Below are 42,979 nucleotides of genomic sequence, written 5' to 3' on the forward strand. Positions count from 1 at the left end.
GAACTGGCGCTGGCCGGCCTTGCTGATATCCAGGCCGCCAACCGCTTCATCGCACAGACCTATCTGCCGGCTCACAATGCCGCTTCGCCAGGCCGGCCGCGGTCGAAGAGAGCGCCTTTGTCGCCGCCGACCCGCAACAATTGGCTCAGATCCTGTGCATCGAGGAGGAGCGCGTCGTTGCCCGCGACAACACGATCGCCTTCGCGCGGCTGCGATTGCAGCTGCCGCAGAGCCCGATCCGACATCACTTCGTCAAAGCCACGGTCAAGATCAGGCACTACCCAGATGGCACGCTCGCGGTCTTCCATGGCCCCCGCCGCATTGCTCGATACATGCCTGACGGCGCCGCAATCCAAGAGACCTGCCGCACAGGGCAGGCCGCGTGAACCGCTTCGACGCAAAACTGAAGCGGACAAATGATGTGCTACCAAAACCGGACAACTTGAAAGGCTACCGACAGACATAACGGCACTCTATTCGCTTTGTCGGACAGCGATGCTCTATCCATGCCGCCAGCGCTGCCTTGTAGCCGATCGCCGCGATCGGCCGACTGGCGCCGCAGCGGCGCAAACTGGCGGCGTAGGTTCAACTTCGCGTGTCGCGATTGCGGATAAAGCGCGCAGATCCTATTTATCAGGCCGATACAGACATCTGATAAGCTTCCGGGGAGGTAAGGTCTGGATGTTCCGCTTCGTCTTCCGTCTCGCGGCGCTGGTTGCGCTTTCGGTTTCCGTCATCATGGCGGTGATCGATGCGACACGCTCGGTGGCGGCCTCCGCGCTGGTCATGACCCCGCTCAACACGAGCTGGCTCGCCGTCTCGCCGGATACGCGAAGCGCCTTCGAAAGCTTCGTCCGCGACAAGCTTGGTCCGCTGCTGTGGGACGGCGCCATCGCCTGGGTGCTCAACCAGCCCGGTTTCGCCGTGTTTGCGGTGGTTGCCTTCATTCTGTACTTGATCGGCTACAGGCGGGAGCGGCCGACCGGGCGGTTCGCGTAGACTTGATGATTTGTTGTTGATGACCTTCTGGCGTCCCCAAAACAAAGAGAAAGCCCCAAACAAAGAGAAAGGGAGACCGCACATGTTTCTCAGCGATTTGCTGAACAAGAAACTCAATCTGCCGAAGCCTGCCGAGGCGCTGCCGGGCCGCGCCAAGCCTATCCCGACGGCATCCAAGCACTTTGTCTCGAAGCGGCCGCTCAAGGGGCCGTATCCCGAGGGGCTGGAGACGGCGATGTTCGGGCTGGGCTGCTTCTGGGGCGCCGAACGCCTGTTCTGGCAGGTCGAGGGTGTCTGGGTCACGGCCGTCGGCTATGCCGGCGGCGTCACCCCCAACCCGACTTACCAGGAAACTTGCACCGGCCTTACCGGCCATGCCGAAGTCGTGCTCGTCGTTTACGACCCGAAGATCGTGCCCTATGCACAGCTTCTGAAGCTGTTCTGGGAAAGCCACGACCCGACGCAGGGCATGCGCCAGGGCAACGATGTCGGCACCACCTACCGCTCGGCAATCTACACGTTCGGCGATGCGCAATACCAGGCGGCGATCGCGTCGCGCGACGCCTATGAGGCCTCGCTGAGCGGCGCCGGCCGCGGCAAGATCACCACCGAGATCGCGCCGGCACCCGAATTCTACTTCGCCGAGGAAGACCACCAGCAATATCTGGCGAAGAATCCCTACGGCTATTGCAATCTGCAGGGCACCGGCGTCGCCTGCGCCATCCCGGCTGCCGTCTCCGCTTGAGGCCTTTGGCGAGACGATGATCCGTGGCGCCGGGATGCGGCGCCACGCTTTTCCAAAGGGTCAAAATTCCGCGTGAATTTTGTTTCGGGCCGTGCCAGATTGGCCCGAAGCGGGAGGAAGACACTCCTGTCTGATGTCGCATGCCTGCCGGAGAACCGGGCAGGCAGGCGGTGCATAACGGAAAAAATAACCGACAGGGTGTGGATCACATGAAACGTATCGTTCTCGGCCTCCTGGCCGCAACTGCGATGGTTCTTCCGGCCTTCGCCGCGGACATTCAGCCAGCACTTCTCTACGATCTCGGCGGCAAGTTCGACAAGTCGTTCAACGAAGCGTCCTACAATGGCGCCGAAAAGTTCAAGGCCGAAACCGGCATCGCCTATGTGGAATTCGAGGTCTCAAACGCCACCCAGCGCGAGCAGGCACTGCGCCGTTTCGCCGAGGACGGCCGCAATCCGATCGCCATGGCGGGCTTCTCCTGGGCAGATGCGCTGGAGAAGATCGCCGTCGAGTTTCCCGAGACCAAGTTCGCCATCATCGACATGGTCGTCGACAAGCCCAATGTCCGCTCCGTCGTCTACAAGGAGCAGGAAGGCTCCTACCTCGTCGGGGTGATGGCGGCGATGGCCTCGAAGACCAAAAAGGTCGGCTTCATCGGCGGCATGGACATTCCGCTGATCCGCCGATTCGGCTGCGGTTATGTCGGTGGCGCCAAGGCGGCCGGCGCAACCGATGTCATCCAGAACATGACCGGCGATACGCCGGCAGCCTGGAACGATCCGGCCAAAGGCGGCGAGATCGCCAAGACGCAGATCGACCAGGGCGCCGACGTGATCTACGCAGCGGCAGGCGGCACCGGTGTTGGCGTGCTGCAGGCGGCGGCGGATGCCGGCAAGCTCGGCATCGGCGTCGATTCCAACCAGAACGGCCTGCAGCCCGGCAAGGTGCTGACCTCCATGGTCAAGCGCGTCGACGTCGCCGTCTATAACACCTTCATGGACGCCAAGAACGACAAGTTCACCGGCGGCATCAACGATCTCGGCCTCAAGGAAGGCGGTGTCGATTACGCCATGGACGACAACAACAAGGCGCTTGTCGACGACGCGATGAAGGCGGCGGTCGAAAAGGCCAAGGCCGACATCATCGCCGGTACCGTCAAGGTGCACGATTACATGTCGGACAATTCCTGCCCCTATTGATCGCGAGATTGCCGATCTGATCGAAGCCGCCGGGTGAAAACCCGGCGGCTTTTGCTTATCCGTAAGCTCACCAGTGCGGCGGCTTGGTTACCGGCACGTCGGATGCAGCCTGCTCCTCCAGCGCCAGGAAACGGTTGGCCAGCGCATCGAGCTTGCGCTGCATGCGCTCGATCGCCTTCCACTGCTCGGCGATCTGGTCGGACAGTTCTTCGATGGTCTTCTCCTGCTCGGCGGCGCGGATTTCCAGCGTCGTCAGCCGGTCGGCGGGCATGGTCATCTGAAAAACCTCGGTTTCTTGCTGCGCAACTCTCAAGAGATGCGAATTTCGGGATTCGCCACATTAGAGCGACATGCGTCCAATCGGACGCCCAAACTACCCTCTAACACTTACGATCTTCGCATCGTGCTTTCCGAAAATCGAATCCGGTTTTCGGGCCGGTGCAATAGCGAATGTGAAGGCTGCGGCACCTTCGAAATTGACAAGCGCGCGGGGATTTGTCGAGAGTGAACGTTGCTCCGGCCAATTGGCACAGACGGGGCGTCATGCTAGGCGTTTTGACCAAGCGATAAAAAATAAGAGTGGGAAAGGCTGCATGGCGCAAGCCGCAATCGAGCTGATCGGCATCAACAAGAGTTTTGGCGCCGTGCGCGCCAATCGCGACATCAATCTGGAGATCGTGCGCGGCACCATCCACGGCATTGTCGGCGAGAACGGCGCCGGCAAGTCGACGCTGATGTCGATCCTCTACGGTTTCTACCAGGCCGACAGCGGCGAGATCCGCGTCGGCGGCCAGCCGGCTTCGATCAAGTCGCCAAACGACGCCATCGCGCTCGGCATCGGCATGGTGCACCAGCATTTCATGCTGGTCGACAATTTCACGGTGCTGGAAAACGTCATTCTCGGCGCCGAAAGCGATGCGCTGCTGAAGAAGAGCATCGCCAAGGCGCGGTCCGAACTGGAACGGCTCGAGCGCGAATACGGGCTGGAGGTCGATCCCGATGCGATCATTGAGGAATTGCCGGTCGGCCTGCAGCAGCGTGTCGAAATCCTCAAGGCGCTGTATCGTGGCGCTGAGATCCTGATCCTCGACGAGCCGACAGGCGTGCTCACCCCGGCCGAAGCCGACCATCTGTTCCGCATCCTCAAGCAGCTGAAGGAGCAGGGTAAAACGATAGTGCTGATCACCCACAAGCTGCGCGAGATCATGGCGATCACCGACACGGTCTCGGTCATGCGCCAGGGCACGATGGTGGCGACACGCGAAACCAGGAAGACCACGGTCGAGGAACTGGCCGAGCTGATGGTCGGGCGACGCGTGCTGCTCAGGGTCGAGAAGGGCGAGGCGGAAGCAGGCGGCGTCAAGCTCGCGGTCAAGAACCTGACGGTGAAGGATTCGCGCGGCGTCACCATGGTCGACGATATCTCCTTCGACGTGCGCGCCGGCGAGATCGTCGGCATTGCCGGCGTCGCCGGCAACGGGCAATCCGAAATGCTCGAGGCGATTTCAGGCATCAGGCGCGCCGTCTCGGGCTCCGTCATGCTCGACGGCAAGCCGATCGATCTGACCGGGGCCGCCGATCCCGGCGAGCTGCGCGACCGCGGCCTCGCCCATGTGCCCGAAGATCGTCATCATGTCGGGCTGGTGCTGGCCTTTGAGGAGAACGAGAATTCGATCCTCGGCTATCACGACGATCCCCGCTACCTCTGGGGGCCGTTCCTCAACATCGACGCCATCCGCGACGACGCCAGGGACAAGATCACCAAATACGACATCCGCCCGGCGGACTGCCGCCTCAAGACCGCGAATTTCTCCGGCGGCAACCAGCAGAAGATCGTGCTGGCGCGGGAAATGGAACAGGATCCTGGCGTGCTGATCGTCGGCCAACCGACGCGCGGCGTCGACGTCGGTGCCATCGAATTCATCCACAAGCGGCTCATCGCCATGCGCGACCAGGGCAAGGCGGTGCTGGTGGTGTCGGTCGAGCTCGACGAGATCCGCTCGCTCTCCGACCGCATCCTGGTGATGTTTGCCGGCCGCATCGTCGGCGAGCGCGGCCCGGAGGCGACCGAAGGCGAGCTTGGACTGCTGATGGCCGGCGTCGAGCACCGGGAGGCGGCTGAATGAGTACGCCTTACGCCAAGCTGCCGGCCTGGGCCGATTACGGGCTGATCCCGGTGATCAATCTGTTGGTTGCCTTCGTTGTCGCCGGCTTCGTCGTGCTTCTGGTTGGCGAAAATCCGTTCCGCGCGGCCGCTGTCCTGGTCGAGGGCGCCTTCGGCCGTGGGCAAGGCATAGCGTTCACGCTTTTCTATGCCACCACCTTCATCTTCAGCGGCCTGTCGGTGGCGGTTGCGGCGCATTGCGGCCTGTTCAACATCGGTGGCGAGGGCCAGGGCTATATCGCCGGTCTCGGCATCGGCATTGTTTGCCTGGCCTTCGACAGCGTGCTGCCTTGGTGGCTGACCTTCCCGATCGCCATTATCGCCGCCGCGGCGATGGGCGCGCTGTGGGCGCTGATCCCGGCCTATCTGCAGGCCAAGCGCGGCTCGCACATCGTCATCACCACCATCATGTTCAATTTCATCGCCGCCAGCGTCATGGTCCGTGCGCTGGTCGGGTACTTGAAGCCCCCCGCCTCGATGGCACCGCAGACGCGCACCTTCCTCGAAGGCGCGCAACTGCCGAAGCTCAACTGGGTCATCGAATTGTTCGGCGCCAAAATCCGTTCGGCGCCGTTCAACATCAGCTTCCTGCTGGCGCTGGCCATGGCCTTTCTGGTCTGGGTACTGATCTGGCGCACCAGGCTCGGCTACGAGATGCGCACCTACGGCCACAGCTCAAAAGCGGCGCGCTATGCCGGCATTTCGGAGACCCGCATCATCATCATCGCGATGATGATTTCGGGCGCGCTGGCCGGCATGATGGCGCTCAACCCGACGATGGGCGACCAGCACAATGTCGCGCTCGAATTCGTTTCGGGTGCCGGTTTCGTCGGCATCGCCGTGGCGCTGATGGGGCGCCTGCACCCGGTCGGCATCGTGCTCGCCGCAATATTATTCGGCATGCTCTACCAGGGCGGCGCCGAGCTCGCCTTCGAGATGCCGGCGATCAGCCGCGACATGATTGTCATCATCCAGGGCCTAGTCATCCTGTTCGCCGGCGCGCTCGAACACATGTTCCGGCCCTATGTCCAGGCGCTGTTCGCCTCGCTCAGCCCGAGATCTGTCGGCATGGAAGCGGTCAAGGGGAAGGGTGCCTGAGATGGATTTGTTCAACGCCGTCATCCAGGTTCTGGACTCGACCATCCGCCTGTCGGTGCCGTTGCTGCTCGCCTGCCTCGCCGGCCTCTATTCGGAGCGGGCCGGCATTTTCGACATCGGGCTCGAGGGCAAGATGCTGGTCGGCGCCTTCGCCGGCGCCGCCGCAGCCTCCGTCTTCCATTCCGCCTATCTCGGCCTCGGCATGGCCATCCTCATCTCGGTCGCTTTCGCGCTGGTCCACGGCTTCGCCTCGATCACCCATCGCGGCAATCAGATTGTCTCCGGCGTGGCGATCAACTTCATCGCCGCCGGATCGACGATCATGCTCGGCCAGGCCTGGTTCCAGCAAGGTGGACGTACGCCGGCTCTGTCCTCGGATGAGCGGTTCGGGGCGATCATCTGGCCCGGTGCGGACGCGCTCAGGAGCGTGCCGATCCTAGGCCCGATATATTCGGAACTCATCTCCGGCCATTCCGTCCTGGTCTATGTCGCGTTTCTCGCCGTGCCCTTCACCTGGTGGGTGCTGTTCCGTACCCGCTTCGGCTTGCGCATGCGCGCGGTCGGTGAGAACCCGGCCGCGGTCGACACCGCCGGTATCTCGGTCGCCTGGCTGCGCTACCGGGCGCTGATCTGCACCGGCGTGCTCACCGGTATTGCCGGCGCCTATCTGTCGATGGTGCAGAATGGCGGCTTCGTGAAGGACATGACCGCCGGCAAGGGCTACATCGCACTGGCCGCGCTGATCTTCGCCAAGTGGAAGCCGGTCAACGCCATGTTCGCCTGCCTGTTGTTCGGCTTCCTCGACGCGCTGTCGATCCGCCTGCAGGGCACGCCGCTGCCGCTGATCGGCAAGGTGCCGGTGCAGCTCATGCAGGCGCTGCCGTATATCCTCACCGTCATCCTGCTCGCCGGCTTCATCGGCAAGGCCATCCCGCCGCGCGCCGGCGGCGTGCCCTATGTCAAGGAACGCTAAGCATGATTTCGAACCGCAGGTCCGCGTCAGCGAAAAGTGGACGCCGGTTTTCGGACAAGATCATGCGAGGGAAAAATATGAGCATGATCCCGAAAAGTGGAACCCGGTTTTCGGACAGGATCATGCGAGGGAAAAATATGAGCATGATCCCGAAAAGTGGAAGCCGGTTTTCGGACAAGATCATGCGAGGGAAAAACAATGTCGCATGATCTGTTCGAAGCGGCCAAGGCCGCCATGGCCAAGGCCTATGCGCCCTATTCGAAGTTTCCGGTCGGGGCGGCACTGCGCACCGAGGACGGCCGCGTCTTTGCCGGCGCCAACATCGAGGTCGCATCCTATCCGGAAGGCTGGTGCGCCGAAACCACAGCGCTTGGCCACTACATCATGGGCGGCGGCGGCAGGATCACGGAGATCGCGGTGATCGCCGAGCGCATGGCGAAATGCTCGCCGTGCGGCGGCTGCCGGCAGCGGCTGGCCGAATTCTGCCGGCCGGAAACCAGACTCTATCTCTGCGACAATGGCGGCGTGGTCGAGACCGTGACCATGGGCGAGATGCTGCCCTACGGCTTCCAGGGCGACATGTTGAAATGAAAATGAAGAGCTGGTTGAAATGAAGGAAGCGCTTGATCGTCTCGTCGAGAGGCTGGACGGGCTGGCGCCCGCCACGGCGCTGGTGCTGGGTTCGGGCCTTGGCGGGCTTGTCGACCAGGTCGAGGACGCTGTCCGGATTCCCTATGCCGAATTGCCGGGTTTTCCCAGAAGCGGCGTCACCGGCCATGCCGGCGAGGTGGTGGCGGGACGTTTTGCCGGCACACCAGTGCTGATGCTGTCCGGCCGCGCCCACTACTACGAGCACGGCAACGCGGCTGCGATGCGGCCGGCGCTGGAGGTGCTCGCCGGCCTCGGCATCTCGAAACTGATCCTCACCAATGCCGCCGGCTCGGTCGATCCGGACATGGGGCCGGGCTCGGTGATGCTGATCACCGACCACATCAATTTCTCGGGTTCCAACCCGCTGATCGGCGAGCCAAGCGATCGCCGCTTCGTCGGCTTGACCGAAGCCTATGATGCCGGCCTTCGGGCGGCGATCGAGAAGGCGGCGAAGGCGACGGCTACCGCCTTGCACAAGGGCGTCTATATGTGGTTTTCCGGGCCGTGCTTCGAGACGCCCGCCGAGATCCGCATGGCGCGCATCATGGGTGCCAACGCGGTCGGTATGTCGACCGTGCCGGAGGTTATTCTCGCCCGTTTCCTCGGCCTGCGCGTCGCCGCCTGCTCGGTCATCACCAACCTTGCCGCCGGGATGACCGGGGCGGAGCTTTCGCACCAGGAGACCAAGGACATGGCGCCGGTCGGCGGCGCGCGGCTGGCGACAGTTCTCCAGCGTGTGTTCCAGGATGGGTTGCCGGAGCGTAAGGTCCCGGCCTGATGCTTCCCCAGGAAATCATCCGCAGCAAGCGCGACGGCCACAAGCTGTCGACGCAGGAGATCGCCAGCTTCATCGAGGGCGTGACCGCAGGCACCGTCTCGGACGGGCAGGTCGGGGCGTTCGCCATGGCGGTGTTCTTCAACGGCATGAGCCGCGACGAGGCGGTGGCGCTGACGCTGGCCATGCGCGATTCCGGCGACGTGCTCGATTGGTCGGACCTGCCGGGTCCAGTCACCGACAAACATTCGACAGGCGGCGTCGGCGACAATGTCTCGCTGATGGTGGCGCCGATCGTCGCCGCCTGCGGCGCCTATGTGCCGATGATTTCCGGCCGCGGTCTCGGCCATACCGGCGGCACGCTTGACAAGATGGATGCCATCCCCGGCTATATCAGCCAGCCGGATGTTGCGGGCTTCCGCAAGGCGGTGCTCGAAGCCGGCTGCGCCATCATCGGCCAGACTGCCGATCTCGCGCCTGCCGACCGCAGGCTCTATGCGATCCGCGACGTGACGGGAACCGTCGAATCGGTGCCGCTGATCACCGCCTCGATCCTGTCGAAGAAGCTGGCCGCCGGCCTGCAGTCGCTGGTGCTCGACGTGAAGGTCGGCAATGGCGCCTTCATGGAAAAATCCCGTGACGCAACAACACTGGCGAACAGCCTGGTCGAAGTCGCCAATGGCGCCGGACTGAAGACCTCAGCACTGGTCACCGGCATGAACGAGCCGCTGGCGTCGGCAGCCGGCAACGCGGTCGAGGTGCGCAATGCCGTCGATTTTCTCACCGGCCGCGTCCGCGACCGGCGCCTGGAGGATGTGACGCTGGCATTGGCCGCAGACATGCTGCAGTCAGCCGGGCTGGTGTCGTCCAACCAGGACGGCATGCGGCGCGCCGCCGAGACGCTTGCCGGCGGCGGTGCGGCCGCCGTCTTCGCGCGCATGGTGGCGGCGCTCGGCGGTCCGGCCGACTTCGTCGAGAACCCGGAAAAATACCTGCCGAGGGCGGCGACGGAGTTTGCGGTCAAGGCCGCCGAAAACGGCTTCGTCACCGGCATCGCCACCCGCGACATCGGGCTCGCCGTCGTCGGGCTTGGCGGCGGGCGCATACGACCGGACGACAGCATCGATCATGCGGTCGGCATCACCCGGCTGCTGCCGGTCGGCGCGGAGGTGCGGGCCGGTGAAGCGCTGGCGCTGGTCCATGCCCGCAATGCCGGGGATGCCGAAGCGGCCGCCGCCGCCGTGCTTTCGGCCTATGCGATCGGCGCTTCGAAGCCGCCTGCGGAAAAAACCGTGATCCGGCGGATCCTGCCGCGCGGATGATCACTGGACGAGCAGCAGCGCGCCGTTTTCGACCTGGTATTTTTCAAGCCGCTGGAGAAAACTCAGGCCGATCAAATTGGTGCGCAGCGCCTTGTCGTCGAGCACTACCGCCTGAACGCCGTCGACCGTGATCTTGCCGATCTGCAGCCGATCGACGGTCACCAGGGCAGCCTTGATGGCGCCGTTGGCGGTGTTGACCTGGTGTTTGAAGTCCGACGCGTTCAGCGAAATGCCGATCCTGCGTGCCGTCGAACTGTTGATGGCGACCAGCGTTGCGCCGGTGTCGATCATGCCGTCGACCGTCCGACCGTTGAGCTTGAACGCCGACGTGAAATGCCCGCGCGCGTCGGCGGTGACCACGACCTTGCGGCCGAGCGGCTGCGGCGTCGCCGGTCTGTCGGGAACCGCAGCCAGGTTCAGGTCCGTTTGCGTTTCGACCTCCGGCCTGGCCCCGACCGCCGATTTCAGCAGGCCATCGAACATCTGCGGATTCGACTGATAGAGCATCGGGAACGACGCCGATGTTACGGCGAGCACGCCGAGGATGAGAAGATTGCGCAGCATGGACCGGCCTTCGTGAAGGCCCATGCTTATCGCGACATGGTGTTTGCGGCTTTAACAGATGCGGAAAGCGGCCGTTTGCGTAAACGATCGGTAAACGACGGGCACGGTCATTTGGTCCCGTACAGACGATCGCCGGCGTCGCCGAGACCGGGCATGATGTAGCCCTTCTCGTTAAGCTGGCGGTCGATGGAAGCGGTGAAGACCGGGACATCGGGATGCGCCTTGATGAAGCGTTCCAGGCCCTCTGGCGCCGCCAGCAGGCAGAGGAAGCGGATGTTGGTGGCGCCGCGCCCTTTCAGCTTGTCGATCGCCGCGATCGCCGAATTGGCGGTCGCCAGCATCGGATCGACGACGATCACCAACCGGTCGGCGAGATCGCTCGGCGCCTTGAAGAAATACTCGACGGCTTCCAGTGTTTCATGATCGCGGTAAAGGCCGATATGGGCGACGCGCGCCGCCGGCACCAGGTCGAGCAGGCCTTCGAGCAAGCCGTTGCCGGCGCGCAGCACCGAGGCGAAGACCAGCTTCTTGCCCTCCAGCGTCGGCGCTTCCATCGTCTCGATCGGCGTTTCGATCGTCGTCGTCGTCAGCTCGAGATTGCGGGTGACCTCGTAGCCAAGCAGCAGCGAGATCTCGCGCAGCAGCCGCCGGAAGCCGGCCGTCGAGGTTTCCTTCTTGCGCATGATGGTCAGCTTGTGCTGGACAAGCGGGTGGTCGACAACGGTGACGCCCTTCATGGTGGTCTCCTAGCTGCGCAGGTGAATAGTGGATGGTGAATAGTGAATAGTGAATAGGTTTGCGAGTCCTTGGTTCAGCGGAAAAACTCGCGGTTGTCGGACCGAAGCGCCGGGTAAACCATTCACCATTCACCTGCCCTTGACGTCGAGCCGGCCCAGCAGCATTGCTTTGGTCTTCCTGTCGACGAAGGCGGCCTCGATGGCGGTTCTGGTGACGGCGGCGAGCGCCTTGTCGTTCATCGAAAAATGCTCGGCGGCAATGTCGTATTCGCGCTTCAGCGACGTCCAGAAATAGGGCGGATCATCGGAATTTAGCGTCACCTTGCAGCCAGCCGCCTGCAGTGCCGGAAAAGGGTGATCGGCGAAACTGTCGAAGACCTTCAGCGCGATGTTGGAGCTGGGACAGCATTCGAGCACGACGCCTTCGTCGGCGATGCGACGGACAAGGTCGGTGTTTTCGATGGCGCGCACGCCATGGCCGATGCGGGCGGGGCGGATGTGGTCGAGTGCGGCCTCGACGCTCTCCCAGCCCATCAATTCGCCGGCATGGACGGTGATGCCGAGGCCGGCCTCGCGCGCGATTTCGAAGGCCCTGACATAATCCTCCAGATCGCCCATCCGCTCGTCGCCGGCAACACCGAAGCCGGTGACCAGCGGATGCCCGCAGCGGGCGGCGAAGCGCGCCGCCTGCTCGATCGATTCGACGCCGGCGTTGCGCACGCCGGTGACGATCATGCGGCCCTCAATGCCGGTCTTGGCCTTGGCGCGCGCCATGCCTTCGCCGAGCGCGTCAGTATAGGCCTTGGGCGACAGGCCGGCCTTGCCGGCGTGGTCCGGCGAGGTGAAGATCTCGGAATAGATGGCGCCGTCACGGGCGAGGCTGGTCAGGTAATGATCGGCCAGCCGCGCATAGTCCTCTTCCGTGCGGAACAGGTCGGAGGAGAAGTCATAGGCGGCGAGGAAGGAGGTGAAGTCGTGCCAGACGAAAGAGCCATTCTGAATGTAGGGTGAGGTGTCCTTGCCGTATTTCTGGGCCTGGCGGACGACGAGTTCGGGCGCCGCTGCCCCTTCGATATGGCAGTGCAGTTCCGCTTTCAAAGGCATGCAGTCATCCCGTCAGGTCTGTCCAGCTCGTCGACATAAGTACGATTTCACGACCGAGAAGCGCGGCCGAACACCGCGCCTTAAACAATAGCGTCGGCACCATCGATCGGCTATGGTCCCGCCGGTTTTATGGCGGATCAAAAATAATGTCGGTTGAGAGAACCACGGCCGTTGGCGGCATGGAAACCTCCTATGGTTTCAAGCGTGTAGGGGCAGGCGAGAAGCAGTCCCTGGTCAACGACGTTTTTCACAAGGTCGCGAACCGCTACGATCTGATGAACGACCTGATGTCGGCCGGCCTGCACCGGCTGTGGAAGGACGCCATGGTCACATGGCTCAATCCACCGAAACGACCGGGCTGGAGCGTTCTCGACGTTGCCGGCGGCACCGGCGACATCGCCTTCCGCATCGTCGAGGCGAGCGGCAGGAACGCCCATGCCACCGTTCTCGACATCAATGGCTCGATGCTTGCCGTCGGCCGCGACCGGGCCGAGAAAAAGGGCCTGACGGCAAATACCGATTTCGTCGAAGCCAATGCCGAGGAGCTGCCTTTCACCGACGCCAGTTTCGACGCCTACACGATCGCTTTCGGCATTCGCAACGTGCCGCGCATCGATGTGGCGCTTGCGGAAGCCTATCGCGTGCTGAAGCCCGGCGGGCGCTTCCTCTGCCTCGAATTTTCCGAGGTCGACATGCCGTTGCTCGACAAGGTCTATGAGGCGTGGTCGTTCAACGCCATCCCCAGGATCGGCAAGGCGGTGACCGGCGACGACGAGCCCTATTCCTACTTGGTCGAATCGATCCGCAAATTTCCCAATCAGCAGAATTTTGTGGCGATGATTTCCCGCGCCGGCTTCGAGCGCGCTTCCTTTCGCAATTATTCCGGCGGCATAGCTGCGCTTCATTCGGGCTGGAAGCTTTGAGGCGAGCGCAGTCATGAGCAGTGTCGGCGCTGGTTTCAGGCTCGTGCGGGCCGGCTGGGTGCTGGTCCGCGAAGGCGTCGTCGCGGCGCTGCCGGGCGACGAGCTCTTCGGTCTGCCGAAACTCGGCTGGCGGATGGCGCGGCTGTTGACCCGCCGCCGCGCGCTTGCCTATGAGCGTGGCGACCGGCTGGCCAAGGCCGTCGTCCGGCTCGGCCCATCCTATGTCAAGCTCGGCCAGTTCCTGGCGACCCGGCCCGATGTCGTCGGCAACGACATAGCTCTCGATCTCGCCATGCTGCAGGACAAGATGCAGACCTTTCCGCAGGCCGAGGCCATTGCGGCGATAGAGGCCTCGCTCGGGCGCAAGGTCGGCGAACTCTACGCCAGTTTCGGCGAGGCCGTTGCCGCGGCTTCGATCGCTCAGGTCCATTTCGCGGAAACCCTGGAGAACGGCGTCGGTTCGCGGGTGGCGGTGAAGGTCATCCGGCCGGGCGTGCGGCGCCGCTTCTTTCGCGATCTCGAAAGCTATTTCCTCGCTGCCCGCCTCCAGGAAAAATACATCCCGTCGTCGCGCCGGCTGCGGCCGGTCGAAGTGACCGAGACGCTGGCCCAGACCACCAAGATCGAAATGGATCTGAGGCTCGAGGCGGCAGCGCTTTCGGAGCTCGGAGAGAACACCAAGGATGATCCCGGCTTTCGCGTCCCGACAGTCGATTGGGAACGCACCGGCCGCGATGTGCTGACCATGGAATGGGTCGACGGCATCAAGATGAACGACATTGCCGGCCTCGCTGCCGCCGGCCACGATCTGAAGGCGATCGCCGCCAATCTGGTCCAGTCGTTCCTGCGCCATACGCTGCGTGACGGTTTCTTCCACGCCGACATGCATCCGGGAAACCTGTTCGTCGAGCCCAATGGCACCATCGTCGCTGTCGATCTCGGCATAGCCGGCCGGCTCGGCAAGAAGGAGCGCCGTTTTCTCGCCGAGATCCTCTATGGCTTCATCACCCGTGACTATCTGCGCGTCGCCGAAGTGCATTTCGAGGCCGGCTACGTGCCGCGCCGGCATAATGTCGCTGCGTTCGCCCAGGCGATCCGGGCGATCGGCGAGCCGATCCACGGCCAGCCGGCCGAGACCATCTCGATGGCCAAGCTCTTGGCGCTCCTGTTCGAGGTGACCGACCTCTTCGATATGGCGACGCGGTCCGAGCTGGTGCTGCTGCAGAAGACCATGGTGGTGGTCGAGGGCGTCGCCCGCACCCTCGACCCGGCCTTCAACATGTGGAAGACGTCCGAACCGGTGGTCGGAGGCTGGATATCGGGCAATCTCGGCCCGCGTGCTCTGCTGGCCGACGCACGCGACGGCGCCGGCGCGCTGCTGGCGCTGGCCCGCCAGGCGCCAGACCTCGCCGCCCGCACCGAGCGGCTATCGCGCGAGATCGACCTGATGGCCGAGCACGGGCTGCGCTTCGATGACAGGACGGCACACGCGATCGGCAAGGCCGAGGCGCGCCATACGCGCTCAGGCAGGCTGGCGCTGTGGGTGATCGCGCTGACGCTGATATATATCGCCTGGAAGCTGCTCTGACTGCAAGCAGTGACAGCAGTGCTGTCATTGCAGTCATGCTCCGGTGTCGCTATATTAGGTCGCGGGAGCGCGATCATGGCACGGATTACTGTCCGCAATGTGGATGAGAGTGTCATGCGGCGACTGCGTGAGCGTGGCGCCGCGCGTGGCGTTTCCATGGAGCAGGAGGCGCGGGACGTGCTCGCCGCATCCGTTGGGCTTCCGACCACCAAAGGTTTCGACTCGTCGGGCATTGCAGCCGAGGACGAAGCCAAGTTCAGACCGACGACACGGGGGCAAGGGTAGTTATGGGCACCCTGACCATTCGCAATCTCGACGACGATCTGAAGCAAAAGCTGCGCGAGCGGGCTGCCAGACATGGCGTGTCAATGGAGCAGGAGGCAAGAAATCTGTTGCTGAAGGATGTGGCAGCCGCCAAAAAACGCGATGGGGATGTCGTTACGGCGGAGGAAATCCTCGAATACGGCCGACGACTGCAACGAGCAGATTTTGATCAGAAGAAATTCACGGATGACCTCTGGTCCTTCATAGAGGAAGAATGACCGTGGTGGTCGACACCTCAGCGATCGTGGCCATCCTGAAGCAGGAGCCCGATGCTCCGGCAATCGCCCAGCGCCTCGCCGGAAATCAGCGGATATTGATGAGCGCCGCGACTCTGATGGAATGCGGCACAGTAATTGTCCGACGCTATGGCGCGGCCGGCACGGCCGAGTTGACGGGTCTTCTTGCTAGGCTCAAAGTCACGATCGTCGCGCTCTCCGCCGAACATGCGCAAGCCGGAATTGAAGCCTATGCACTGTATGGCCGAGGTACTGGCCATCGTGCCAATCTCAACATGGGCGACTGCTTCGCCTACGCTCTGGCCAAGACCCGAAACCTGCCGCTGCTTTTCAAGGGCGACGATTTCATCCATACCGATATCGAACCGGCGCTGAAGCCGGCATGACATCGGACAAGAACTGGTCTTGGGCATGACCCTCTCCGGCAAGCGCATCCTGCTGATCATCGGCGGTGGTATCGCCGCCTATAAGGCGCTCGACCTGATCCGCCGGCTGCGCGAGCGGGGCGCTGCCGTGCGTGTCGTCATGACTGCTGCGGCGCAGGAGTTCGTGACCACGCTATCGGTTGGAGCGCTGTCGGCCGACCACGTCTTCACCGATTTGTTCGATCGCAATGACGAGCACGATGTCGGCCATATCCGCCTGTCGCGCGAGGCCGACCTTGTGGTCGTGGCGCCGGCCACCGCCGATCTGATGGCGAAGCTTGCCAACGGCCATGCCAACGACCTTGCCTCCACTGTGCTTCTCGCCACCGACAGGCAGGTTTTGATGGCACCGGCCATGAACCCAAAAATGTGGTCGCATCCGGCGACCCGGCGCAACCGCGCGACGTTGCACAAGGACGGCATCGCATTCATCGGCCCGGCGAAGGGCGAGATGGCCGAGAGCAACGAGGCGGGCGAAGGCCGCATGGCCGAGCCGCTGGAAATCGTCGCCGCTATCGAGGCGCTGCTCGATATCAGGCCGAAGCCGCTGGCAGGCAGAAAGATCATCGTCACCTCTGGGCCGACGCATGAGCCGATCGACCCGGTGCGCTACATCGCCAACCGTTCTTCCGGCAAGCAGGGCCATGCCATCGCGGCGGCGCTGGCAAGGCTGGGCGCCGATGTGCGCCTCGTCTCCGGTCCGGTTGGCATTGCCGATCCGGCTGAGGTCACCACACTGCATGTCGAAACCGCGAACGAGATGAAGGACGCGGTCGAACAGCTTCTGCCGGCGGACGCGGCCGTATTCGTCGCTGCGGTTGCCGACTGGCGCAGCGAGACTTCGGCCGGCGAGAAGATCAAAAAGGTGGCGGGCGAGGGGCCGCCGGCGCTGCAGATGGTCGAAAATCCTGACATTCTTGCCGGTGTCGGTCATCACCGGAAGCGGCCCGGCCTGGTCGTCGGCTTCGCCGCCGAGACGCAGGATCTCGTCAGGAACGCCGAGGCCAAGCTCAGGAAAAAGGGCGCCGATTTCATCGTCGCCAACGACGTGTCCCACGAAGGTGGGGTGATGGGCGGCGACCGTAACAAGGTGCGGATCGTCTCGAAGGCGGGTGTCGACGAATGGCCCGAGATGAGCAAGGACGAGGTGGCGACGCGGCTTGCAACACTGATCGCCGAGCGGCTTAAGACGGTTGTCGTCTAGTCAATCTCCCCCCTTGTGGGGGAGATGGCCGGCAGGCCAGAGGGGGCGCTGTCCCGCCGACGTTTCGAAAGATCGTGTCCGCAGCGGCGCTCGAAAAAAACAGGATCCCAGGGAGCTGCTCGTAAGGGGTAGGTTAAGCCCACGTTTGGCGATCCTTCGCGCCCCCCTCTGCCCTGCCGGGCATCTCCCCCACAAGGGGGGAGATCGGCAGCTTTGCCGGCCGGCCTGGCGGCCCGGAGATCCTCAGGGCTGCAAGGCATCCCAGAATCCCGAGCGGCACGAAAGCGAGGAACAGCCAGGTGGCGACATTTGCCGCCGCCTCACGGTTGAGGCCTTCGGAAAAACCGCTGGCGTTGGCGACGATGCCGGTCAGCGCGGCACCGACCGCATAGCCGATGCGCTGCATCGTCGGCACGGCGGCGGAGGCGATCGTTTGTTCGCCGTCCCTGGCCGATGCCACGATCACGCGTGTAATGAAGGCCCAGGCAATGCCGAAGCCGCCGCCCTGCAGCAAAGCGCAAAACAGGATCAGCGGAATGGAACCTGCCGGCACGGCGTAGGCGAAACCGGCGATGCCGGCCGCGATCATCAGTGCGCCGCCGGTGATGATCAGCCTCTCGCGTTCCGGCGGCGCATTGGCGACGAGGATCGACAGGATCGACCAGGCGATCGATTCGGCGGCGATGATATAGCCGGTGGTCAGGATCGGAACGCCGTGCAGGCTGGTCAGAAGCAGCGGACCGTAGACGGCGAAGGAACAGGTGGCCACCGAAAAGGCGGCGACCATGGTCATGCCTGCGCCGACCGGCGAACGCCATGAGAACAGCCGCGACGGGAACAGCCGCGAGCCCGGCTTCAGCGCGTCGATGCGGATGAACAGCGCAAGCCCGATCAGGCCGAGCGTAAGCAGCAGGGACGAGCGCAGCAGGGCAATGTCGACACCGGCCGTGGCGATCAAGACGACGCTGACGGCCAGGCAGCCGAGCGCGGCAAAGGGGAACGGCGGCGCCGTTCCAGTGATCGCCCGGGGCCGGGTTGCCTCGGGCGTGTCGAGCACGATGAAGCTCGCCAGCGCCATGGCCGTGCCGCCGACCGTGAAGATACCGAAAGCCCAACGCCAGGAGAGCAACTCGGTCATCAACGCACTCAGCACCGGCCCGCTGAAAGCGGCGACGCCCCAGATCGCCGACATGACGCCGAAAAGCTGCGGCCAGATGGCGCGTGGAAACAGCCGCTCGACCGAGACGAAGGCCAGCGACACCAGCGCGCCGCCGCCAAACCCTTCGATCAGGCGCCCGGTCAGGAACAGCGGCATGGAGGGCGCGATGGCGCAGACCAGGGCGCCGGCCGCATAGAGCAGGGCGGCGACCACCATATTGGTGCGCAGCGCGACATAGCTCACCAGCCGTCCGGCGGCAGCGCCGGCGACGATTGCGCCGAGCTCGTAGATCGCTAGCGACCAGCCGACCAGTTGAACGCCGGCGAGTTCGCCGACCATGGCCGGCATCACCGTTGCCACCATGGTTTCGTTGGTGGCGTGCAGCAGGATGCCGAGGCTGATGAAGCAGAAGCGCGCCAGATCGCCGCTCGCCCACAGCGCGCGCCAATTGACCCTGTTTGTGCTGGTTTCGGTCACCCCGCCCTCCAGAACTTTCTTATACGCCGATTAAAAAAATGGTGGAGCGCTCTTCGTCTCCAAATGGGCACGCGGCGCTTCGGGGACGGGTTGTAAAACCTCAACCGCAGTTGAGCTCAAGCGGTTTTTTTGCGGGTGCGCTGAGATGCTGATGAACGCGGGAACTCAGGGTAATCGAAGATTGGCGATCATGGCGTCAGCGATGATCATCCTTTGGCATGCCGGTTTTCCAAAAATCATGCGGCGCGTAACAGTCCTATCCTGTCCCGCGCCGCATGCAGAGCTACGCTATGCCGCTTATTTGAACGAGTGGATCAGCTCCAGTGAGGTGACGGCGACTGCCAGGTTGACGCCGGTCTGCGCCTGTACGTTGAGAGGCTGGAGCGAGAAGGCGCTGTTCAGTCCGCCGACCAGAAGGTTGGCGCCGCCGCCGGTCACCAGGCTGGCCTCGGCATTGACGCCATAATAGCTGCCGGCAAGATCGCCGGAATCACGATCGCGGGTGGCCGCCAGAACCGCCCATATCAATTCGCCCTGGTGCGTCCTGCCGACGTCGACGCCGAGCTTGGAAATGACCCCGGTATAGGCTTCGGGGGGACCGCCATGATGGGGGCGAAAGGTGCAGGCCACGCCCTTGTTGGATGTGACGATATAGCCGGTGCCGCCGTCGATGGTGCAGTCAAGTACGCCGAGCTCCAGCCTGCCCGCGCTGGCAGGGGCAGCGAGCACCGTGGCGGCGAGGGCGGCGGCACAGGCGAGTTTCTTGATCATGGGAGGGGTCCTTTTCGCGAATTGCCTTGAACAACGGCTGAACATCCCGAGCGTTCCGCCGAAAACCTGGCGCGATCAAGGCGAGCGTCAATGCACAGTCATTGAGGGTTTCGAAGGCATGCCAAACGGCAGGCCTGCCATAACAGGCCCAACGCCGCCGTCGGTCAGCCGGTGCTGGTGCGCGCCAGGCCGTCCTTGGCCGGCTGGTAGGTGGGGCTGAGGCGCACGGCCTCGCGGTAGGATTTTGCCGCCTTGGCCTTGTCGCCGCGCCGCTCGTAGATCAGCGCCTGGTTGGACCAGGCCTCGGCATTCTTGCCATCAAGCTTGATCGCCATGTTGATGTCGGCGAAGGCATTGTCCTCATCGTTCATGGCGAGATAGGAGAGGCCGCGGCCATTGTAGGGTTCGGCGGCGTCCGGCGCCAGCGAGATGGCGGTCGAGAAATCCTCGATGGCGAAAGCGTGCTGGCTCTGGCTCTGATAGATCAGGCCGCGATTGTGATAGGCGCGCGCATCTGTCGTGTCGAGCTGGATCGCCTTCTGGAAATCGTTGAACGCTTCCTGGATGCGGCCGGCTTTGCGGTAGAGATTGCCGCGGCCGATATAGGCGGCGTCATAGTCGGGATTGATCTGGATCGAGCGGTTGTAGTCGGCAAGCGCGGCCGCCTGGTCGCCGAGGAAGCGCTGGATGAGAGCGCGGTTCGAATAGGCCTGGTAGAAATTCGGATTGAGCTGGATGGCGGTGTCGAAGTCCTTGAGCGCCGCCTGATACTGGCCGCCGCGGCCATAGGCGGAGCCGCGCACATTGTAGCCTTCGGGATCCTGGGGACTGCGCTGGATAACGGCCGACAGCGAGGAGATGTTCTCGGCCGACCCTTGTGCCTTGTCGATGTTGGTGAATTCGCCGGTCGGGGCTGTCTGGCAGCCGGCGAGCGCCAAGCCGGAAAGCAGGGCTGCCGTCAGGGCGAAGCCGCGCATTGCGGTTCTGCGCTTCACGCTTGTTGCATTCATGTCTGCTCTGTCCTCACTGCCCGCCGCGCCGTCAGGTCTGTTCCCTCTCCGAACCGGCCCTCTCCGAACTGGTCGAATTCAACAAAAAGGTGGCGGCGATTACGCATCGCGCCACCCTGGGTATCCTTCGAAAAGGACGAAAAATTGGCGTCAGAACCGCGGCGGACGCGGAGCACCTGCACCAGCAGCACCAGCCGCCACCGGGCGCGGCGTCATCGGCAGCAGACCCTCGCGCTGAGCGCGCTTACGGGCCAGCTTGCGGGCGCGGCGAACGGCTTCCGCCTTTTCGCGGGCGCGCTTCTCGGACGGCTTCTCATAATGTCCGCGCATCTTCATTTCGCGGAAGATGCCTTCGCGCTGCATCTTTTTCTTGAGCGCGCGAAGCGCCTGATCAACATTGTTGTCGCGGACGAGTACCTGCACGGGCAATCCTGTCTTTCGGGTTTGTTAACAACAGGCAAGTGGCCATAGTCGCTTGCCTCCGCGGCGGTCTACACCACGAATTGTGGCGGCTGATAGCAGAATCACGCCGCTCTGTCCACTGCCGAAACGAAAAACCCGCCTCGGCGGCGGGTCGTCGGCGCAAATCAGTACCATGCGCAAATCAATAGCATAACTGCCGTCAGAAAGCAAGGAATTACGACCTCTGGTAGTAGATTTGCCTTCTCGGGGCCTCCGCGCCGATGAGAGCGATCGTTGGCGTTTTCTTCGCCACCGATAAATTCTGGCTGCCCCAATCCGGCAGAACGCTCCGCCCGGCTCTATCGACGAAGGAACCAACCTCGTTCCCCAATGTTGTTGCGGCGAAACAAGTACAGGGGAAAACCGATGTCAGGCACCCGTGAATGGCTCGTTCAATGGCTCAAGGATGCGCATGCGATGGAGGAGCAGGCCGAAACCATGCTGAACGGCCAGCTCAATCGGCTGGCGAGTTATCCCGAGCTCAGCGAGCGCATCAGGCTGCACCTCGATGAGACGAGGGGACACGCCGCGCGCCTCGGAACATGCCTGGAAAGATTGGGCGAAGATACATCCGCGCTGAAGGACGCCGGCGGCAAGCTGCTGGCGATGGCGCAGTCCCTAAGCGGCGTCTTCGCCGACGACGAGGTGATGAAAGGCTCACTGGCGAGCTACACCTTTGAGCATATGGAGATCGCCTCCTACACGATCCTCATCGCAACCGCCGAGTCCCTCGGCGAAACGGAGATCGTCCGGGCCTGCGAACAAAATCTGCGTGAAGAGGAGGCGATGGCCGAGTGGCTGAAAAACAAGCTGCCCGCGACTACGCAGCAGTTCCTGGCTCGCTCGGCGTCGGACAGCGACAATGCCAAACGATGAGGACAGCAGGCCGGCGAGCAACGTGAAGCGACGACCTTCGGTCTGGCGGGCTTACAGCTATGCCTGGATTACCCTCGGCTTCTTCATCATTTCGCTTGTCGGCCACTGGGTTTTCGGCTGGTTCGCCTATCTCGACGAGCAGCGAGCGCTTGGCCAACCGCCCGAGTTCGGCGGCTATCTGATCGAGATGAGCCGCGACACGCTCGAGAACTGGCAGTCGGAATTCCTGCAGCTGCTCTGGCAGGTCGGTGGCCTGGCGTTCCTGCTCTTCGTCGGATCGCCGCAATCGAAGGAGAGTACCGACCGGATGGAGGCCAAGATCGACGCGCTTCTCAGGCTTGTCGATCCGAAGAAAGGCAAGGAGGCGATTCGCGATCTGGACCTGCAGTATGAAGGCCGCCACACCGACGAGCCGCACACCCACCGGAACTAAGCCGGGAAACATGGCCGGGAGCCGATCGTCGCTTCGAGCTGTTCGATGCTGCTACACCAGATCGCTATGATGCCGTGGCCAAATGAAGCCGCTCGAAATCCTCGAAGAACTCGCCGTAGTCGCAGGTTATTTCCTCGCCAGCCGCTATGTCGCGGATCGCGGTTGCCCCGCCATACTGCGAAAAATCCGTGTTCGGCCTTTCGGCGTGGTTCATGAAGCGGCCATTGTCGACTTCATAGACCATGAATCCGGGCCGGTCCGGGCTTGGATAGGCATATCTGTCGAGCAATTCCCTGAGGTGGGTCGGCGCGGCCCCATATTTTTCCATCGGGATCAGCCGGTCGAAATCCGGATCGAGCTGCCAGATCGACGCTCCCTTCCTGATCGGCTCGGCGGCGAACACGCCGACGCCCTCGATTGCGCTAGCAGCGATGTAGGTCCTGATCAGCAGCATGTTTTAGGCCCGTCTTCGAACAGAAGTGTCCGAAGAAATTACCAAATCGCGCTGGAAAGCAAGACCGCTTTTGCGACATTGCGGCTCGCTCGCCCACGCGGGAAACGCCTCAGGTTCGGTTGATCGAGACACCGCCATCGGCAAACAGCGCCGCGCCGGTGGTGAAGCTCGATGCATCCGAAGCCAGATAGAGCGCCGAGCGGGCGATCTCTTCCGGCTGCGCCATCCGCTTCAGGGCATGAAGGCCTTCGACGAAGGCCAGCACCTCGGGACCGGCGCCCGGGGCATTGGTGATGCTGGCGGGCGTGTCGGTGCCGCCCGGCAGAAGTGCGTTGACCCGCACGCCTTTGGCGCCGTATTCGGCGGCAAGCACCTGCGTCAATCCGATCAGCCCGGCCTTGCTTGCGGCATAGCTGGTCATGCCGGGCATGCCGACAGTATGGCCGACGAAGGTAGAGGTGAAGATCAGCGATCCGCCGCCGCGTTCGACCATCGCCGGCACCTGATATTTGGCGCCGAGGAAGGCGCTGGTCAGGTTGGTGTCGAGCGTCTCTTGCCAGCCCTCCAGCGACAGCTCCGAAATCGGACCCATCTTGCCGACCGATCCGGCGTTGTTGAAGGCGATATCCAGCCCGCCGAATTTCTCGACCGCCAGCTCGACAAGGGCTCTGGCATAGGCTTCGTCGCGAACGTCGCCGGCAAGAGCAATGGCCGTGCCGTCGGCCTCCTCGATTTCCGCGACGAGCGCGTCCAGCTCTGCCTGGCGACGGGCAGCGACGACCACCTTGGCGCCTTCCTCGCCAAAGAGTTTTGCCGTGGCGCGGCCGATCCCGGAACTGGCGCCGGTGACGAGGGCGACCTTGTTGGCGAGTGCGAGCATTTTTTGCATCCTTTTTCGCGCCAGCTTGCGCCGGCAATCGGATGCTTGGTCGCAGGTCGAGGCGGCGCGAGCCACCCGATACCTGCGAAGGCGTCCGGGATCGTTCGGCTCGTCGCTTCGACAGGTCTTTTTTGTCGCGGCGCAAAACGGCAAGCGCCGTCGCAAACAGCGCAAGGCTGGCAGCGCGGTTTCGCTAGTGATACACCTCGCGCGCCGAGGCTGACTGACTGCCCGGCCGCAATCCGCTACAGCGCCGCGCGCCCTCTTGGACGCGCAAAGGACGCCGTAGCACTTTGATTTGCGCATGATCCTTCCGAAAATCGATTCCGATTTTCGGGGTCATGCGAGACCTTTGGCGCGAGGCTGGAACGTTGAAGAAATACTCGGTATTCGCCATCGCCCGCGAGGCCATGCGCGGCCACAAGGGCTGGGAGGAGCAGTGGTCTTCGCCAGAGCCGAAGAAGGACTACGACGTCATCATCGTCGGCGCCGGCGGCCATGGCCTGGCCACCGCCTATTATCTCGCCACGGTGCACGGCATCACCAATGTCGCGGTGCTGGAAAAGGGCTGGCTCGGCGGCGGCAACACCGGCCGCAACACCACCATCATCCGCTCCAACTATCTCTATGACGAGAGCGCCGGCATCTACGACCATGCGCTGAAGCTCTGGGACGGGCTCAGCCAGGAGCTCAACTACAACGTCATGTATTCGCCGCGCGGCGTCATGATGCTGGCGCACAATGTCCACGACATCCAGGTGCTGAAACGCCACGTCCATGCCAACCGTCTGAACGGCATCGACAATGAATGGCTGACGCCGGAAGCCGCCAAGGAATTCTGCCCGCCGCTCAACATTTCGCGCGATGCCCGCTATCCGGTGATGGGTGCCACCCTGCAGCGTCGCGGCGGCACCGCGCGTCACGATGCCGTTGCCTGGGGCTATGCGCGCGGCGCTTCGGCGCGCGGCGTCCACATCATCCAGAATTGCGAGGTCACCGGCGTCAAGCGGGCGCCGAACGGCGCGGTCACCGGCGTCGAGACGACGCGCGGCTTCATCGGCGCCAGGAAGGTCGGCGTGGTGGCCGCCGGGCATTCGTCCGTCATCATGAACATGGCCGGCGTGCGCATGCCGCTGGAAAGCTATCCGCTGCAGGCGCTGGTGTCGGAGCCGGTCAAGCCGGTATTCCCATGCGTGGTGATGTCGAACACCGTGCATGCCTATATCTCGCAGTCCGACAAGGGCGAACTGGTCATCGGCGCCGGCACCGACCAGTATGTCTCCTATTCGCAGACCGGCGGCCTGCACGTTCTCCAGCACACGCTTGACGCCATCTGCGAGATGTTCCCGATGTTCACGCGCATGAAAATGCTGCGCTCGTGGGGCGGCATCGTCGACGTGACGCCCGATCGCTCGCCGATCCTGGCCAAGACGCCGGTGCCCGGCCTCTTTGTCAATTGCGGCTGGGGCACCGGCGGCTTCAAGGCGACGCCGGGCTCGGGCCATGTCTTTGCCCACACCATCGCCAGGGACGATCCGCACCCGATCAACGCGCCCTTCACCATCGAGCGCTTCCGCACCGGCCGACTCATCGACGAGGCGGCAGCGGCAGCGGTGGCACACTGATGATGGCCGAGATGGCTGTCGCCATGGGTCAGCGGCTTTGCGATCAACCGGCCGGCGCCCGCGTCGGCCACAGCGAATTGTAGGAACAACCATGCTTCTCATCCGCTGCCCCTATTGCGAGGAAGAGCGTCCGGAACTCGAATTCCGCAACGCCGGCGAGGCGCATATTGCACGTTCGGCGGATATGGCCGCGACAAGCGATGACGACTTCGAAAAGTTCTTCTTCATCCGCTCGAACCCCAAAGGCATCATTTATGAGCGCTGGCGGCACATGCATGGCTGCGCGCGGTTCTTCAATGCCGTGCGCGACACCGTCAGCGACAGGTTCCTGATGACCTACAAGGCCGGCGAGCCCAAGCCCGCGAAGCTGCCGGGAGCCGCCAAATGATCGCAGCGTTCCGCATTCCCGGCGCCGGGCGCCTCAAGCAGGCAGAGACGGCCCGCTTCAGCTTCGACGGCCAGTCCTATGCCGGTGTCGAGGGCGATACGCTGGCGTCGGCGCTGCTCGCCAACGGCGTCCATCTGGTCGGCCGCTCGTTCAAATACCATCGGCCGCGCGGCTTCCTGTCCGCCGGGGCGGAAGAGCCCAATGCGCTGGTTGAGATCAAGCGCGACTTCGCCAGGAAGACACCAAATGTCCGCGCCACGGTGCAGGAGCTCTATGACGGGCTGACGGCACAGTCACAGAACCGCTGGCCGTCGCTTGCCTTCGACGTCGGCGCCGTCAACGACATCGCCTCGCCGCTGTTTTCGGCCGGTTTCTACTACAAGACCTTCATGTGGCCGAAATCCGCCTGGAAAAACCTCTACGAGCCCAAGATCCGGGCCGCAGCGGGTCTCGGCGTCGCCCCCGACCAGCCGGACCCCGACCATTATTCGGCGCGCTTCGCCCATTGCGACGTGCTGGTGCTGGGCGGAGGTGCTGCCGGCATCGCCGCCGCACTTGCCGCGGCCGAGACCGGCGTGCGCGTCATCCTTGCCGATGAACAGGCGGATTTCGGCGGCAGCCTGCGTTTCGAGAGCGGCGCCAAGATCGACGGCCAGGACGGTTTTGCCTGGGCGCAAGGTGCAGTCGCGACGCTCAAGGCCATGGACAATGTCCGCGTGCTGTCCCGCACCACGGCCTTCGGCTATTACGCGCAGAATTTCGTCGGGCTGGTCGAGCGCGTCAGCGACCATCTGCAGAACCCCGGCCGCGAGCAGCCGCGCGAGCGGCTGTGGCAGGTTCGCGCCAAACGCGTGGTGCTGGCGACCGGCGCCATCGAGCGGCACATGGTGTTTGCCGACAATGACCGGCCCGGCATCATGCTGGCGTCGGCGGCGCGCACCTATCTCAACCATTACGGCGTCGCGGTCGGCAGGAATGTCGGCGTCTATACGGCGAATGATTCCGCCTATGCGGCGGCGATCGATCTGAAGAAGGCCGGTGTCGGCGTGGCGGCCATCGTCGACCTGCGCGACAACCCGACTGGGCCGATAATCGATGAGGCGAGGGCGCTCGGCATCGAGATCAATTTCGGCCGGGCGGTAATCCGCGCCGGCGGCAAATTGCGCGTCTCGTCGATGACCGTGCAGCCGAAGAATGGCGGCGGCGAGCGCACCATCCCGGTTGACGCGATCATGATGTCGGCCGGCTGGACGCCGTCGGTGCATCTGTTCTCGCAATCGCGTGGCAAGGTCGCCTTCAACGACGAGACCAAGCGCTTCGTGCCCGGTACCTATGCGCAGGACTGCGTCTCCGTCGGCGCCTGCAACGGCACGGACGGGCTGTCGGCGACGATCGACGAGGCCTATGCGGCGGGCGCCAAAGCGGCGAAGGATGCCGGCGCCAACACCGTCAAGGGAACCAAGCCGAAGGTCGACGCCAGCGAGAGCTGGTCACGCGGCATGTTGGGTGCGGCGCCCGGCGCCGGGCCGGATACGACGGTCAAGGCCTTTGTCGATTTCCAGAACGACGTCACTGCCAAGGACATCCGCCAGGCGGTGCATGAAGGCATGCGCTCGATCGAGCACGTCAAGCGCTTCACCACCAACGGCATGGCGACCGACCAGGGCAAGACCTCGAACATGCACGGCCTGGCGATTGCCGCCGAGACGCTGGACAAGCCGATCCCGCAGGTCGGTCTGACGACGTTCCGGGCGCCCTACACGCCGGTGACCTTCGGCGCGATCATCGGGCACGCGCGGGGTCCGCTCTTCGACCCGACCCGCAAGACGGCGATCCATCCCTGGGCCGAGCGCCAAGGCGCGGTGTTCGAGGATGTCGGCCAATGGAAGCGCGCCTGGTATTTTCCGAAGGCAGGCGAGGACATGCACGCCGCTGTCGATCGTGAGTGTGTCACGGTGCGCAAGACGGCCGGCCTGTTCGACGCCTCGACGCTGGGCAAGATCGAGGTGGTCGGGCCGGATGCGGCGAAGTTCATGGAACTGCTCTACACCAATCCGTGGGAGAAACTGGAGCCCGGCCGCTGCCGCTACGGCATCATGCTGCGTGAGGACGGCTTCATCTATGACGACGGGGTGGTGGGAAGACTGGCGCCGGACCGCTTCCATGTGACGACGACGACGGGCGGTGCGCCGCGCGTCATGAACCATATGGAGGATTACCTCCAGACCGAGTTCCCGCATCTCAATGTCTGGCTGACCTCGATCACCGAGCAGTGGGCGGTGATCGCCGTGCAGGGACCGAAGTCCCGGGAGATCATCGCGCCGCTGGTCGAGGGCATCGACATGTCGGACGGGGCGCTGCCGCATATGTCAGTGCGCGAAGGTAGGATTTGCGGCGTGCCGACAAGGCTGTTCCGCATGTCGTTCACCGGCGAGCGCGGCTTCGAGGTCAACGTGCCGGCCGACTACGGCCAGGCCGTCTGGGAAGCGCTGTGGGCCGAGGGCCAGAAGCACGGCGCCTGTGCCTACGGCACCGAGGCGATGCACGTGCTGCGTGCCGAAAAGGGCTACATCATCGTCGGCCAGGACACCGACGGCACGGTGACGCCTGGTGATGCCGGGCTCGACTGGGCGGTCGGCAAGAAGAAGACCGATTTCGTCGGCATTCGCGGCATGGCGCGGCCGGACCTTGTCGCCAAGGGCCGCAAGCAACTCGTCGGCCTGAAAACCAAAGACCCGAAAGTGGTGCTGGAAGAAGGCGCACAGATTGTCGGCGATCCGAAGCAGGCGATCCCGATGACCATGATCGGCCATGTCACCTCGAGCTACTGGTCGCAAAATTGCGGCCGCTCGATCGCACTGGCCCTGGTTGCCGGAGGCCGCGACCGGATGGGCGAGACGCTTTCCGTACCGATGCCCAATGGGACGATAGAGGTGGAGGTCACCGGCATGGTGTTCTTCGACGAGAAGGGGGAGCGCCTCAATGGCTAAGGCTGCCGCGAGGAAATCTGGCGTCGCTGCGCCGTCGGTCGAACGCCGCCCGGCTCTCGCCGGTCAGGAGCTTTCCGCAACCGGCGTCACGCTTGCTGTCTTGCCACCGGCGGAGCGCATTTCGCTGCGCGCGCCGGACGCCTCGGTCGCGGCGCTTTCGAAGGCGCTCGGCGTGACGCTGCCGCGAAAGCCCAAAACTTCGGCGGCGAAGGCCGGGCGTACGGCGTTGTGGCTTGGGCCAGACGAATGGCTGGTCATCGATGAGGTGGGAAGAGACCCGCTCGCCGACTGCGCCGAGGTGACAGTGCTGCATTCTGCGGTCGGCATCTCGCATCGCAACGTCGCCATATCGGTCACCGGCCCGGCGGCGGCGGCGACGATCAATTCAGGCTGTCCGCAGGATCTGTCGCTCGATGCCTTTCCGGTGGGCGCGGCCTCGCGCACCATTCTCGGCAAGGTCGAGATCGTGCTGTTGCGCACCGCGTCCGACGCGTTCCGCGTCGAATGCTGGCGTTCCTTCTCCGATTATGTCTTTATTTTCCTGTCGGAGGCGGCAGGCGACGCAGCGGCTTAGGAATAATTGCTGCGCTCGGGCCGTTGCCGGAGCAAGTCGAGGGAGGCGGAGCAAGTCGAGGGAGAATGTCGATGCGGTCGAAATCCGCGCCGAATCCACCGGTCCAGAAGACGCCGGCCGTGCGCTCGTTCGAACACGAGCAGCACGACGAACCGAACATTGAAGAGGAACTCGAGGAAGGGCTCGAGGACACGTTTCCGGCCAGCGATCCGGTGTCGATCACCGGGACTTCCATTTCCGGTGCTCCCGCAAGGCCCGGCAAGGCCAAGATCGTGGCCGGAATGAAGAAGCGCAGGAAATAGCTTCCATCAGGTTCGGTTGAGTCGGGCTGAAATGGCCACGAAAACGGGCGGTCAGGATTTCCTACCGCCCATTTGTCTTCGAACCTCAGAACGTGCTTGGTACGATCCACGGATCGATGTCGATACCGAGCCGCGGGCCCTTGTTTTCAGTCGAGCCATTGCGAGTGGCCGAGCCTGACTTTTCGACCGATCCGGTCGCGCCGCAATCGAGCTTGATGTCGGTGTCGGCGCAGGTCGCGGCCGGCACCTGCTTTCCGGGCTGGCTCTCGCCGGCGAAGGCCGCGCCCGAGAATGCCAGGACGGCCACGAGGGCGAAGATCGGCTTTCTCATCATCTGTCTCCAGTCCAACCGCTGAATCTTCCGTACATGTACGATACAGCGTACATATACACCCGACAATCAGAGGGTTCAAGCAGAAGTCGTACATGTACGAAGAATTTTATGTGGATGTTGGGATTCGGGTCGCGCCAGCGCGCGCCGAGTTGCGCACGCGGCGCCGTTCACCCGTGCCATACACGATCTTCAGGTACCCGAAACCGAGGGGCCCTTCAGCAGCAATTGACCGGCGTCTCGGTCAGCGGCGGCACGTCCTGGGTGGCCAGCGCGGCAAGCGTGAAGTCGCACATCCGCTTGACGAAAGCCTGCTGGTCGCCGAACGGATAGAAAGGAAAGGTGATCAGCAGCGAGATCGTGCCGTGGCCGACCGCCCATAGCATGGTGGCGATGGCGCGCGGATCGCCCTTCAGCCTGCCGGCGGCAACGCAGGCCTCGACCCTATTGATCAGCACTTTCATCAACGGGTTGCCCTCTTGCATTTCGGCGAAGGTCCTGCCTTCCGGGGGCTTGACCTTTTCGGTCATGAATACCGTGCGATATTCGTTGGGATTGCCAAGGCCGAAAGCCGCGTACTCGGTCATCACCACCTGCAGCGCCTCGATCGGATCGTCGGCCGGGTGATCCTCGATACGCTTTGCCAGAGTCTCGAACGCATCCTCGGCAAGCGCGAACAGAATGTCCTGCTTGTCGGCGAAATAGGAATAGACCGACATCGGTGCATAGCCGACGCGCTTGGCCAGCTTGCGGATGGTGAGGCCTTCATAGCCTTCCTCCTGCACGAGCTTGTGCGCCGCATCGACAAGTTCGGAGCGCAGTTCGGCCTTTTGTTTCTCGCGGCGTGTCTGGACGCTGAGCGGCAATTTTCGCCTGCCTTCTGTTTGTGGCTGGCTAAATTATATACGCTGTACGGAATCGGACAAGGCGTTGCCAAAATCGGCGTTGCCGAAATCGGCTTCGCAGCGCTCCGATTGGCGATACTGCTTCTGAGTCGTTTTCGCCCCAACATCGATCACAAGTGTTACCCGGGTAGAAACGACGCAACATCGGACTGTTACAACCAGAGGTTAGCTGGCGGTTCTGTAAGAAATTTTGTTTCTGGGGGCCGATACGATCATGACCGAGCTTTCGTCCAGTGCGCTAAACGCGGATCCACTTTCTGATGATGCCCAGACTGGCACTCAGGCGGGTGGTCATGGTTGCATGGCTGGCGATCTCGCTCGGCTTCGCCATGGAAGCCCTTATTCTGGCTGGCAGATTTGCAGTGGGCTCTCACCCGGCTACCACCCAGGTCCTGATCGAATTGGTGCAAGGCGTGACGTGGGCGTTCTTCGTCTGCGCCGGTCTCAGCCTCGGCACGGCGATCGCCAAGGTGCGAGCCTCGCTCGGCGGCCTGATCGCCGCAATCTCGGCACCACTGGCGATGGCCATCGCCAAGGGGGCGCAAAAGGTCATGGTAAGTGCTCTTGATGCGGCCACAAAACCGGCCACCCTCTCTCTCACCACACTTGGCGTGCTGCGGGCCATCGAATACGGCTTGCTCGGCTGGATACTGGCCTCGCTGGCGTCGAAGGAAAGGCCCCGTCCGCTCCATTTCGCGCTGGCAGGCGCCTCGATAGGCGCGATGTTCGGCGGCGGAATCACGGTCCTGACGATTGAGACGGCCGCGGCGAACGGCGTTGCCCTTGAATTGCCGCGGGCGATCACAACCGGCCTCAACGAGATCGTGTTCCCGATCGGTTGCGCACTGGTCGTCTACATCGCCCTGCAGGTCGGCCGGCACATGAGGATCATCTCTGCCGAGGCTCGCTGAGCCGTTCAAGCCGCTTCTGGCTGGCGCTCGATCAATGTCAGCGTCAGCCAGCGCGCCGTCAATGCCGGTTTTTTCGAACCCTCGATCTCGATCGTCACGTCATGCGCCGTCTGCACCCAGCCCGATGGCCTGACCTTGACGTCGGCCAGCACGAAACGGGTGCGGATGCGCGCGCCGGTCTTCACCGGCGCCAGGAAGCGCAGCGAATCGAAGCCATGATTGACGCCCATCTTGCTGTTTTCGAGCGGCGGCATGGTCTCGAAGGTCATTGCCGATAAAAGCGAAAGCGACAGGAAGCCATGCGCGATGGTGCCGCCGAACGGCGTCTCGCGCTTGGCGCGCTCCGGATCGCAATGGATGAACTGGTGGTCGTCGGTGGCATCGGCGAACTGGTCGATCATGCGCTGTGAGACGACCCGCCACCGCGACACGCCGACCTCCTTGCCGACGCTGGCCAGAAGCACATCGAGACTGATCGGTTCCACGCTGATGTCCTCCATTTCAACCGTCCGGAGCGCGAGCGGCTTCATTCCTTGAACAGTGTCAGCCCATGCTGCACCGACTGCCCGCCATCAATCGGCAGGATGGCGCCGGTGATATAGCTGCCGGCACGGCTGCACAAATAGAGCGTTGCGCCGGCAATGTCATCCGGCGCGCCGATGCGGCCGATCGGAACGTGGCCGCCGACATGTCTTGCCTGGTCCTCGGTCGCCGTGGCGAAGGCGGTCATCCGGCTCTGGAAGGGGCCGGGCGCGAACGCGTTGACGGTGATGCGGCGGGCGGCGAACTCGATCGCCAAGGTGCGCGTCAGATGGTGAACAGCAGCCTTCGAGGCAGAGTAGGAGTAGGCGTCGTCGGCTAGCGGCTGCGTGCCCATCACCGAACCCAGATTGATCACCCGGGCCGGATCGGCATCGCTGGCGGCGGCGTCGAGCAGCGGCAGAAGCTCGCGTGTCAGATGGAACACGGCGGTGACGTTGACGCCGAACACCTTGGCCCAGGCATGGTAGGGGAAGCTTTCCAGCGGCGCGCCCCAGGAAACGCCGGCATTGTTGACCAGGATGTTCAGCCGCTCGGTCCGCGCCTTGACCTCATCGACCAGCGCCGCGATGCCAGCTTCGCTGGAGACATCGCCGGCAAAGCCTTCGGCCCGGCCGGAGCCGCCGAGGCCGTTCAGTTCGCCGGCAACCCTGATGCAATCCTCGCCCTTGCGCGAGGCGATCATCACGGTTGCGCCGGCCCTGACCAAAGCGGTTGCAGCCATGCGGCCGATGCCGGTCGCAGCCCCGGTCACCAGCGCGGTCTTGCCGGCCACCGAAAACAGCTCGTCCAGATAGCTCATTGCAACTTCTCCGCGCATCCTTGCCTCGTGGTTCAGGGGGACGACTTAACGCTGACAAGGATATCCGAATTACGATCATCCTTGCCGGGGGTAAAGTGCCGGAGCCGCTGCTACTGATGGGTACACGAAGAACCGCGGGCGACAACGCGCTGGAGGCGATGGGGGGCCATGGTGCGGCGTTCCCTTCTGCCGTTGGCCATGGGGAGAAGGTGACCCGAAGATCGGTTCGATCTCGACGCCTTCGGCCTGCCAGTCACGCCACGCCAGCACGCCATCAAAGGCTGGAATGATCCCCGGGGATGCGTTGAGCAGTTGCTGGTCGTCGAGGATCGGCGTTCCATATTAGCTCGACGCCAGCTTGTTGCTGGGGGTTCCCATGCGGGACACGAGATTCGTCAGGCTGTCGCGCATTATCGATATGACGTTTGTCATCTCGGCCTTCACACCTGATGAGCGGGAGAAATGCGCAGAACGGAGGTAACAATGACATCTGCCGAAACACAGATCAGGGCCTTGTTGGACAGTCGATCAGCCGCCATGGGCGACAAGGACATCGAGTGGGTCATGTCCCTCTATTCTCCAGACATCGTCTATTTCGACCTCGTACCACCGCTCCAGTACGCAGGCTCATCCGCCCTTCGGGAGCGGTTTTCGGATTGGTTCGGCCGCTGGACGGGCCCTATTGGCCAGGAACTTGGCGACCTGAAAGTAATAGCCGGCGATACTGTCGCGGCTGCATGGATGCTCATCCGAGCAAGTGGCACACTGAAGACGGGCCAGGACGTTGACTACTGGGTGCGCGTGAGCAACAGCTTTCAGCGCTCCGGTGACAGGTGGTTCATCACGCACGAGCACGTCTCCCTGCCCGTTAATATGCAGACCAGGACAGCCGTCATGGACCTCGCGCCCTAGAGCGCCTTGCGTTTTGGTAAACCAAAACCGCGCTCCAGGTCTTTGTTTGACGCATTTTGTCGGACGCCAAACGAAGACGTTTGGCTGCAAATGCTCCAGGTCGTCGATCAAACATTCTCAAGCGTGAAGGTCGATCCCAACGCCAGTTCGTTCAGAGCATCAGCGAAGGCGTCGAGGGCTGGATGAGGCAGCACCCATTATTCGCAGGGTTTGCTCCCGCCCCTCACTTGCCTGCCGGCATCCTTTGGCGAGCAGAGCTACTCCGCCGGGTCGACATTGGTGTAGGCGGCTTCCTCGAGCTCGCGCTTCAGCCGCGATGCCTCTTCCACCTTGGGCGTGACGAAGCGGCCGAGCAGGAGATAGGCGACCGGCGTCAGGAACAGCGTCGAGACGGTGGCCAGACCCAGGCCGCCGACGATCACCCAGCCGAGCGCGATCCGCGCCTCGGCGCCGGCGCCGCTCGCCAGCACCAGCGGCACGCCGCCGAGCACGGTGCAGATCATCGTCATCATCACCGGCCGCAGCCGGATGGTGGAGGCCTGCTCGATCGCCTCGCGCACGCCGAGCCCGCGGTCGCGCAACTGATTGGCGAACTCGACGATCAGGATGCCGTTCTTGGCCATGACGCCGACCAGGAGCACCAGGCCGATCTGGCTGTAGGCGTTGAGGCTGGTGCCGCTGAGCAAAAGGGCAAAGATCGCGCAGGCAAGACCGAGCGGCACCGTCGCCATGATGATGACGGCGCTGACGAAGCTCTCGAACTGGGCGGCGAGCACCAAAAGGATGATGACCAGCGAGAAGCCGAAGATGGTGATCATGGCGCTGTTGGTCTCACCCAGCGTCGCCGCCTCGGCCAACGGCACGATGCGGCTGCCCGGCGGCAGAAGCGGCGTGGCGATTGCTTCGGCGCGGGTCAGCGCCTGGCCGAGTGCGAAATCGCCGCTGAGGTTGGAGGTGATCGCCACCGACGGCTGCTGCTGCTCGCGGGTCAGCGAGGGCGGAACGGCGCGCTCGGTCAACGTGGCGATGGTCGACATCGGCACGAAGCGGCCGTCGGCCGTCTTCAGGAAGATGTTCTCCAAATCGGTCGGATCGTTGATCGGGTTGGTCGTCGAGACGAGCTTCACCCCGTAGCTGCGGTCGGCGATATAGACATCGACGACATCATTGCCGTCGAGCATGGCCTGGAAGGTATCGGCAAGCCCGGTGATGTCGATGCCGAGGTCGGAAGCGCGCTCGCGGTCGATGGCGACGGAAAGCTGGGGCTGCGTCGGGTCGACGGAGAGCCGGGGCGACTGGAAGCCGGGGTCCTTCTGCATTTCCGCGATGATCTTCACCGCAGCGTCGCCGAGCGCCGCGCGGTTGTTGCCGACCAGCGCGAACTGCAGGCCGTTGCCGGCGCCGCGAATACCGAGGCTGTTGGGCTGTATCGGAAAGACGCGCACGCTCGGCACCTGCCGGGTGAGCCGGCTGATGTCGGCCATGATCTGCTGCTGGCTGCGGTCGCGCTCGTCCCATGGCGCCAGCGTCATCACCATGAAGCCGGCATTGTAGGCGCCGTTCCGGCCGGCGCTCTCGAACGTATTGCGGATTTCGCCGGAATCGCGCAGCGGCTGGATCAGTTTTTCGATCTTCTGCATCTGCTGCGTCGTGTAGTCGAGGCTGACGCCTTGCGGCGCGTCGACGCGCATGAGCACGACGGCACGGTCCTCCGTCGGCGTCAGTTCCTGGCGGATCGTGCCGAATAGCGTGAAGGCGGTGGCTGCAAACAGCAGCGCGACCAGGAGCACGATCCACGGCGCATCGAGGCAGGTGCGCAGGCAGCGCCGGTAGAGCGTGTTCAGCGCGCCGCCGATGCGGGCGCCGATGCCGCTGCCGCCTTCGTGGTGAAGCGGCGCGACCGACAGCATGCGCGAGGCAAGCATCGGACAAAGGGTCAGCGCCACGATAGCGGACAGAAGCACCGATATGGCGAGAACGAAGCCGAATTCGCGAAACAGGCCGCCGGTCTGGCCGGGCAGGAAGGAGATCGGCACGAACACGGCGACCAGCGTCAGCGTCGTGGCGATGACGGCGAAGAACACTTCCTGGGCGCCAAGCACGGCCGCGGCGCGTGGCCCCATGCCTTCGTTGCGTCGTCGCACGATGTTTTCCAGAACGACGATGGCGTCGTCGACGACCAGGCCCGTCGCCAGCACCAGGGCGAGCAGCGTCAATATGTTGACCGAGAAGCCGGCGAGATAGATGGCGGCGATCGTCCCGATCATGGCGACCGGCATCGCAAGCCCCGGAATGAGCGTCGCGCGCCAGTCGAGGAGAAACACGTAGATGACGATCAGCACGATGGAGACGGACAGGCCGAGTGCGATCTCGACTTCATGCACCGCGCCGTTGACGAAGACCGCATCGTCGCTGGTGACCTTGATCGACATGCCCTGGGGCAGATCCGCCTGCAGAGTGGCGACCGCGGCCCTGACGCCGGTCGAAATATCCAGCGTGTTCGATTCCGCCTGGCGGATGATGCCGAGACCGATGCCGGTCTTGCCGTTCGAACGCAATGTGGTCTGGCCGATGTCGGGGCCGAGCGTGACGGTGGCGACGTCGCGGATGCGGGTTGTGCCGCCGATGATGATGTTTTCGAACTCCTCCGGCGTGGTCACGTCCGCCGTCGGACGCACGATCAGGTCCTGGTTGGTCGTGGTGATCGAACCGGCCGGGGAATCGAAAGCGACCGAAGCCAGCGCTGTCCTCAGCTCGGCGACGGTGAAGCCCAGGCTGGCGAGCTTGTTCTGGTCGACATCGATGCGGAAGATCTTGTCGCGGTCGCCATAGACCTGGACGTCGGCAACGCCGGGCACGGCGGCAAGCTCGTCCTCGATCTGGTCCTGGACCAGCACCGTCATGTCCTGCACCGACATGGTGTCGGAGGTGACAGCCAGCCGCATCACCGGCTCGGAATTGGCGTCGGCCTTGACGATGCGCGGCGCATCAGCCGTGTCAGGCATCTGGTCGACGACGCGGCCGACGCCATCGCGCACATCGGAGGCGGCGACGTCGAGGTCGACGCCGTCGTTGAATTCGATGGTGACGCGGCTCGTGCCGAAGGACGAGGTGGACGAGATCGACTTCACACCGGAGACGCGGGCGACCGCGCCTTCAATCACGTCGGTCAATTCGCGGTCGACGGTCTCGGCCGCAGCGCCTTCAAAGGTCGTGTTAACGGTGACGACGGCGCGATCGACATCCGGCAGTTCGCGGACCTCGACACCATAGAAGGCGGCAAGGCCGGCGACCGCGATCAGCGTGTTCAAGACCAAGGCCATCACCGGCCTGCGGATGAACAGCGCGGTGAAGCCCGTGTCGCCGGCGGCGTTGTTGGTTGCGGTCATCAGCCGTCGGCGTCCGCGGCGCGCTGTTCTTCGCCGGCGATGCGGACCTCGCCGCCTTCGCTGACGCTCTGGGTGCCTTCGGTCACCACCATGTCGCCGCTGACGATCGGGGCGTCGATCAGCACGGTCTCGGTGTTGCGCTGGATGATGCGCACGGCCACCCGCTTGGCCTTGCCGTCCACGATGGCCCAGATATAGGCGCCGTCCGAACCCCACTGGATCGCCAGCGGACTGACCGCCGGATAGCTGTCGCCGGGGAATTTCATAGTGATCTGGAAGGACATGCCGGCACGCAGCGAATCGGCCGGGTTGGCGATCTTTGCCTTGACCAGGAGGGTACGGCTGGCTTCATCGATATGGTTGTCGATAGCGGCAACCGTACCGGTATAGGCTTTGTTGGGATTGGCAATCGGCGTCGCCGACAATTGCGCGCCGATCTTGACGGCGGCGGCGAAGCGCTCCGGCACCCAGAATTCGACCAGTATGCTGGAGCGGTCGTCGAGGGTGGCGACCGCCGACTGGCTGGTCACATAATTGCCGGCGGCAATCGGCAGGATGCCGACGACACCGGCGATCGGTGCGACGATCGAGCGGCGCTGCAAGGCCAGTTCCGCATCGCGAAGCACCAGCTTGGCATTGGCAAGCACCACTTCGGCATCGGCAACGGCGACCGCTGTGGCGGCGTTGGAAGCCCGCAGCGATTTGACCCGGTCGAGCTTGGCCAGCGCGTCCTGCAAGGCAACCTTGGCGCGGTCCTGTGCGATCACCTCGGTGTCGGAGTCGAGGGTGGCAATGACCTGCCCCTTTTCGACATGGGCGCCCGACTCGACCAGGAATTCGACGAGGCGGCCGGAACTGTAGGGATTGACCGTCACCGAGGCATTGGCGCGGCCGGTGCCGATCGCCTGCAGGCGATCGTTGATGATGGCGGCGGCTGCCGGCAATGCGACGATAGTCACCCGTTGGCCGGCCGCGTTGCTGCTGCCTGCTTGCCCGGCGTTATCGACGGCGCCCGTTGGTGGCGTTGCGGCATAAGCCCAGTCGATGCCCCAGCGCGCCAGCACATCCGGCGCGCCTGGAAAAAAGCGAACCCAGGCGGCCGCAGCCGCGACGAGGATCACAAGTGCAAAAACGATCTGTTTCCAGGTGGCCATCGGCGCTCCGGTTGGCAAATATACCGCCTACGGTTCCCAAGGTGAAGTAGACGCGACGGCACACTCCGACACGCAGGATGACTCGTCGATATCAAAGCTTTATGGCAATTCTCCCGCTCGCTTGCACATTAAATCGGCGTAACGTTGATAGGGCTACGCTTGAGTCAAACTGGGTCAGCCGGCTGCCGCCGGCTTCAGATGTGGCTCCCTTGGCTATCAAATCTTCTTCAAGTCGAGCCGCGGAATGAGGAAGTCCAAGAATGCTTTAACCTTGGGGGGCTGAACGCCGCCTCCTGGCCGGATCGCATAGAGGGTCGGTTCGGGCCCTGCCCACTCGGGCAGGACACGAACCAGTCTTCCAGCGGCAACGTCCGACTTGACGCGCATATGGTTGGTCATGAGCAGGCCAACTCCCCCCAGCAGGAACCCGTGAAGAGCCTCTGGATCGCTGGCGACGGCCACTGCTCGTACTTTGAACTGGTACCGCTCGCCGCCGCTCGATAGTGGCCATTCTACCGCCGGACGATTGAAATAAAACTCCGTCAACAGACAGGCATGTTCCGCCAGCTCCGATGGATGCTGTGGCGTTCCCGCACGTTCCAGGTAGGTCGGGGCTCCATAGATGCCCATCGGCAATGCGCCGAGCCGCCGAGCCGCGAGCGTGGAATCGGGCAGGGTGCCTTCCTGGAGCCGGAAAGCGACGTCGATGTCCTTGGTGACAAGGTCGACGACTTCGTGCCCAAGAAGCAATTGCGGGAACACCTCTGGATAGAAGCGGCGAAACTCGGTGAGCAGCGGCGCGAGGACGCGAGTTGCCAGCCAATACGAGGCTGTAATCCGAAGCCACCCGCGCGGATGTTGCTGCAACTCCGCCACTGCGTTCTCCGCATCCTCCAGATTCTTCACGACTCGCTCGCAGTGCTGGAAATATACCGCTCCCGCTTCAGTCAGCTTCAGGCTGCGCGTTGTCCGATTCAGCAGTTGTGTGTGCAGTCTGGATTCCAGCTCCTGCACCTTTCGGCTGACCCGTGTCTTCGGCACCTTGAGCACGCGCGCAGCCGCTGTGAAGCTCCCTTCCTGCACCACCTTTACGAAAGCGACCGTATCGCTGAAGTCGCGCAGCATATGGGTCCTCCAGCAAATTCGGATTGTCTCTCATTTTGAGACATTGATGTCCGAATCCGCTCGATATTCAAGTCGAAACCTTCAGGGTAGATCATGATTGTCCTATCAACAGCAAAATCCAACTGGAGAACTGCCATGATCAAATCCCTAGCGATCGCCGTCGGTGCGCTGACGCTTTCGGCAACGGCTGCCGACGCACAGAGCGCTCCGCTCCGCAACATCGTTCTCGTCCACGGCGCCTTTGCCGACGGAGCTGGATGGCGGGGCGTCTACGACCAACTGACAAGTCGTGGCTATAAAGTCTCGATCGTCCAGAACCCGCTCACGTCGTTCGAAGACGATGTAGCCGCAACGCGTCGCGTGCTCGCCCGGCAGGATGGGCCAGCCATTCTCGTCGGTCATTCCTACGGCGGCACGGTAATTACAGAAGCCGGCAACGCTGCCAATGTTGCGGGCCTCGTCTATGTCGCCGCCTTCGCGCCGGAGGTCGGTCAATCCACGCTGGACCAGTATGCCGAGGTTCCTCCGCCGCCGAACTTTCAGCCTGACGTGCAGCCCGATGGCTTCGCGTTTCTGAAAACTGAGACGTTTAAGGCCGGCTTTGCTGGGGACACCGACAATGCCGACACCGCATTCCTGCGCGACTCCCAGGTGCCGATCGCTATGAAGGCGCTTGAGGCCAAGGTGACGACGGCGGCGTGGAAGACCAAGCCAAGCTGGTACGTTGTCGCGACTGAGGACGGCGCTATTGCGCCCGAACTGCTTCGGAGCACCGCCGATCGTATTGGGGCGGTCACCACGGAGGTCAAAGGCAGCCATGTGGTGTTCCTTACCCAGCCAGAGGCTGTAGCCGACGTCATCGAACAGGCTGCCAAGGGTGTGGTGCTGGGCGATACCGCGGTGGCACCGAACTGACATCGCCCAATCGTAGCTCTGAGCCACGGCCAAGAGCGCAAGCGGAAACGTGCAAGATACTGGTGCTGCCGGGAGCGTCATCGACGCTCCCGGGCAATATGACAGGAAGGTCGGATTAGGGTCTTTGGTGCGCTCTTTGAGACGCGGCAGCGCTAGAGCGGCGGACTTTCAAACCGCCGCTCCTCTTTTTGTTTGAGCATCGGACCCAAAACCGGTACCCACTTTTGGGTCTGATGCTAGCGCGGGCCGCTGAACTCAGTCCGATCCCGCCTGCCGGGCAACACGCTTACGTCGCGTGTGCCCCGCCGGGTACGACCACGCCGGACATCGCGATTCCGACGGTTGCCGGATCTTCCTTCAGCGCCGCGTCCGCGAGCGAGACCACGCCCACCAGGCGCTTGTCGCGATTGAGGACAGGCAACCGCCTGACCTGGATATCACCCATGTTCTGGACGACGTGCTCGATATCTTCGTCCTCGAAGCAGTATTTGACATCCTCAGTCATCACGTCGCGGACCGTCGCGTTGCCGTCTTTGCCTTCGGCGACCGCACGCACGACGATGTCACGGTCGGTGATCGTTCCGACGAGTCGGTCGTTTTCTCCGACGGGGAGGAATCCGACATCGTCAACCGCCATTCGTTTCGCGATTTTCTGCAGTGACTCGTCAGGACTGGCGAGATGGACGTTGGGGGTCATTATCTCAGCGACTTTCATGGTGAATCTCCTTGTTTGCGCCCAGAACGGCACCAGCGCTCTGCGGTCGTCGACCGATATTGGTCTGAAGGACTTATTGAGGGCCTCAGGCCTGTCGCGCTGCGACGCTCGGTCCGTTCTTCGTTGATGGAACTAACAGCCGGGCCGAATGGTTCCACCCGCTTGCCCGCGCCGCCAGCATCCGGATCGGTCGCGGCAGTTCTATGCGATTGCCGCGCTACGGCGCCCCTGCTACGGCGCCGACGATCGCCGTGGCGAGCCCGTCGAGATCGATCTTTCCGTCCGCGACGAGTTCCTCATCGCGTACGGAAATCCGCAGCTTCGAAGGACTGGCTTCCGCTTGTCGTTCAAGCTCTGTGACGATCGCTTCGCGTACTTTTTCTTCCATCATCTGCTTTACTCCTGCCGCGGCAACGAGGCGCCATTATGCAAGTGGCAAGGGAGCACACTACGAGGCGTGATCCTTGAAGTTTCCCGTTTTGTTCCCAAATAATGCGGCAGGACCGGAGACGGTTCCGCCGCATGGGATGGGTTAGCTCCCGGTCCTGTGCGGCTCGAATTTTTCATGGTGAGAACCCTCGGATCGTGGCGATCCAGCCGTTCCACCAGAAGAGATCAGATCTCCGGGCTGCCGCGCACTAAGCGACGAATGTCGTGGAGCGAGGAAAGTCCGGGCTTTGCCGACACACCCCAGCAGGTAGTGCCTGCCCGCCGCGAGGCGAGCCACGGCAACAGAGACGAGCCGTCCCAGTCGGGACGGGTGAAACGGGCGACAGGGTGGGGGAAGCAACCGCAAGAAGTGCCCTGTGACCTGTGTCGGGGAGGGGCCTTGTGGCGGGCAAGGAGGCGCCTGGCGACAGGCGTCCAAGAGGAATGGCAGCCCTCGACAGAACCCGGCTTACAGGGGATCTGGTCTCAAGCATCTCGTGGCGAGAACCGGCAGACGCGCACAGCTCGGCCTACGGGCTCGGAGAGCCGGAGTGTAGCGCAGCCTGGTAGCGCACCTCGTTTGGGACGAGGGGGCTGCAGGTTCGAATCCTGCCACTCCGACCATCCCGGTTCGCGATCTCTGCGAACGCGGCGCGAAGCTGGAAAAGCACTCGCGGACGTGGCGGAATCGGTAGACGCAGCCGGCTTAAACCCGGCGGGCATTCCCGTTGCGAGTTCGAATCTCGCCGTCCGCACCAAATCGGGCTGCATCAAATCGAATATGGAGGGGTGGCAGAGCCCGGTTGAATGCGCCCGCCTCGAAAGCGGGTAGGCCTGCAAGGGCCTCGGGGTTCAAATCCCTCCCCCTCCGCCAGCGGACAGGTGGCCGAGCGGCCGAAGGCGCCCGCCTGGAAAGTGGGTAGACGGCGCAGGTTCGAATCCTGCCCTGTCCGCCAGTTTTGCCAGTTTTTCGAGGCTCGCCCAAAGGCAGGACGCCTGATTTAGTTCGGAGATCAAGGTTCGCCGTAGCCCGAGCCAAGGTTCTGATTCCGGACGTTTCGGAGGGGTGGCCGAGCGGTTAATGGCAGCAGTCTGTAAAACTGCCCTCTTTGAGTTCGTAGGTTCGAATCCTACTCCCTCCACCAATCATTGAAGCTTCGTGTCGGTGGTTGGTCGCTACATCCCTGGGCACCAGTTGCGGCCGTGGCGGAAATGGTAGACGCACCGCACTCAAAATGCGGCGCCGCCCGTGGCGTGCCGGTTCAATTCCGGCCGGCCGCACCAGATCAGTCGGCTATTCGGTCGGTATAGCTCATTCGGTAGAGCGCGCGCCGGGCAGGGATCGTGTCCCAGGGAGTGGTGTAGCTGACGGCTTGGTCGCCGCGCTCTCCGGCATGGGGGCCGGGCTGATCAGCGTGC

Annotated in this window: 45 protein-coding genes, 6 tRNA genes and 1 other RNA gene; 32 read left to right on the plus strand and 20 right to left on the minus strand. The window is 63.3% G+C overall.

All coding sequences use genetic code 11. The annotated features are described in order from the left end of the window. Positions 1 to 71 precede the first annotated feature (71 nt). The gene (locus CIT26_RS36460) at positions 72 to 308 is read right to left on the minus strand and encodes a hypothetical protein (protein WP_167391326.1); all 237 of its coding nucleotides are present in this window, start codon (positions 306 to 308) and stop codon (positions 72 to 74) included. Positions 309 to 681: 373 nt separating this feature from the next. On the opposite strand from CIT26_RS36460, the gene CIT26_RS08200 reads away from it, so the two are divergent. From CIT26_RS08200 to CIT26_RS08210, 3 genes are all read left to right on the plus strand, one after another. Beyond that, positions 682 to 999 carry a hypothetical protein gene (locus CIT26_RS08200; protein WP_095492121.1) on the plus strand — a complete coding sequence of 106 codons (318 nt, stop codon included), beginning with the start codon at positions 682 to 684 and terminating at the stop codon, positions 997 to 999. Between the two features lie 82 nt (positions 1,000 to 1,081). Beyond that, positions 1,082 to 1,744 carry a peptide-methionine (S)-S-oxide reductase MsrA gene (msrA, locus tag CIT26_RS08205; RefSeq protein WP_095492122.1) on the plus strand — a complete coding sequence of 221 codons (663 nt, stop codon included), beginning with the start codon at positions 1,082 to 1,084 and terminating at the stop codon, positions 1,742 to 1,744. 209 nt (positions 1,745 to 1,953) lie between these two features. After that, positions 1,954 to 2,943: a BMP family lipoprotein gene (locus CIT26_RS08210; RefSeq protein WP_095492123.1), complete on the plus strand. Its 990-nt coding sequence runs from the start codon at positions 1,954 to 1,956 to the stop codon at positions 2,941 to 2,943. 67 nt (positions 2,944 to 3,010) lie between these two features. Here CIT26_RS08210 and CIT26_RS08215 read toward each other — a convergent pair whose 3' ends face one another. Continuing rightward, positions 3,011 to 3,220 (minus strand): SlyX family protein, encoded by a 210-nt coding sequence (locus CIT26_RS08215; protein WP_095492157.1) that lies wholly within the window; start codon positions 3,218 to 3,220, stop codon positions 3,011 to 3,013. Between the two features lie 316 nt (positions 3,221 to 3,536). Between CIT26_RS08215 and CIT26_RS08220 the strand changes: the two genes are divergently transcribed. The 6 genes from CIT26_RS08220 to deoA all read left to right on the plus strand — a co-directional run bounded on the left by CIT26_RS08220 (position 3,537) and on the right by deoA (position 9,926). Next, positions 3,537 to 5,069 carry an ABC transporter ATP-binding protein gene (locus CIT26_RS08220; RefSeq protein ID WP_095492124.1) on the plus strand — a complete coding sequence of 511 codons (1,533 nt, stop codon included), beginning with the start codon at positions 3,537 to 3,539 and terminating at the stop codon, positions 5,067 to 5,069. After that, positions 5,066 to 6,205, plus strand: a complete 1,140-nt coding sequence (locus CIT26_RS08225) for an ABC transporter permease (protein ID WP_095492125.1) — start codon at positions 5,066 to 5,068, stop codon at positions 6,203 to 6,205. Before CIT26_RS08220 ends, CIT26_RS08225 begins: the two co-directional genes overlap by 4 nt. A gap of 1 nt (position 6,206) precedes the next feature. Further along, positions 6,207 to 7,178: an ABC transporter permease gene (locus tag CIT26_RS08230; protein ID WP_095492126.1), complete on the plus strand. Its 972-nt coding sequence runs from the start codon at positions 6,207 to 6,209 to the stop codon at positions 7,176 to 7,178. A gap of 198 nt (positions 7,179 to 7,376) precedes the next feature. Then, positions 7,377 to 7,769, plus strand: coding sequence for a cytidine deaminase (cdd, locus tag CIT26_RS08240; RefSeq protein WP_095492128.1), 393 nt, complete (start codon positions 7,377 to 7,379; stop codon positions 7,767 to 7,769). 19 nt (positions 7,770 to 7,788) lie between these two features. Beyond that, positions 7,789 to 8,607 carry a purine-nucleoside phosphorylase gene (locus CIT26_RS08245; RefSeq protein WP_095492129.1) on the plus strand — a complete coding sequence of 273 codons (819 nt, stop codon included), beginning with the start codon at positions 7,789 to 7,791 and terminating at the stop codon, positions 8,605 to 8,607. Continuing rightward, a complete protein-coding gene (gene deoA / locus CIT26_RS08250) occupies positions 8,607 to 9,926 on the plus strand; it encodes a thymidine phosphorylase (RefSeq protein WP_095492130.1) in 1,320 nt (439 codons plus the stop codon). Before CIT26_RS08245 ends, deoA begins: the two co-directional genes overlap by 1 nt. Here deoA and CIT26_RS08255 read toward each other — a convergent pair whose 3' ends face one another. From CIT26_RS08255 to CIT26_RS08265, 3 genes are all read right to left on the minus strand, one after another. Next, positions 9,927 to 10,490 (minus strand): TIGR02281 family clan AA aspartic protease, encoded by a 564-nt coding sequence (locus tag CIT26_RS08255; protein ID WP_095492158.1) that lies wholly within the window; start codon positions 10,488 to 10,490, stop codon positions 9,927 to 9,929. A gap of 107 nt (positions 10,491 to 10,597) precedes the next feature. Beyond that, complete coding sequence (gene upp, locus CIT26_RS08260) at positions 10,598 to 11,227, minus strand: uracil phosphoribosyltransferase (protein WP_095492131.1); 630 nt, start codon at positions 11,225 to 11,227, stop codon at positions 10,598 to 10,600. 129 nt (positions 11,228 to 11,356) lie between these two features. Next, positions 11,357 to 12,331, minus strand: coding sequence for an adenosine deaminase (locus tag CIT26_RS08265; protein ID WP_095492132.1), 975 nt, complete (start codon positions 12,329 to 12,331; stop codon positions 11,357 to 11,359). A gap of 146 nt (positions 12,332 to 12,477) precedes the next feature. Here CIT26_RS08265 and ubiE point away from each other — a divergent pair, with 146 nt between their 5' ends. From ubiE to coaBC, 6 genes are all read left to right on the plus strand, one after another. Next, the gene (gene ubiE / locus CIT26_RS08270) at positions 12,478 to 13,254 is read left to right on the plus strand and encodes a bifunctional demethylmenaquinone methyltransferase/2-methoxy-6-polyprenyl-1,4-benzoquinol methylase UbiE (protein WP_095492133.1); all 777 of its coding nucleotides are present in this window, start codon (positions 12,478 to 12,480) and stop codon (positions 13,252 to 13,254) included. Between the two features lie 13 nt (positions 13,255 to 13,267). After that, positions 13,268 to 14,842 carry a 2-polyprenylphenol 6-hydroxylase gene (gene ubiB, locus CIT26_RS08275; protein WP_095492134.1) on the plus strand — a complete coding sequence of 525 codons (1,575 nt, stop codon included), beginning with the start codon at positions 13,268 to 13,270 and terminating at the stop codon, positions 14,840 to 14,842. Between the two features lie 75 nt (positions 14,843 to 14,917). Further along, positions 14,918 to 15,127, plus strand: coding sequence for a FitA-like ribbon-helix-helix domain-containing protein (locus CIT26_RS08280; protein ID WP_023797509.1), 210 nt, complete (start codon positions 14,918 to 14,920; stop codon positions 15,125 to 15,127). Positions 15,128 to 15,129: 2 nt separating this feature from the next. Beyond that, a complete protein-coding gene (locus tag CIT26_RS08285) occupies positions 15,130 to 15,384 on the plus strand; it encodes a FitA-like ribbon-helix-helix domain-containing protein (RefSeq protein WP_095492135.1) in 255 nt (84 codons plus the stop codon). Then, positions 15,381 to 15,788, plus strand: coding sequence for a type II toxin-antitoxin system VapC family toxin (locus CIT26_RS08290; RefSeq protein WP_031254220.1), 408 nt, complete (start codon positions 15,381 to 15,383; stop codon positions 15,786 to 15,788). The genes CIT26_RS08285 and CIT26_RS08290 overlap by 4 nt, the downstream gene beginning before the upstream one ends. Before the next feature lie 25 nt (positions 15,789 to 15,813). Beyond that, positions 15,814 to 17,031, plus strand: coding sequence for a bifunctional phosphopantothenoylcysteine decarboxylase/phosphopantothenate--cysteine ligase CoaBC (coaBC, locus tag CIT26_RS08295; protein ID WP_095492136.1), 1,218 nt, complete (start codon positions 15,814 to 15,816; stop codon positions 17,029 to 17,031). A 133-nt stretch (positions 17,032 to 17,164) separates the two neighbouring features. On the opposite strand, the gene CIT26_RS08300 is transcribed toward coaBC, so the two are convergent. From CIT26_RS08300 to rpsU, 4 genes are all read right to left on the minus strand, one after another. Then, the gene (locus tag CIT26_RS08300; RefSeq protein WP_245319250.1) at positions 17,165 to 18,667 is read right to left on the minus strand and encodes an MFS transporter; all 1,503 of its coding nucleotides are present in this window, start codon (positions 18,665 to 18,667) and stop codon (positions 17,165 to 17,167) included. Positions 18,668 to 18,964: 297 nt separating this feature from the next. Further along, a complete protein-coding gene (locus CIT26_RS08305) occupies positions 18,965 to 19,438 on the minus strand; it encodes a DUF992 domain-containing protein (protein ID WP_095492137.1) in 474 nt (157 codons plus the stop codon). Positions 19,439 to 19,602: 164 nt separating this feature from the next. Further along, complete coding sequence (locus CIT26_RS08310) at positions 19,603 to 20,448, minus strand: tetratricopeptide repeat protein (RefSeq protein WP_095492138.1); 846 nt, start codon at positions 20,446 to 20,448, stop codon at positions 19,603 to 19,605. A 150-nt stretch (positions 20,449 to 20,598) separates the two neighbouring features. Beyond that, a complete protein-coding gene (gene rpsU / locus CIT26_RS08315; RefSeq protein WP_023675331.1) occupies positions 20,599 to 20,871 on the minus strand; it encodes a 30S ribosomal protein S21 in 273 nt (90 codons plus the stop codon). Between the two features lie 405 nt (positions 20,872 to 21,276). Here rpsU and CIT26_RS08320 point away from each other — a divergent pair, with 405 nt between their 5' ends. Continuing rightward, positions 21,277 to 21,786 carry a YciE/YciF ferroxidase family protein gene (locus CIT26_RS08320; RefSeq protein WP_095492139.1) on the plus strand — a complete coding sequence of 170 codons (510 nt, stop codon included), beginning with the start codon at positions 21,277 to 21,279 and terminating at the stop codon, positions 21,784 to 21,786. Next, complete coding sequence (locus CIT26_RS08325; RefSeq protein WP_095492140.1) at positions 21,773 to 22,219, plus strand: DUF6766 family protein; 447 nt, start codon at positions 21,773 to 21,775, stop codon at positions 22,217 to 22,219. Before CIT26_RS08320 ends, CIT26_RS08325 begins: the two co-directional genes overlap by 14 nt. Before the next feature lie 64 nt (positions 22,220 to 22,283). Here the strand turns inward: CIT26_RS08325 and CIT26_RS08330 are convergent, their stop codons facing one another. Next, positions 22,284 to 22,673, minus strand: a complete 390-nt coding sequence (locus CIT26_RS08330) for an SET domain-containing protein (protein WP_095492141.1) — start codon at positions 22,671 to 22,673, stop codon at positions 22,284 to 22,286. Between the two features lie 109 nt (positions 22,674 to 22,782). Then, positions 22,783 to 23,553, minus strand: a complete 771-nt coding sequence (locus tag CIT26_RS08335; RefSeq protein ID WP_095492159.1) for an SDR family oxidoreductase — start codon at positions 23,551 to 23,553, stop codon at positions 22,783 to 22,785. A 371-nt stretch (positions 23,554 to 23,924) separates the two neighbouring features. On the opposite strand from CIT26_RS08335, the gene CIT26_RS08340 reads away from it, so the two are divergent. The 5 genes from CIT26_RS08340 (at position 23,925) to CIT26_RS08360 (ending at position 29,432) form a co-directional block, all read left to right on the plus strand. Further along, entirely contained in the window at positions 23,925 to 25,178 is a 1,254-nt protein-coding gene (locus CIT26_RS08340) for a sarcosine oxidase subunit beta (RefSeq protein ID WP_095492160.1), read from the plus strand. Positions 25,179 to 25,269: 91 nt separating this feature from the next. Next, entirely contained in the window at positions 25,270 to 25,566 is a 297-nt protein-coding gene (locus CIT26_RS08345; protein ID WP_095492142.1) for a sarcosine oxidase subunit delta, read from the plus strand. After that, the gene (locus tag CIT26_RS08350) at positions 25,563 to 28,556 is read left to right on the plus strand and encodes a sarcosine oxidase subunit alpha (RefSeq protein WP_095492143.1); all 2,994 of its coding nucleotides are present in this window, start codon (positions 25,563 to 25,565) and stop codon (positions 28,554 to 28,556) included. Before CIT26_RS08345 ends, CIT26_RS08350 begins: the two co-directional genes overlap by 4 nt. Next, positions 28,549 to 29,130: a sarcosine oxidase subunit gamma gene (locus CIT26_RS08355; RefSeq protein WP_095492144.1), complete on the plus strand. Its 582-nt coding sequence runs from the start codon at positions 28,549 to 28,551 to the stop codon at positions 29,128 to 29,130. The genes CIT26_RS08350 and CIT26_RS08355 overlap by 8 nt, the downstream gene beginning before the upstream one ends. 71 nt (positions 29,131 to 29,201) lie before the next feature. Further along, entirely contained in the window at positions 29,202 to 29,432 is a 231-nt protein-coding gene (locus tag CIT26_RS08360) for a hypothetical protein (protein WP_095492145.1), read from the plus strand. Positions 29,433 to 29,517: 85 nt separating this feature from the next. Here the strand turns inward: CIT26_RS08360 and CIT26_RS08365 are convergent, their stop codons facing one another. Both CIT26_RS08365 and CIT26_RS08370 read right to left on the minus strand, forming a co-directional pair. Continuing rightward, entirely contained in the window at positions 29,518 to 29,763 is a 246-nt protein-coding gene (locus CIT26_RS08365; protein WP_095492146.1) for a DUF680 domain-containing protein, read from the minus strand. A 218-nt stretch (positions 29,764 to 29,981) separates the two neighbouring features. Then, positions 29,982 to 30,629 (minus strand): TetR/AcrR family transcriptional regulator, encoded by a 648-nt coding sequence (locus tag CIT26_RS08370; protein ID WP_095492147.1) that lies wholly within the window; start codon positions 30,627 to 30,629, stop codon positions 29,982 to 29,984. 299 nt (positions 30,630 to 30,928) lie between these two features. Here CIT26_RS08370 and CIT26_RS08375 point away from each other — a divergent pair, with 299 nt between their 5' ends. Continuing rightward, entirely contained in the window at positions 30,929 to 31,579 is a 651-nt protein-coding gene (locus CIT26_RS08375) for a hypothetical protein (RefSeq protein ID WP_143747803.1), read from the plus strand. A gap of 5 nt (positions 31,580 to 31,584) precedes the next feature. Here the strand turns inward: CIT26_RS08375 and CIT26_RS08380 are convergent, their stop codons facing one another. Beyond that, complete coding sequence (locus CIT26_RS08380) at positions 31,585 to 32,079, minus strand: MaoC family dehydratase (RefSeq protein ID WP_280951101.1); 495 nt, start codon at positions 32,077 to 32,079, stop codon at positions 31,585 to 31,587. 26 nt (positions 32,080 to 32,105) lie between these two features. After that, entirely contained in the window at positions 32,106 to 32,921 is an 816-nt protein-coding gene (locus CIT26_RS08385; protein WP_095492149.1) for an SDR family oxidoreductase, read from the minus strand. 483 nt (positions 32,922 to 33,404) lie between these two features. Here CIT26_RS08385 and CIT26_RS08390 point away from each other — a divergent pair, with 483 nt between their 5' ends. Next, entirely contained in the window at positions 33,405 to 33,833 is a 429-nt protein-coding gene (locus CIT26_RS08390; protein ID WP_167391327.1) for a YybH family protein, read from the plus strand. A gap of 257 nt (positions 33,834 to 34,090) precedes the next feature. On the opposite strand, the gene CIT26_RS08395 is transcribed toward CIT26_RS08390, so the two are convergent. From CIT26_RS08395 to CIT26_RS08405, 3 genes are all read right to left on the minus strand, one after another. Further along, on the minus strand, positions 34,091 to 37,222 hold the full coding sequence (locus CIT26_RS08395; protein ID WP_095492151.1) for an efflux RND transporter permease subunit: 3,132 nt from the start codon (positions 37,220 to 37,222) through the stop codon (positions 34,091 to 34,093). Further along, on the minus strand, positions 37,222 to 38,376 hold the full coding sequence (locus CIT26_RS08400) for an efflux RND transporter periplasmic adaptor subunit (protein WP_095492152.1): 1,155 nt from the start codon (positions 38,374 to 38,376) through the stop codon (positions 37,222 to 37,224). Before CIT26_RS08400 ends, CIT26_RS08395 begins: the two co-directional genes overlap by 1 nt. Positions 38,377 to 38,592: 216 nt before the next feature. Beyond that, a complete protein-coding gene (locus CIT26_RS08405; protein WP_095492153.1) occupies positions 38,593 to 39,501 on the minus strand; it encodes a LysR family transcriptional regulator in 909 nt (302 codons plus the stop codon). 135 nt (positions 39,502 to 39,636) lie between these two features. Here CIT26_RS08405 and CIT26_RS08410 point away from each other — a divergent pair, with 135 nt between their 5' ends. Next, the gene (locus tag CIT26_RS08410; RefSeq protein WP_095492154.1) at positions 39,637 to 40,416 is read left to right on the plus strand and encodes an alpha/beta fold hydrolase; all 780 of its coding nucleotides are present in this window, start codon (positions 39,637 to 39,639) and stop codon (positions 40,414 to 40,416) included. Between the two features lie 286 nt (positions 40,417 to 40,702). On the opposite strand, the gene CIT26_RS08415 is transcribed toward CIT26_RS08410, so the two are convergent. Both CIT26_RS08415 and CIT26_RS36465 read right to left on the minus strand, forming a co-directional pair. Beyond that, positions 40,703 to 41,131 (minus strand): CBS domain-containing protein, encoded by a 429-nt coding sequence (locus tag CIT26_RS08415; protein WP_095492155.1) that lies wholly within the window; start codon positions 41,129 to 41,131, stop codon positions 40,703 to 40,705. Positions 41,132 to 41,348: 217 nt separating this feature from the next. Beyond that, on the minus strand, positions 41,349 to 41,522 hold the full coding sequence (locus CIT26_RS36465) for a hypothetical protein (RefSeq protein WP_095492156.1): 174 nt from the start codon (positions 41,520 to 41,522) through the stop codon (positions 41,349 to 41,351). Positions 41,523 to 41,746: 224 nt separating this feature from the next. Here CIT26_RS36465 and rnpB point away from each other — a divergent pair. From rnpB to CIT26_RS08455, 7 genes are all read left to right on the plus strand, one after another. Then, positions 41,747 to 42,048, plus strand: an RNA gene (gene rnpB / locus CIT26_RS08425) — RNase P RNA component class A. A gap of 59 nt (positions 42,049 to 42,107) precedes the next feature. Further along, positions 42,108 to 42,184, plus strand: a tRNA-Pro gene (locus tag CIT26_RS08430). Between the two features lie 49 nt (positions 42,185 to 42,233). Further along, positions 42,234 to 42,318, plus strand: a tRNA-Leu gene (locus CIT26_RS08435). Positions 42,319 to 42,343: 25 nt separating this feature from the next. Continuing rightward, a tRNA-Ser gene (locus CIT26_RS08440) sits at positions 42,344 to 42,434 on the plus strand. A 2-nt stretch (positions 42,435 to 42,436) separates the two neighbouring features. Beyond that, positions 42,437 to 42,516: transfer RNA gene (locus CIT26_RS08445), tRNA-Ser, on the plus strand. A gap of 104 nt (positions 42,517 to 42,620) precedes the next feature. Beyond that, a tRNA-Tyr gene (locus CIT26_RS08450) sits at positions 42,621 to 42,705 on the plus strand. Positions 42,706 to 42,757: 52 nt separating this feature from the next. Further along, a tRNA-Leu gene (locus CIT26_RS08455) sits at positions 42,758 to 42,844 on the plus strand. The last annotated feature ends 135 nt before the right edge of the window (positions 42,845 to 42,979 follow it).

This window comes from Mesorhizobium temperatum, assembly GCF_002284575.1.
GTDB lineage: Bacteria > Pseudomonadota > Alphaproteobacteria > Rhizobiales > Rhizobiaceae > Mesorhizobium > Mesorhizobium temperatum.

Coding starts and splice junctions, on each gene's coding strand:
- CIT26_RS36460 (WP_167391326.1), bottom strand. CDS start 308: ATGGAAGACCGCGAGCGTGCCATCTGGGTAGTGCCTGATCTTGACCGT.
- CIT26_RS08200 (WP_095492121.1), top strand. CDS start 682: ATGTTCCGCTTCGTCTTCCGTCTCGCGGCGCTGGTTGCGCTTTCGGTT.
- msrA (WP_095492122.1), top strand. CDS start 1,082: ATGTTTCTCAGCGATTTGCTGAACAAGAAACTCAATCTGCCGAAGCCT.
- CIT26_RS08210 (WP_095492123.1), top strand. CDS start 1,954: ATGAAACGTATCGTTCTCGGCCTCCTGGCCGCAACTGCGATGGTTCTT.
- CIT26_RS08215 (WP_095492157.1), bottom strand. CDS start 3,220: ATGACCATGCCCGCCGACCGGCTGACGACGCTGGAAATCCGCGCCGCC.
- CIT26_RS08220 (WP_095492124.1), top strand. CDS start 3,537: ATGGCGCAAGCCGCAATCGAGCTGATCGGCATCAACAAGAGTTTTGGC.
- CIT26_RS08225 (WP_095492125.1), top strand. CDS start 5,066: ATGAGTACGCCTTACGCCAAGCTGCCGGCCTGGGCCGATTACGGGCTG.
- CIT26_RS08230 (WP_095492126.1), top strand. CDS start 6,207: ATGGATTTGTTCAACGCCGTCATCCAGGTTCTGGACTCGACCATCCGC.
- cdd (WP_095492128.1), top strand. CDS start 7,377: ATGTCGCATGATCTGTTCGAAGCGGCCAAGGCCGCCATGGCCAAGGCC.
- CIT26_RS08245 (WP_095492129.1), top strand. CDS start 7,789: ATGAAGGAAGCGCTTGATCGTCTCGTCGAGAGGCTGGACGGGCTGGCG.
- deoA (WP_095492130.1), top strand. CDS start 8,607: ATGCTTCCCCAGGAAATCATCCGCAGCAAGCGCGACGGCCACAAGCTG.
- CIT26_RS08255 (WP_095492158.1), bottom strand. CDS start 10,490: ATGCTGCGCAATCTTCTCATCCTCGGCGTGCTCGCCGTAACATCGGCG.
- upp (WP_095492131.1), bottom strand. CDS start 11,227: ATGAAGGGCGTCACCGTTGTCGACCACCCGCTTGTCCAGCACAAGCTG.
- CIT26_RS08265 (WP_095492132.1), bottom strand. CDS start 12,331: ATGCCTTTGAAAGCGGAACTGCACTGCCATATCGAAGGGGCAGCGGCG.
- ubiE (WP_095492133.1), top strand. CDS start 12,478: ATGTCGGTTGAGAGAACCACGGCCGTTGGCGGCATGGAAACCTCCTAT.
- ubiB (WP_095492134.1), top strand. CDS start 13,268: ATGAGCAGTGTCGGCGCTGGTTTCAGGCTCGTGCGGGCCGGCTGGGTG.
- CIT26_RS08280 (WP_023797509.1), top strand. CDS start 14,918: ATGGCACGGATTACTGTCCGCAATGTGGATGAGAGTGTCATGCGGCGA.
- CIT26_RS08285 (WP_095492135.1), top strand. CDS start 15,130: ATGGGCACCCTGACCATTCGCAATCTCGACGACGATCTGAAGCAAAAG.
- CIT26_RS08290 (WP_031254220.1), top strand. CDS start 15,381: ATGACCGTGGTGGTCGACACCTCAGCGATCGTGGCCATCCTGAAGCAG.
- coaBC (WP_095492136.1), top strand. CDS start 15,814: ATGACCCTCTCCGGCAAGCGCATCCTGCTGATCATCGGCGGTGGTATC.
- CIT26_RS08305 (WP_095492137.1), bottom strand. CDS start 19,438: ATGATCAAGAAACTCGCCTGTGCCGCCGCCCTCGCCGCCACGGTGCTC.
- CIT26_RS08310 (WP_095492138.1), bottom strand. CDS start 20,448: ATGAATGCAACAAGCGTGAAGCGCAGAACCGCAATGCGCGGCTTCGCC.
- CIT26_RS08320 (WP_095492139.1), top strand. CDS start 21,277: ATGTCAGGCACCCGTGAATGGCTCGTTCAATGGCTCAAGGATGCGCAT.
- CIT26_RS08325 (WP_095492140.1), top strand. CDS start 21,773: ATGCCAAACGATGAGGACAGCAGGCCGGCGAGCAACGTGAAGCGACGA.
- CIT26_RS08330 (WP_095492141.1), bottom strand. CDS start 22,673: ATGCTGCTGATCAGGACCTACATCGCTGCTAGCGCAATCGAGGGCGTC.
- CIT26_RS08335 (WP_095492159.1), bottom strand. CDS start 23,553: ATGCTCGCACTCGCCAACAAGGTCGCCCTCGTCACCGGCGCCAGTTCC.
- CIT26_RS08345 (WP_095492142.1), top strand. CDS start 25,270: ATGCTTCTCATCCGCTGCCCCTATTGCGAGGAAGAGCGTCCGGAACTC.
- CIT26_RS08350 (WP_095492143.1), top strand. CDS start 25,563: ATGATCGCAGCGTTCCGCATTCCCGGCGCCGGGCGCCTCAAGCAGGCA.
- CIT26_RS08355 (WP_095492144.1), top strand. CDS start 28,549: ATGGCTAAGGCTGCCGCGAGGAAATCTGGCGTCGCTGCGCCGTCGGTC.
- CIT26_RS08360 (WP_095492145.1), top strand. CDS start 29,202: ATGCGGTCGAAATCCGCGCCGAATCCACCGGTCCAGAAGACGCCGGCC.
- CIT26_RS08365 (WP_095492146.1), bottom strand. CDS start 29,763: ATGAGAAAGCCGATCTTCGCCCTCGTGGCCGTCCTGGCATTCTCGGGC.
- CIT26_RS08375 (WP_143747803.1), top strand. CDS start 30,929: ATGATGCCCAGACTGGCACTCAGGCGGGTGGTCATGGTTGCATGGCTG.
- CIT26_RS08380 (WP_280951101.1), bottom strand. CDS start 32,079: ATGGAGGACATCAGCGTGGAACCGATCAGTCTCGATGTGCTTCTGGCC.
- CIT26_RS08385 (WP_095492149.1), bottom strand. CDS start 32,921: ATGAGCTATCTGGACGAGCTGTTTTCGGTGGCCGGCAAGACCGCGCTG.
- CIT26_RS08390 (WP_167391327.1), top strand. CDS start 33,405: ATGACATCTGCCGAAACACAGATCAGGGCCTTGTTGGACAGTCGATCA.
- CIT26_RS08395 (WP_095492151.1), bottom strand. CDS start 37,222: ATGACCGCAACCAACAACGCCGCCGGCGACACGGGCTTCACCGCGCTG.
- CIT26_RS08400 (WP_095492152.1), bottom strand. CDS start 38,376: ATGGCCACCTGGAAACAGATCGTTTTTGCACTTGTGATCCTCGTCGCG.
- CIT26_RS08405 (WP_095492153.1), bottom strand. CDS start 39,501: ATGCTGCGCGACTTCAGCGATACGGTCGCTTTCGTAAAGGTGGTGCAG.
- CIT26_RS08410 (WP_095492154.1), top strand. CDS start 39,637: ATGATCAAATCCCTAGCGATCGCCGTCGGTGCGCTGACGCTTTCGGCA.
- CIT26_RS08415 (WP_095492155.1), bottom strand. CDS start 41,131: ATGAAAGTCGCTGAGATAATGACCCCCAACGTCCATCTCGCCAGTCCT.
- CIT26_RS36465 (WP_095492156.1), bottom strand. CDS start 41,522: ATGATGGAAGAAAAAGTACGCGAAGCGATCGTCACAGAGCTTGAACGA.